At 68.8% G+C, this 57671-nt stretch carries 54 protein-coding genes (3 of these 54 cut by a window edge); 32 read left to right on the top strand and 22 right to left on the bottom strand.

The window, feature by feature from the left end; translation table 11 throughout:
• Position 1: a 1-nt sliver of a YncE family protein gene (locus tag L324_RS22485; RefSeq protein WP_037311915.1), read on the top strand. The gene continues 1013 nt to the left of window position 1, outside the view; just 1 of its 1014 coding nucleotides falls inside the window; the start codon falls outside the window, past its left edge; the stop codon is cut by the window's left edge — 1 of its three bases falls inside, at position 1.
• Positions 1 to 219 carry the 3' portion of a DUF5703 family protein gene (locus L324_RS22480; RefSeq protein ID WP_037311913.1) on the top strand. It extends 3 nt beyond the left edge of the window, so 219 of the gene's 222 nt are visible here — the last part of the coding sequence; the start codon falls outside the window, past its left edge; it ends in the stop codon at positions 217 to 219. Before L324_RS22485 ends, L324_RS22480 begins: the two co-directional genes overlap by 4 nt.
• 74 nt (positions 220 to 293) lie before the next feature.
• Here L324_RS22480 and L324_RS22475 read toward each other — a convergent pair whose 3' ends face one another.
• The 4 genes from L324_RS22475 to L324_RS22460 are packed head-to-tail and all read right to left on the bottom strand — an operon-like array spanning position 294 to position 3878.
• Positions 294 to 1040 carry an SRPBCC family protein gene (locus L324_RS22475; protein WP_037311911.1) on the bottom strand — a complete coding sequence of 249 codons (747 nt, stop codon included), beginning with the start codon at positions 1038 to 1040 and terminating at the stop codon, positions 294 to 296.
• Positions 1041 to 1637, bottom strand: coding sequence for a winged helix-turn-helix domain-containing protein (locus L324_RS22470; RefSeq protein WP_037311906.1), 597 nt, complete (start codon positions 1635 to 1637; stop codon positions 1041 to 1043).
• A gap of 40 nt (positions 1638 to 1677) precedes the next feature.
• Positions 1678 to 2556 carry an alpha/beta fold hydrolase gene (locus tag L324_RS22465; protein WP_037311905.1) on the bottom strand — a complete coding sequence of 293 codons (879 nt, stop codon included), beginning with the start codon at positions 2554 to 2556 and terminating at the stop codon, positions 1678 to 1680.
• Positions 2556 to 3878: a M20/M25/M40 family metallo-hydrolase gene (locus L324_RS22460; RefSeq protein ID WP_037311903.1), complete on the bottom strand. Its 1323-nt coding sequence runs from the start codon at positions 3876 to 3878 to the stop codon at positions 2556 to 2558. The genes L324_RS22465 and L324_RS22460 overlap by 1 nt, the downstream gene beginning before the upstream one ends.
• 89 nt (positions 3879 to 3967) lie before the next feature.
• On the opposite strand from L324_RS22460, the gene L324_RS22455 reads away from it, so the two are divergent.
• On the top strand, positions 3968 to 4453 hold the full coding sequence (locus L324_RS22455) for a hypothetical protein (RefSeq protein WP_037311900.1): 486 nt from the start codon (positions 3968 to 3970) through the stop codon (positions 4451 to 4453).
• A gap of 178 nt (positions 4454 to 4631) precedes the next feature.
• Here L324_RS22455 and L324_RS22450 read toward each other — a convergent pair whose 3' ends face one another.
• The gene (locus L324_RS22450) at positions 4632 to 5309 is read right to left on the bottom strand and encodes a site-specific integrase (RefSeq protein WP_037311897.1); all 678 of its coding nucleotides are present in this window, start codon (positions 5307 to 5309) and stop codon (positions 4632 to 4634) included.
• Between the two features lie 473 nt (positions 5310 to 5782).
• On the opposite strand from L324_RS22450, the gene L324_RS22445 reads away from it, so the two are divergent.
• Positions 5783 to 6238, top strand: coding sequence for an ASCH domain-containing protein (locus tag L324_RS22445; RefSeq protein ID WP_037311896.1), 456 nt, complete (start codon positions 5783 to 5785; stop codon positions 6236 to 6238).
• Between the two features lie 76 nt (positions 6239 to 6314).
• Here L324_RS22445 and L324_RS42470 read toward each other — a convergent pair whose 3' ends face one another.
• A complete protein-coding gene (locus L324_RS42470; protein WP_152546962.1) occupies positions 6315 to 6527 on the bottom strand; it encodes a hypothetical protein in 213 nt (70 codons plus the stop codon).
• Between the two features lie 539 nt (positions 6528 to 7066).
• On the opposite strand from L324_RS42470, the gene L324_RS22435 reads away from it, so the two are divergent.
• The gene (locus tag L324_RS22435) at positions 7067 to 7699 is read left to right on the top strand and encodes a hypothetical protein (protein WP_037311895.1); all 633 of its coding nucleotides are present in this window, start codon (positions 7067 to 7069) and stop codon (positions 7697 to 7699) included.
• A gap of 100 nt (positions 7700 to 7799) precedes the next feature.
• On the opposite strand, the gene L324_RS22430 is transcribed toward L324_RS22435, so the two are convergent.
• From L324_RS22430 to L324_RS41015, 4 genes are all read right to left on the bottom strand, one after another.
• Positions 7800 to 8459: a hypothetical protein gene (locus tag L324_RS22430; RefSeq protein WP_152546961.1), complete on the bottom strand. Its 660-nt coding sequence runs from the start codon at positions 8457 to 8459 to the stop codon at positions 7800 to 7802.
• A gap of 120 nt (positions 8460 to 8579) precedes the next feature.
• Complete coding sequence (locus tag L324_RS22425) at positions 8580 to 8906, bottom strand: hypothetical protein (RefSeq protein WP_051174042.1); 327 nt, start codon at positions 8904 to 8906, stop codon at positions 8580 to 8582.
• A gap of 45 nt (positions 8907 to 8951) precedes the next feature.
• Complete coding sequence (locus tag L324_RS44320) at positions 8952 to 9893, bottom strand: cold-shock protein (RefSeq protein ID WP_037311887.1); 942 nt, start codon at positions 9891 to 9893, stop codon at positions 8952 to 8954.
• Between the two features lie 487 nt (positions 9894 to 10380).
• Positions 10381 to 11994 (bottom strand): hypothetical protein, encoded by a 1614-nt coding sequence (locus L324_RS41015; protein WP_152546960.1) that lies wholly within the window; start codon positions 11992 to 11994, stop codon positions 10381 to 10383.
• A gap of 199 nt (positions 11995 to 12193) precedes the next feature.
• Between L324_RS41015 and L324_RS22410 the strand changes: the two genes are divergently transcribed.
• Complete coding sequence (locus tag L324_RS22410; protein ID WP_037311884.1) at positions 12194 to 12394, top strand: hypothetical protein; 201 nt, start codon at positions 12194 to 12196, stop codon at positions 12392 to 12394.
• Positions 12395 to 13082: 688 nt separating this feature from the next.
• A complete protein-coding gene (locus tag L324_RS22405; RefSeq protein WP_235783616.1) occupies positions 13083 to 13700 on the top strand; it encodes an SMI1/KNR4 family protein in 618 nt (205 codons plus the stop codon).
• Between the two features lie 158 nt (positions 13701 to 13858).
• Here L324_RS22405 and L324_RS22400 read toward each other — a convergent pair whose 3' ends face one another.
• Together L324_RS22400 and L324_RS22395 are read right to left on the bottom strand one after the other, a co-directional pair.
• The gene (locus L324_RS22400; protein WP_037311879.1) at positions 13859 to 14830 is read right to left on the bottom strand and encodes a peptidoglycan-binding domain-containing protein; all 972 of its coding nucleotides are present in this window, start codon (positions 14828 to 14830) and stop codon (positions 13859 to 13861) included.
• 26 nt (positions 14831 to 14856) lie between these two features.
• Positions 14857 to 15774, bottom strand: coding sequence for a peptidoglycan-binding protein (locus tag L324_RS22395; protein WP_051174040.1), 918 nt, complete (start codon positions 15772 to 15774; stop codon positions 14857 to 14859).
• 145 nt (positions 15775 to 15919) lie between these two features.
• On the opposite strand from L324_RS22395, the gene L324_RS22390 reads away from it, so the two are divergent.
• The 3 genes from L324_RS22390 (at position 15920) to L324_RS22380 (ending at position 20837) form a co-directional block, all read left to right on the top strand.
• On the top strand, positions 15920 to 17623 hold the full coding sequence (locus L324_RS22390) for a glycoside hydrolase domain-containing protein (protein WP_037311874.1): 1704 nt from the start codon (positions 15920 to 15922) through the stop codon (positions 17621 to 17623).
• Between the two features lie 74 nt (positions 17624 to 17697).
• On the top strand, positions 17698 to 19299 hold the full coding sequence (locus L324_RS22385) for an FG-GAP repeat protein (RefSeq protein ID WP_152546959.1): 1602 nt from the start codon (positions 17698 to 17700) through the stop codon (positions 19297 to 19299).
• Between the two features lie 11 nt (positions 19300 to 19310).
• Complete coding sequence (locus L324_RS22380; RefSeq protein ID WP_037311866.1) at positions 19311 to 20837, top strand: alkaline phosphatase D family protein; 1527 nt, start codon at positions 19311 to 19313, stop codon at positions 20835 to 20837.
• Positions 20838 to 20887: 50 nt separating this feature from the next.
• Here L324_RS22380 and L324_RS22375 read toward each other — a convergent pair whose 3' ends face one another.
• The gene (locus L324_RS22375) at positions 20888 to 21850 is read right to left on the bottom strand and encodes an ArsR/SmtB family transcription factor (protein WP_037311863.1); all 963 of its coding nucleotides are present in this window, start codon (positions 21848 to 21850) and stop codon (positions 20888 to 20890) included.
• 418 nt (positions 21851 to 22268) lie between these two features.
• Between L324_RS22375 and L324_RS22370 the strand changes: the two genes are divergently transcribed.
• Together L324_RS22370 and L324_RS22365 are read left to right on the top strand one after the other, a co-directional pair.
• The gene (locus L324_RS22370; RefSeq protein WP_051174039.1) at positions 22269 to 23267 is read left to right on the top strand and encodes a peptidoglycan-binding domain-containing protein; all 999 of its coding nucleotides are present in this window, start codon (positions 22269 to 22271) and stop codon (positions 23265 to 23267) included.
• Between the two features lie 31 nt (positions 23268 to 23298).
• Complete coding sequence (locus L324_RS22365) at positions 23299 to 24432, top strand: peptidoglycan-binding protein (protein ID WP_037311860.1); 1134 nt, start codon at positions 23299 to 23301, stop codon at positions 24430 to 24432.
• A 37-nt stretch (positions 24433 to 24469) separates the two neighbouring features.
• Here L324_RS22365 and L324_RS22360 read toward each other — a convergent pair whose 3' ends face one another.
• From L324_RS22360 to L324_RS22350, 3 genes are read right to left on the bottom strand one after another with little or no spacing between them, the layout of a single operon-like run.
• Positions 24470 to 25135 (bottom strand): response regulator, encoded by a 666-nt coding sequence (locus tag L324_RS22360; RefSeq protein WP_173426391.1) that lies wholly within the window; start codon positions 25133 to 25135, stop codon positions 24470 to 24472.
• On the bottom strand, positions 25132 to 26412 hold the full coding sequence (locus tag L324_RS22355) for a sensor histidine kinase (protein ID WP_081736429.1): 1281 nt from the start codon (positions 26410 to 26412) through the stop codon (positions 25132 to 25134). The genes L324_RS22360 and L324_RS22355 overlap by 4 nt, the downstream gene beginning before the upstream one ends.
• A 24-nt stretch (positions 26413 to 26436) precedes the next feature.
• Complete coding sequence (locus L324_RS22350; RefSeq protein ID WP_152546957.1) at positions 26437 to 26832, bottom strand: hypothetical protein; 396 nt, start codon at positions 26830 to 26832, stop codon at positions 26437 to 26439.
• A gap of 270 nt (positions 26833 to 27102) precedes the next feature.
• Between L324_RS22350 and L324_RS22345 the strand changes: the two genes are divergently transcribed.
• The 3 genes from L324_RS22345 to L324_RS22335 all read left to right on the top strand — a co-directional run bounded on the left by L324_RS22345 (position 27103) and on the right by L324_RS22335 (position 28378).
• Positions 27103 to 27366 (top strand): hypothetical protein, encoded by a 264-nt coding sequence (locus tag L324_RS22345; RefSeq protein ID WP_037311853.1) that lies wholly within the window; start codon positions 27103 to 27105, stop codon positions 27364 to 27366.
• Positions 27367 to 27381: 15 nt separating this feature from the next.
• Complete coding sequence (locus tag L324_RS22340; protein WP_037311851.1) at positions 27382 to 27588, top strand: hypothetical protein; 207 nt, start codon at positions 27382 to 27384, stop codon at positions 27586 to 27588.
• A gap of 259 nt (positions 27589 to 27847) precedes the next feature.
• The gene (locus tag L324_RS22335; RefSeq protein ID WP_173426390.1) at positions 27848 to 28378 is read left to right on the top strand and encodes a dihydrofolate reductase family protein; all 531 of its coding nucleotides are present in this window, start codon (positions 27848 to 27850) and stop codon (positions 28376 to 28378) included.
• Between the two features lie 810 nt (positions 28379 to 29188).
• On the opposite strand, the gene L324_RS22330 is transcribed toward L324_RS22335, so the two are convergent.
• Together L324_RS22330 and L324_RS22325 are read right to left on the bottom strand one after the other, a co-directional pair.
• A complete protein-coding gene (locus L324_RS22330) occupies positions 29189 to 29611 on the bottom strand; it encodes a hypothetical protein (RefSeq protein ID WP_037311848.1) in 423 nt (140 codons plus the stop codon).
• A 205-nt stretch (positions 29612 to 29816) separates the two neighbouring features.
• Positions 29817 to 30413 carry a TetR/AcrR family transcriptional regulator gene (locus tag L324_RS22325; protein ID WP_037311847.1) on the bottom strand — a complete coding sequence of 199 codons (597 nt, stop codon included), beginning with the start codon at positions 30411 to 30413 and terminating at the stop codon, positions 29817 to 29819.
• A 94-nt stretch (positions 30414 to 30507) separates the two neighbouring features.
• Here L324_RS22325 and L324_RS22320 point away from each other — a divergent pair, with 94 nt between their 5' ends.
• From L324_RS22320 to L324_RS22265, 13 genes are all read left to right on the top strand, one after another.
• Complete coding sequence (locus tag L324_RS22320; RefSeq protein ID WP_037311846.1) at positions 30508 to 31734, top strand: metal-dependent hydrolase family protein; 1227 nt, start codon at positions 30508 to 30510, stop codon at positions 31732 to 31734.
• Entirely contained in the window at positions 31731 to 32585 is an 855-nt protein-coding gene (locus L324_RS22315; RefSeq protein WP_037311845.1) for an alpha/beta hydrolase, read from the top strand. The genes L324_RS22320 and L324_RS22315 overlap by 4 nt, the downstream gene beginning before the upstream one ends.
• Before the next feature lie 27 nt (positions 32586 to 32612).
• Positions 32613 to 33896 carry an NAD(P)/FAD-dependent oxidoreductase gene (locus L324_RS22310; protein WP_037311844.1) on the top strand — a complete coding sequence of 428 codons (1284 nt, stop codon included), beginning with the start codon at positions 32613 to 32615 and terminating at the stop codon, positions 33894 to 33896.
• A gap of 110 nt (positions 33897 to 34006) precedes the next feature.
• Positions 34007 to 35257 (top strand): barstar family protein, encoded by a 1251-nt coding sequence (locus tag L324_RS43655; protein ID WP_235783615.1) that lies wholly within the window; start codon positions 34007 to 34009, stop codon positions 35255 to 35257.
• Positions 35258 to 35375: 118 nt separating this feature from the next.
• Positions 35376 to 36254: a hypothetical protein gene (locus L324_RS22300; RefSeq protein ID WP_037311840.1), complete on the top strand. Its 879-nt coding sequence runs from the start codon at positions 35376 to 35378 to the stop codon at positions 36252 to 36254.
• Positions 36251 to 40402, top strand: a complete 4152-nt coding sequence (locus L324_RS22295; protein ID WP_037311837.1) for a caspase family protein — start codon at positions 36251 to 36253, stop codon at positions 40400 to 40402. The genes L324_RS22300 and L324_RS22295 overlap by 4 nt, the downstream gene beginning before the upstream one ends.
• Entirely contained in the window at positions 40399 to 40545 is a 147-nt protein-coding gene (locus tag L324_RS43000; RefSeq protein ID WP_162531618.1) for a hypothetical protein, read from the top strand. Before L324_RS22295 ends, L324_RS43000 begins: the two co-directional genes overlap by 4 nt.
• Before the next feature lie 114 nt (positions 40546 to 40659).
• Entirely contained in the window at positions 40660 to 43539 is a 2880-nt protein-coding gene (locus tag L324_RS22290) for a type 2 lanthipeptide synthetase LanM family protein (RefSeq protein ID WP_235783614.1), read from the top strand.
• A gap of 13 nt (positions 43540 to 43552) precedes the next feature.
• Positions 43553 to 43747, top strand: coding sequence for a hypothetical protein (locus tag L324_RS22285; RefSeq protein ID WP_037311834.1), 195 nt, complete (start codon positions 43553 to 43555; stop codon positions 43745 to 43747).
• Positions 43748 to 43836: 89 nt separating this feature from the next.
• Positions 43837 to 46725, top strand: a complete 2889-nt coding sequence (locus L324_RS22280) for a helix-turn-helix transcriptional regulator (protein WP_037311826.1) — start codon at positions 43837 to 43839, stop codon at positions 46723 to 46725.
• A gap of 3 nt (positions 46726 to 46728) precedes the next feature.
• Positions 46729 to 46968 (top strand): glutaredoxin family protein, encoded by a 240-nt coding sequence (locus L324_RS22275; RefSeq protein WP_037311823.1) that lies wholly within the window; start codon positions 46729 to 46731, stop codon positions 46966 to 46968.
• Entirely contained in the window at positions 46965 to 47174 is a 210-nt protein-coding gene (locus L324_RS22270; RefSeq protein ID WP_037311821.1) for a putative acetyltransferase, read from the top strand. Before L324_RS22275 ends, L324_RS22270 begins: the two co-directional genes overlap by 4 nt.
• A gap of 28 nt (positions 47175 to 47202) precedes the next feature.
• On the top strand, positions 47203 to 48216 hold the full coding sequence (locus L324_RS22265) for a YihY/virulence factor BrkB family protein (RefSeq protein WP_037311818.1): 1014 nt from the start codon (positions 47203 to 47205) through the stop codon (positions 48214 to 48216).
• Between the two features lie 7 nt (positions 48217 to 48223).
• On the opposite strand, the gene L324_RS22260 is transcribed toward L324_RS22265, so the two are convergent.
• The 4 genes from L324_RS22260 to L324_RS22245 all read right to left on the bottom strand — a co-directional run bounded on the left by L324_RS22260 (position 48224) and on the right by L324_RS22245 (position 54140).
• Positions 48224 to 48664, bottom strand: a complete 441-nt coding sequence (locus L324_RS22260) for a DUF4383 domain-containing protein (protein WP_037311815.1) — start codon at positions 48662 to 48664, stop codon at positions 48224 to 48226.
• 156 nt (positions 48665 to 48820) lie between these two features.
• Positions 48821 to 51154 carry a chitobiase/beta-hexosaminidase C-terminal domain-containing protein gene (locus L324_RS22255; protein ID WP_037311812.1) on the bottom strand — a complete coding sequence of 778 codons (2334 nt, stop codon included), beginning with the start codon at positions 51152 to 51154 and terminating at the stop codon, positions 48821 to 48823.
• Between the two features lie 124 nt (positions 51155 to 51278).
• Positions 51279 to 53642, bottom strand: a complete 2364-nt coding sequence (locus L324_RS22250) for an ATP-binding protein (RefSeq protein WP_161780877.1) — start codon at positions 53640 to 53642, stop codon at positions 51279 to 51281.
• Between the two features lie 78 nt (positions 53643 to 53720).
• Positions 53721 to 54140 (bottom strand): hypothetical protein, encoded by a 420-nt coding sequence (locus tag L324_RS22245; protein WP_235783612.1) that lies wholly within the window; start codon positions 54138 to 54140, stop codon positions 53721 to 53723.
• 261 nt (positions 54141 to 54401) lie between these two features.
• Between L324_RS22245 and L324_RS22240 the strand changes: the two genes are divergently transcribed.
• The 4 genes from L324_RS22240 to L324_RS22225 form a co-directional block, all read left to right on the top strand.
• Positions 54402 to 55376: a tetratricopeptide repeat protein gene (locus L324_RS22240; RefSeq protein ID WP_152546955.1), complete on the top strand. Its 975-nt coding sequence runs from the start codon at positions 54402 to 54404 to the stop codon at positions 55374 to 55376.
• A gap of 80 nt (positions 55377 to 55456) precedes the next feature.
• Positions 55457 to 56287, top strand: a complete 831-nt coding sequence (locus L324_RS22235; RefSeq protein ID WP_037311803.1) for a hypothetical protein — start codon at positions 55457 to 55459, stop codon at positions 56285 to 56287.
• 181 nt (positions 56288 to 56468) lie between these two features.
• Positions 56469 to 57092, top strand: coding sequence for a cyclodeaminase/cyclohydrolase family protein (locus tag L324_RS22230; protein WP_037311800.1), 624 nt, complete (start codon positions 56469 to 56471; stop codon positions 57090 to 57092).
• A protein-coding gene (locus L324_RS22225; protein ID WP_037311798.1) for a bifunctional 5,10-methylenetetrahydrofolate dehydrogenase/5,10-methenyltetrahydrofolate cyclohydrolase crosses the window boundary here: on the top strand, positions 57089 to 57671 show its 5' portion. The gene runs 251 nt beyond the window's last position; 583 of the gene's 834 nt are visible here — the first part of the coding sequence; the start codon lies at positions 57089 to 57091; its stop codon lies off the right edge, out of view. Before L324_RS22230 ends, L324_RS22225 begins: the two co-directional genes overlap by 4 nt.

Genomic DNA, 57671 nt, shown 5'->3' with positions numbered 1-57671 from the left:
ACAGTTGTGGACGAGGCGGTGGTCGAAGGGGATTGGGAGTACCGGCGGCTGCAGTTGCCTCCCGGTGTTTCCCGGCGGGCGGCGGCGACGCAGCTGTCGATCCACGCCGAGTTCGCCGGCTGGGAACTCTCGACCGTCCGGCTCTACTCCGATGGGACGCGAAGGGTGTGGTTGCGCCGCAAGCGCACCGCCAATCCCCTGCCCGGCCTGATCACCTGAGCTGAAGGGCGCTTTCCCCGCATCCGATGCGGGGAAAGCGCCCTTCACCGCGTGAGATGAGGGGAAAGCGTCCTTCAGCTCCTGAACACCCGGGCGAGCCAGTCCGTCCACAGCGCGTCCTGTTCCGCGGGATCGACGTCGCCGAACAGGTGATGCATCGCGACCATCGGCCCCCGGAAACCGCGGACGAACCGGAGGAGCGCGTCCGCGGTCCTGATCCCGACGGTCTGCGCGTTCGCCAGATAGACCTCGCCGTCCACAGTGGACATCGACCCGGTGGACAGCCGGACCCGGTCCCCCGTCTCCGGCCGTCCGGCCAGCCCGAGTTCCCGGCCGAGGGTGAGCCAGGCGCGGTCCCAGTCCCCGATCGGCGGCCCGAACGCGGTCAGCGGCACGGCTTTCCGTCCCGCGAAGGTGTTCAGGTACTCGACCAGCGTGCGGAAGAACAGCTCGGTGCCGCTGGTCATCGCCTCGAACTCGTCCTCCCAGTCGTCGCCGGGCAGGAATCCGCTCGTCACGGTCCGGAGCACCGTGCTGCCGCCCGAGCGGGCCTCGATGAGGAACTCATAGGCGACGAATCGCCCGTCCGGCGCGGGTTCCGTACCGTAGACCAGCCGCTCCAGCGGGTCCCACGAGGTGATCGCGGACGAGGGTTCGAAGTCACCGAAAGCGGTCTTCACGGTGCCGCCGACGCCGCCGTCGACCTCGTTGCGCCCCATGAACCACGACGTGATCCCCGGACCGGTGGCGATGGCGTCCCAGACCTGTTCCGGCGTCGCGTCGACCTCGGCACGGTCGGCGAGCTCGAATTCGTGGCCCATTCAGCGCTCCTCGGGCTCGGTTTTGACGCTCGGGTGGACGGCGACGACGATGCGGTGGTCGCGCCCGTGTTCGGCGCCTTCGTCGTGGTACTTGCTCACCAGATTCGTGATCGCGACGGTGAGTTCTTCGGCGAAGGCGGCCCTGTCGGCGGCGGAGGAGAACCGCACCTCGCCGTCGATCGCGAAGGTCGCGACCCGTTTCCGCGCCTTGGCCGAACCGGTGATCAGCAGGCCGACGTCGCGGACGAGCCTGCCCGCGACCGCGAGCAGCCAGCGCGCCGACAGCCGGTCCGGCGACTGGGCCGGATCGGGCTGCACCGCGGACAACGCGGTCGGCGAGATGACGTAGGACGACGCTGTCGCGCGCATCATGCGTTCGGTGACGTTGCCCTTGCGCCGCTCTTCGACGAGCTCGACGAGCCCGTGCTTCTCCAGCGCACGCAGGTGATAGTTCACCTTCTGCCTCGGCAGGTCGACCCGCCCGGCCAGCATCGTGGCCGACGCAGGTTCGGCGAGTTCGGCCAGCAGCCGGGCCCGGACCGGATCCAGCGACACTTCGGCCGCTTCCGCGTCCTCGATCACCGCAACGGAGAACATGGCACGAAGGTCCCACCGAAAAGAGAACTTGTCAAGGAACCTAGATTTGTCGGCGGGCCCTGGTTGCCAGCGCGAGCAGGCGCGGTACCACCTGCGGGGCCGCTTCCAGCGGGACAACGTGCCCGACCCCGGGCAGTACCACGGCCGTGCCGTTCTCCACCGCGTCCGCCAGCTCCTCGACGTCGGCCGTGGGCACCAGCTTGTCGCGCTCCCCCACGATCGCCGTCACCGGCACCGCGCCGACCTGAGACAACGCCGATTCCCGCGTGTAGGCGTCCAGCGCCGGACGGAACGCCGAGACGGTATGCGGCCAGTTGCCGCGGATCATCCGCACGGTCAGCTCGACGTCGCCGGGCACCGGATCGTCTCCGAAGAGCCACCACCGCAACCCGGCGGTCACGGCCTTGCTCGTACGTTCCCGCACCAGGCCGATCAGCTTCGTCCCGAAGACCATCTCCAGGTCCCGGCCGAGTTTCCCGAGCGCGTTCGGCCAGATCGCGTCCGGGGTGACACCGCCGGCCGACATGGCGAGCAGGCCGATCCCCGCCACCCGCGCCGCGAAGACGTCCGGGTGCCGCTGGGCGAGCGAGAGGATCGCGAGACCGCCCATGTCGTGGCCGACCAGTACGACCCGGCCGTCGGGGATCACCTTCTCCATGACCTCGGCGAGATCGTCGGCGAGATGTCCCATGGTCGCCGACGCGGGCCGGACGTCACCGGATTCGCCGTGTCCTCGCTGGTCGTAGGCCAGCACCGAGATCGGTTCCTCGGCGGCTTCGGCCAGCACCGGGGCGATGGCGCGCCAGCTCCGCCTGTCGAGGGCGTAGCCGTGGAGGAGCACCACGGTCACCGGCGCCGACGAAGCACCCCAGCTTTCGAAATGCAGGGGTGTTCCGTCGGCGACCAGCAGACCGGGCATCAGGCTGAGCGCAGGAAGCGGTCGAGTACACGCACCCCGAACTTCAGCGCGTCGACCGGGACGCGCTCGTCGACGCCGTGGAACAGGGCCGAGAAGTCGAGGTCCGCGGGCAGCTGCAGCGGGGCGAAGCCGAAGTTCCGGATCCCGAGGGACTGGAACGACTTCGCGTCGGTGCCGCCGGAGAGCATGTACGGGAGCGTGCGGGCGCCCGGGTCCTCGGCGAGGACCGCGGCGGTCATCGCGTCGACGAGCGCGCCGTCGAAGGTCGTCTCGACCGGCGGCAGCTCCATCCACTCCTTCTCGATGTCCGGGCCGAGGATCTCCTCCAGCTCGGCGTTGAACGCTTCGAGGCGGCCGGGCAGGATCCGGCAGTCCACCGACGCCTCCGCGACCGACGGGATGACGTTCGACTTGTAGCCGGCGGTGAGCATCGTCGGGTTCGCCGTGTCGCGCAGGGTCGCGCCGATCATCCGGGAGATGTTGCCGAGCTTGGCGACGGACCCCTCGATGTCGTCCTCCGGGAAGTCCCAGCCGGTGATCTCGGTGACGCCGTCCAGGAACTCGCGGACGGAGTCGGTCATGACCAGCGGGAACCGGTGGTTGCCGAGCCGGGCGACGGCCTCGGAGAGCTTGGTGACGGCGTTGTCGCGGTGGATCATCGAGCCGTGCCCCGCGGTGCCGCGCACCCGCAGCTTCATCCAGCGGATGCCCTTTTCCGCCGTCTCGATCAGGTACGCGCGGACGTTGTCCTTCAGCGTGATCGAGAAACCGCCGACCTCGCTGATCGCCTCGGTGACACCCTCGAACAGCTCGGGCCGGTTCTCGACCAGCCACTGCGCCCCGTACTTGCCGCCTGCCTCCTCGTCGGCGAGGAACGCGAACACGAGGTCGCGCGGCGGCACGATGCCGTTCATCTTGTAGTGGCGGGCCAGCGCGAGCGCCATTCCGCACATGTCTTTCATGTCAACGGCACCGCGGCCCCAGACGTAGTCGTCCTGGATCGCGCCGGAGAACGGGTGGACCGACCATTCAGAGGCGTCGGCGGGGACGGCGTCGAGATGACCGTGGATCAGGAGCGCGCCGCGCGAGGGGTCGGCGCCGGCCAGCCGGACGATCACGTTGTGCCGGTTCTTGCCGCCGGACTCGACGTAGGTGATCTCGTAGCCCGCGTCGGTGAGCTTCTCGGCCACGTACTCGGCCGCGGCGCGTTCACCGACCAGCGTGTCGGGGTCACCCGTGTTGGTGGTGTCGATACGGATCAGTTCACTGGTGAGGGTGACTGCCTCTTCGGCGGCTGCTTCGATCAGATTCGGTTCGGTCACCAGGCATTCCTACCATTGGTGGAGCCGTCCGACCCGTTGCCACCGCTCGGTGGACGGCGTGTGACGGCCACCTGCCTGGGAGAGCCCTCATGCCTGACGACGAGCTTCAGCTTCACGACTCCGCAGAACCGTCGGACGACCTCGGCATCCCGGTCATTGTTGAGGTCGTCGCCTTGGCCACCCACCTGATCAAACGTGGCGTCGCGTTGACCACGGACCAGCTCGCGGTCGCCCCGTACCGGGTGCCCGGCGACGACATGCCCGTCCTGCTCAACGCCCTGCACCGGCACCGCCTCATCACCGACCACACGCTGAGCGACTTCGTCGGGCTCGCCTGGTCACACGCCGAACGACCCGACCTCGCACTCAGCCGCGGCCGCTGGCGGACGCTGTTCACCGCCGCCGGCGGCTTCGGCAACCGCCTGCCGGGCGCGATCTGGACAGCCCTCGTCGAACCCGAACGCCTGCAGGCCCGCAACACCGACCGAGACGAAGCCGAATACGTCGTCGACACTTCGGGCCTTACGATCGACCCGGTCGCAGGCGGCCACGTCCTCGCCGACACCGCTCCCTGACCACCAGCACCACAGCGTCACCAGCCTCCCCTCACGCTCAGGCCAGTCGCCGCTATGTCGTTAGTCGCCGCCGTGTGCTAACGACGCGCTCACCCGGAACAGCGGCGGCGCTGCGGACGTCCTGGTCCCGCTTTGACCACGACATGCGTGACGTCCCGGCCGTCTCCGGCGATATGGGTCAGCCGGAGTGGCGCAGGTCGTGCAGGGTCCAGCCACCGGTGGCCTTCTTGAGCGCTATGAGCGCGGCGTCGTAGCCGTAGCGAACGCGGCCAGTGTCCGGATCGAGGCCGGCCGGGCCGGCGTTGCCTTTCGCCGCGCGCACGGTGAGGAAGAGCGGGCCGCGGGTGTGCACGCCGAGGTAGCGGGCGAGCAGCCGGGCGGTCAGGCCGCCGCGGTCCCAGGTGACGATGTCCGGCGCGCTGCCCTTGCACACGACGCCGGCGCGGGAGTTGCGCAGGAGCCGGTCGACCTCGGCACGCGACCGGGCGCGCGGGCCCCGTTTCGGCTGTGAGGAGCCGGGCAGGCTGGCGAGCGGGTCGCTGGCGATCCAGCTGCGGTCGCGGCAGAAACCGATGAAGGCGGCGAGCGCGGCGCGCCTGGCGTTGAACGTCGCCGCCGCACTCCCCCATCGCGCGACGATCGCGCCCCGCAGCGCGGCGGCGCCCGGCTCGGTATCGAGCACGGCAACCGACGCGGCCGGATCAACGACGGCGGCCACGGAGGACAGATACGCCTTGATTGTGTTCGGCGCGGTGAGGTAACCCGAGCGGCCGCGGGCGGCCGACAGGTGCGCGGCCAACGCAGCGAGCGCGGCGGCGCCCGTTGGCGCGGACTCGGCGGTCCGGATCGCGGTCACGGTCCCTATCGCACTCCTCGTTCCGGATAGCTGGCGACCTATGTGCAGCCGTCGCGGGTGTTCGGTATCGATACGCCGCCACGATCGCACCGATACCGAACACGATCGCCACGCCGACGATCGCCCAGAATGTTCCGGATGCATACCAGGGATCAGCGGGCGCAGGAGACATGCCAGTCACCGAACCAGGTCCAACCCTCCGGCGGGACAGACCTACCAGATGTTCCGGCTTATTTGGGGCGTGAAGCTGCTTAGCGGCCTGGCCACCGCGGTCATCAAGCTCCAGTAGGCGTGCCTGCTGTGAACCGGCTGGCAGGTTCTGGGACGGATCGAGGCGGCTGCTGGCTGATCTGCCGCACTGTCGAAGCAGATCGGAATGCCGTTGCCCGGTTCCTGATGTTGGGGATACCGGTACCGAAGGCTGTCCTCTACGTGCTGCTTGGTTGCGCGGAATGGGTCATTACTGTGACCGCATGACGAATGACGCCATCCCACCCGCAGACTTCGCGTCGATGCCCAGGGCTGAGTTCGCTTTCCCCGGCCCACTGCGTGACCAGCTTGTCACGGCAATCCTCAACGGTTCCAAGACCTCCACCACAGGCCTCGTCGTCGACTACGAGCACGAGGGGGAGCCGCTGCCGGAAGTCGGGAGCCGTTCGGTGGTCATCGACTCGGACGACCGTCCAGTCGCGGTCATCGAGGTGACCGGCGTACGCGTCGTCCCGCTGGCGCAGGTGGATCTCGCTCACGTGGTGGACGAGGGAGAGGGGGACGCCAGCATGGCCGAGTGGCGGGCGAGCCATGAGCGGTTCTGGCACAGTGCGGAGACGCGTGCGGCGTTGGAAGACCCCGAGTTCACCGTGGACGACACGACGCTGGCGGTTCTGCAACGCTTCCGCCTCATCACCGATCTTCGCCCCGTCAATTAGCCATCCTCCTATCGTTCATCACGTCGTAAGGGCAGTGATCGTGCAGCAGAACGTGATGGCGGGCGCAGGCGAACGTTCAGGACAGCCGCCGGCGCAGCAGCCACCGGTCCTCGCGTTCGACCAGGCAGCCCGGGCAGAAACGCGATCCGGAGCCCTGCGGCACGATCTTTTCCGCTGGGGGCGCCGGCTCGGTATCGTCGATCCGGTCTTTCTGACGCCGTGCAAGGGCGTAGCGAAGTAGGTTTTGCGATTGGATCAGGGCTTTTCCGAAACCCTCCCCGTCGCTCACTACCCAATTTGTTAACCAGAGTCAGTAAAACCGTTAAACAGCCCGGTTCACCACCATTCTGCCGGGCTGGTATTCGGGACGCACGCTGCATATCCACGTCAAGATACGCACCGTCGGAACGAACGGCAGGCCGTACGAGTTCACCTCGCAGCTTTACTTCACGCCCGAGTTCAGCGCGGCCTATCTGCGGACCGAACCGTACCGGCGGAAAGGTCCGGCCGACACGACCAACAACCGGGACTCGATCTATCGCAACGGCGGCTCCCAAATGCTGCTGCGTCCGCTGCAGGCCGGGAACGGCTACACGGCGGACTTCGCAATCGGTCTCGACCTGTCGAACACCCAGGTCGGCAGGCCCGACTAGGCCGTGTCCACTCTCGGCCGCGGCGGACCGGACACAGACCCGCCGCGGCTGAGGCGAGACTGCCTCGGCATCGTGCGGCCCAGGCTAGACCATGCGAGTGACAGATGTTGGCTATCTGTCACATCGCGCGATGATCTTTGCTAGCGTCCGGGAACCGACTTGAGGAGACTGGGCGATGACAGGGGATCTCGGGCGACGGGCGGCCTTCGGGCTGGCCGCGACCGCCGGCGGCGCGTTACTGGCAGGCGGCACAGCGGCCGCGGCGGACTCCACTGTGGACTCCACTGTGGACTCCACTGTGGACGGCAAGCATCAGGTGAGCCCGTCGTTCACCGTGGTGGACAAGCGAGGACGGCAGCGGTTCCTGCTCGACAGTCGTAAGCCGCCACTGATCATCGACGGCCAGACCTATCCGCCCGAGCGGCGCTCAGGACCGGAGAACGGCTCCTATCTGATCTTCAACGACGAGACCGGTGACGAAAAGGGCGGCCTGCTCGTCCATCCCAACGGCGGCCACATCGCCTTCGACTACCCGCACGCGGTGGACGGGATCAATCTCAGCCTGTCCGCGAAGGACGGCGTGGGTGGCGCGGGCCTGACCATCAACGGCATTCCGGATCCCGATGCGGGGCCCGGCGTCCGTGCCACGCCGCGCGCGGCCTTCGGCTGCCACACCAACTTCGGCGCGCAGCTGGCGTTGTGCGATTCCCAAGGGCGGCCGCGAATCGTGCTCCAGGTCGACGAGAACGACCGGCCGACCATCAAGATCCTGGACGGGGACGGCAAAACGGTCAACGAACTGGCCTAATGCTCCGGTGGTAGACGGTCTCCCGCTCCTTCTCCGACAGGTTCTTCGCGACCGGCGGGTGCGGGGCAGAGCCGGCTGCTGGACTGGCGACTCGCCGCGCTCACAACGAGCCGGATGAGCTGGGGCTCGTCGCTGGCTTTTCGATCACCAGCGCGGCGGTCTTGCCCGGCCAGCCACCCGGCCACTCTTCCCCCGAGCGCCGACGCCAGAGCTGCCACCACCGCGTGCGAAGTTTTCCTGCGAAGCCGAGATCACGCCGCGCGACCAGGACGAAGTCCTTCTGGGCTTCGCCGAGCCTGAGCATCCACCGGCTCGTCAAGGCGATCTGCGTGTCACGCTCGGCGGCCCTCTTCGCGGTAGGCAACACATCGAACAGCTCCCCCAGGACCGCGGTGATCTCCTCGGCGGCGGCGCGAGGTTCCGGGTTGCCGACCAGCCGGACCTCCGACAGCGCCGCCAGGTACGCCGACATCGCCGCGCGCGCGTCCGCGACCTGGTGGATCGCTGTCGTGGTGTGCCGCCACGGGAACGGCTCCCAGCGCTGCATCGTCATGGCGATCAAGCCGAGATGGGAGTGCCACGTGATCAGGTCACCGGTCGCGGCCAGCAGGCCCAGGTAGGCGTCACGGCGCTTGTCCTTGCCCTTCGCCCCCTTGCCCGGCCCGGGCGGCATGATGGCGAACACGGCCCGCGCAGTCTTCAACCCGGTGGCGATCCCGCTCCCGAGCTTCGAGACCTCGTCCAGGGGCAAGCCGAACACGTTCATAGGCGTATCCAAGCCCACTGTGAAGGCCCCGATCGTTAGGCGCGCGGCGCGTATCGACCCGACCAGCTCGCCGTTACCCGGACATCCGTCCTGTCCGGCGAAGAACAAACGCGATCAGCGACACGAGCCGGACGAAAGGTAGTCCCAGGTGTCGTCGTCAGGTAATTGCTGGGCATTACGCTCGTGGTGTCCCACCAGCTCGAGCGTTTTGAGCCGCTCGCAGGCATCCCACAGCTTCTCCAGCGCGTCCTGCCGATCGGCAGGACGCCGAGAGAGAAACTGCGAAACGGCGTCGATCAGCTTCTCGTCCAGGACCAGGTCCCCGGTATCCGGCTGAAACTCGGACACCAGGGAGCGCGCCTCGACCGGCGCCAGCCGGGTGACGAACCGGTCGTCGCCGATCGTGAACGCGATCCCGTTCCGGGCGAAGAGAAGATCCACATCCCTGGCGAACTGTTCCTGACCGCCATCGGTGGGGCCGCCTCTTCAGAGGCGTTCGATGCGGTCGGCCTGCGGGCCCCGGTCGCTCTGACGCACCGCGTACCGGACCCGGTCACCCTTCTGCAGCGGCTCCGACCCCATGATCACGGACACGTGGGCGAAGAGATCGTCGCCGCCTGCGTCCGGGGTGATGAAGCCGAAGCCGCGGTCGGCGTCGTAGCGCGCGACGACGCCCTCGCCGCCTCGTACGGGCACGTCCCGCGCCGCCGGCTCCGCGGCCGGTGCCGACCGCTGCGGCACTGTCTGGGGCTCTGTGCCCCGGACCAGGTGCACGTCGCGCGCCTGCGGGCCCTTGTCTCCACTAGCCACCTCGTAGGCGACGCGGTCGCCCTCCGCGAGCCACGTCAGCCCCTCGGCCAGGGCCCGGGCGTGAACGAAGACGTCCTCGGCGCCGGAGTCGGGGTTGATGAAGCCGAAGCCCTTGTCCTCGTCGTACCAGGCCACCGTGCCGTCGGCACCGTCGGCGATACCAGCCGCGGCGGGCGAGCCGGCCCCTGCTCCCAGCGGGATCACGTGCTCGGCCTGCGGGCCGCGCTCGCCTTCGACGATCAGGAAGGCCACCCGCTGCCCCTCGGTGACCACGCCGCCGGTCACGATGGCGGAGCTGTGCACGAAGACGTCGGCGCCGCCGCCGTCCGGCGACGCGAAGCCGTACCCCTTGCCCGGCTCGTACCAGTTGACGGTGCCGAGCAGGCCCACGGCGCTGCCGGTGGCCGCATCGGCGGTGACGCGAACGCGCAGCGCCTGGGGCCCGCGGTCGTTCTCACCGACCTCGAACACGACGGCCTGACCCTCGCGGAGCACTCTCGCGCCGCCGTCCCCGACGATCTCGGAGGCGTGCACGAACACATCAGGCGAGCCGTCCTCGGGCGCGAGGAAGCCGAAACCCCGTTCGGCGTCGAACCAACGGACGGTCCCTTGCGGCATAAAAAGCTCCAGGTCGAGAGGGCGGGCACTGACACCCAGTCTCCCTGACAGACCTCCGGTCCGTCGGGCCGGGCCCACAGACGGGCGGTGCGGAGCCAGAGGCGGGCCGTTGGTTCACCTAGCGACACGCCGAGTTTTGAGACCAGGTCCATTGGCGAGTAAGGCGAACTTGGCGTGTTGCGTGCGCTATCGGCTCGCGCTGCGGTCCGATGTCTCCAATGTGGCATTGGGGGCGCTCAGCGTCTCCAATGCCACATTGGAGACATGCCCGGCTCCCGGAGTCTTCACCGAGGTGCCGCGAAAGCCTCTTTCAGGACACCACATGTCCCGAAAGAGGCTTTCGCGACATGATCGGCAGCAGCGGCTTCGGGAGAACCCGCAGTCGGGGGTGTCGGTCACGACAACTTTGCCTTACCCCTCAATAAGTGGTGGATGACGTTTCGGCGTGCCAGTCGCTGTTGTCGGCGTGCACACGTAGGTGTCTCGCCTATTCCGGGTCGGCCGGTAGGCCAGCCACCCGGTCAGCGGCGTACGGGTCGCCGTCGTCGGCGCGCTCGCGCAGCTGATCGAAGTCTCCTCGCTCGGCCAACAGGTCAGCCAACCGCGAAGCGGCGAACGGGGCGCCGTTGCGGGCGAGCTGTTGGAACAAGGTGAAGGCTTCGTGGACTCGCCCGCTGCGCATGGCGTTGTCGGCTAGCAGGTGGGTGTCGTCGGGGTGGTGGTGGCTGAGCAGGGCGTGCCAGGCGATGTCGGGAAGATGTTCGGTGCGGCGCGTACGGAGCGCGTGCTGGTGGAGGTAGTCGGCGGCCTGGTAGCCGGTGATGATCCCCATGCCCGCTGCGACAGGGCAGAGCGTGCAGGTGGCGCCGTGCAGCAGTTCGGTGGCGTAGGCCAGAGCGTCGTCGAGCCAGCGTGGTGGCGGAGTGGCCTGCTGCTGGTCGGTGAGGTAGCCGGGGGCGGCGGCTTCGATGTAGGCGCGGGTCAGGGGTGCGTGGGCGCCGACGCGGCGGGCGTCGAGCACGGCGGTGATGACCGCTTTGGCGTAGGGGGGTGCGTGTTCCCAGCGGCGGATCAGTTCCGGGCCCGCGGCCATCACCTGGGTGAAGCCGGCGTCCGGGGTGTCGAGGGCGACCCGGATGCGTCGATCGGTGTGGGCGAGGTCCTCGGCGCGGCGGCGTTCGTCAGTGCTGAGCGTGCCGGGAACGGTGAGTACGCTGGCCAGGTCGAGCAACCGACGGTCGTTGGCGTAGGGGTCAGGCTCATCACGTGCGGGCAACGCGACACGCCTCGTGTACTCGCCGGGCCAGCATGTCGCGACCAGCACCACCCCCGCCTCGATCATGGCGCGGAGCGCTCCCGCCGGAACACCTCCGTGGAAATCGAGGTAGTCCTGTAGCTCGTCCAGCCACACCACCGTTCGGCCCGCCGGGTGCCCGGCGAACTCTCGCAGCACGTCGGCCCCGCTGGGGTGCAGCAGCCACCAGTCCGGCAGCACCGTATGCACCGCCTCGAACAGCCCACGGGTCTTTCCCACTGACGAATCCCCGATCACGAGGACGAATCCGCCTTGCTGCCCGGCGAGGGTGATCTTGGTGCGCAGGTCGGCGTCGAAGTCGCGCGGTACGTAGGGTGGCAGCTCGTTCCGACCGGACGAGGCCGGATCGTGTCCGGCGGTCTGGTCGACCTGGATCGCGGCGTGCACGCCCAGCACCCGCGGCCGCGCGTCACGGACCCGTACCGCTCCCGGCGGGCGCTGCTGGTGGGAGTTCGCGACCCGGTCCAGCGCCCGCAGCCACGGCCGCTGCGCCTCCTCCCCCAGCACACCGCACGCCGCGAGCCAGGTCTCCACCGTTTCCCGCTGCGGCAAGGATTTCGCGTTCTTCAGGTGGCTGGCAGTGGAACGCGGAAGAGCCCGCTGCCGCCCGCCCGGAGTCGTCAGCTTCTGCGCGGCGTCAGCCAGGCCTTGCAGCGACAAGTTCCGGTCACGGCGTAGCTGATCCAGCGCGTCGGCCAGCTGGTCCAGCGTTTCGATCTCCCCCGGCTCCATGCCGACCACTCCCGTTCTCAGCGCGGTGCGTGTCCGATGGTGCCTGCCGGACACCGCCGGACACCGTACTCAGTCTCCTGGCGCCACCACGTCGTTACTGGTCGCTCCGCCTTGTGCTGGTGAAGAGCCCGCAACGCCGTTCGACTTCGTCCGGAGTCCGTGCCGGACCCCGCCCTGGCCGCCGAGGCTGAGCGGCAACACAGGCGAGCGCGGACAGGCCGGGCTTCCGATCCAGCAGAACAGGACACACAGCGTGTGGACGTCGTTGATCACCCTCATCGCCCTGGTGCTCCTCATTGGCGTTGGTGCCGCCGCGACCGTGACGCTCACGACCAGCGACGCCGGGCGGGCCCACCGTGCACTGACCCTGCTGAAGATTCTGCTCGGAGCCATCCTTGGCAGTAGCGGCCTGATCGCCGCCGTGATCAGCCTGCACCAAGCGGGATTGCTGTGACAGCTACCCAAACTCGATCAGCGGGCCAGCGGCTCTGGACGCAGGATTCGGACAGCTTGAGTTGTACCTGTTAAGTGGTGGACCGATGCGGCAAACTTCGGCGTGGCCTCACGCCCGTATGCCCGCGGCCGGCACAACCGACGGGAACGGTCCATAGCCTACGGATTCGCCATCGACACCAGCGGCAACACCGACAAGTCCGGCGCCACCATCCACCGATGGGTCAAGGAAGCGCGCGACGAGAAGTTCCGCTGCCGATCACGTCGCGAAAGCCTCTTTCGCGACACCCCAGTGAAGACTCCCGGAGCCGGGCATGTCTCCAATGTGGCATTGGAGGCGCTCAGCGTCTCCAATGCCACATTGGAGACACTTGCCACTCACGACCCCATTCAGGACCGCACACATAGGCAATAACCGGTCACCGAGTCGTCGAGATTGTCCTTTGTGGACAGCAACGGGACGCCCCTGCCTCACGAGGGAGCCCCAGTCCTGTCGCCAGGTAGTGAAGGCCTCCTTCGCTACCCTGAGGGTAGGTAAGGGGACCTTCACGGCAGCGAGCCGATCACGCCATATTGCCTTGTCCCTCTGAGGATGCTCCGCCTGGACGACGGGGTGGTCCCGCCGACCATGAGTTCTCCCGGTACTTTCCTCCCGCTACGGTGGTTCACCGGGAAAGAAGGGGGCGCTAGTGGGCACATCGGTGGCACGGACCTGGCAGCGGATCGTGACCTTGCTGTCCGAACACGCACCCGCCACCGCGCGGGAGATCCGGCCCCCGGCACCGGCCGCGGACCTCGAGCACCTGCGGGATCGGGTCGGCCTGGAAGTACCGCCCGAACTGGCCGCCTGGTGGGCCGCCATGGACGGCGTCGACGACGAGCGTGATCACGGCGGCGGGAACCGATCCGGGTACCTCATCCCGAAGAACTATCTGCCCCTGGCGGTGACGCGGGCCGAGGACGAGTACGTCAGGCAGTCGCGGTACCCCGACCCGGGCTGCTGCACTCCCGAAGGAACACACCGCAAAGAGGCCGGTCAGGATGGATTTCCGTTCTGTACCGGAGTTCTCCCCGTCGGCCGGGCGATCGACGGAGGTCTCCTGTGCGTCGATCTCCGGCCGGGTGAAGACCACGGCTGTGTCATGGAGTGGTACGCCAGCGAAGGGGTCTACCGGTCGGAGTGGGCGAGCGTGACCGAGATCCTCGACGAGATCGCCGAGCGCCTCGACGACTACTCGCACGACCGTGAACCGCCGTATCGCGAACGGCATCCTGTCATCACCGACGGCGAGCTGACCTGGCCCTGACCCGGCACCGGGTGTGCGTGGCTGAAGGGGCCCTTCCTCTCATCTCACGCGGCGAAGGGCGCTTTCCCCGCATGCGATGCGGGGAAAGCGCCCTTCAGCCCCGAGCCACGACAGGGACGTCGTGCGCCGGCCCCTCAAGTTCCTGGCATTGGCTTACCTCAGCAGGCATACAGGTTGTTCGGATGGACCGCTTCGCAGTAGCGGACGTGCAGATGGTTGTCGTGATTCGGATAGCTCGTCGTCAGGCCCTCGTCGATCAGCGTGGGGTCGTTGAAGAAGACGAGCTTCACGTGTCCGGGCGCGGCCGCCCGGATCGCCTTCACCAGGTCGCGCGTCGCCGCCCGGTCGTAGGTGGACGATCGCCAGGTGATCCTGCCCCCACCGCACTGCGCGCCGTCGGTCCGCACCGGCCACAGGTCGACGTCGAGCCCCACCCGGTGACTGCCGTGGCCGGGGATCGCACCGCCGTGTTCGAAACCGAAGTCGCCCATCGGGACCTTCCCGCGGCCCGTGGCCGAGAACGTCTTCGCCGCCTGTTCGAGCTGCGCCACCGCGGCAGCGGTCCCCCAGTTGGCCGCCGCCCCGTTCCCGTCGGGGTCCTGATCGCACAGCCCTTGGCCGAAGTCGGGATAGTCGTGGTGCCACACGAGGTTCTTCCAGGTGGCAGGCCCGGCGATACCGTCCACCGCGATGCCCGCGTGTTCCTGGAAGCCGCGGACCGCCGTGGTCGTCGCCGCGTCGAACCGCCCGCTGACCGGCAGGCTCAACCTGCGTTTGGCGTTCAATTCCACCTGAAGTGCTTTGACCGCCTCGCCGCTGTCGCCTGCCCGGACCGTCGGGGCCAGGGCGGCCCAGGTCTTCGGTCCCGCGATTCCGTCCACTCCGAGGGCTTCGGCGGTCTGGAACGCGCGCACGGCCGCGACCGTGGCGGAATCGAACACACCGGTGGCGGGGACCGCGTGCCCGTGCTGAGCGAGAAGATGCTGTATCGCGAGCACCTCCACGCCCCGGTTACCGCTGCTCTGAGTATGGAAGAAGGCGTTGCCGTAGGCGTGGGCCGGTGCCACAGTGAGGACCGCCGTACCGACCGACAGCACCAGGACGGCGAGTGCCGCCGCTAATCTGCGCATGGGATTCTCCGGGTTTCGCAGTGGTTTCAGTACGAACAGCCCGACGTGGGCAGGCTCGACGGCGCGGGAGGTGCGACGCCGTCGTAGATCGCCAGCAGCAACCGCTGCGGGCAATGACTGGTCGAGCCGATCTTGACGCCGAAGTGCAGGTGCGGCCCCGTCGAGTTCCCGGTGTTCCCCGTGTAGCCGATGAGCTGGCCCGCCTGGACCGTCGCCCCGGACGCCACGGCGTGCTGGGAGAAGTGACAGTAGACGAACCGGGCCCCGTTCGCGCTCAGCACCACGCCCCTGCCGCAGGTGCTGTCGTTGACCAGCGCCACCGTACCCGCGGTGACCGCGAGGGCCCGGGTGCCCGTGCCGACCGGCAGATCGATCGCCGGGTAGTCGTGATGCGGATCGTCGTACTCACTGCGCGGCAGGGTGGCGCGCGAGAGGGGTAGCGACCAGCCCGCGACGGACGGGGTCCCGCCGATGAGCCACTGCCACGTGGCGGTGTCGATGAGCGACGTCGCGGGGAGGCCGTGCTTGGTCTTGAAAGCGGTGACCGCGCTCGCGGTGCTCTCCGCGAACGTACCGTCCGGTTTGACCTGGTGACCGTGGCGCACCAGCTGGTGTTGCGCGGCCTTCACCGCCTCGCCGGTCGCTCCGCTGTCGAGGTTCATCACCAGTTTGCCCCAGGTCTTGGGACCGACGATGCCGTCGGCCGTCAGTCCCTGAGCGGTCTGGAACGCTTTCACCGCCGCTTGGGTCTTCGGGCCGACGATGCCGTCGGCGTCGATCTGCGCGCCGCGCTGCCGGAGCAGGTATTGCGCCGACGTCACCTCCGGGCCGGTGGAATCACCGCCGACCAACGGCCACGCCGGGGCGGGCGCCGCGTGTGCGGATCCCGCGCCGATCATCACCATGGCCACGACGGTGGCGAGGAAAATCAGTAGGCGCCGCATGGCACTCCTTACTCGTCCAGGTACGGAGCCGGAACCGTAGAACGCGGATTCCTTGCGCTGGAAGCCTTTCCACGGGCACCAAAACGCTTCCGGCCCTTCGTCGCGCGTCGATAGCCTCCCGCCCTCGATTCCGGGAGGAGAACCGATGAAACCCACCTGGCGCGCAAGCGTCGCCGCGATCGCCTTCGCTCTGCTGACGGCCGCGACCACGACCACCCCGGCAGCCGTCGCGGACACGGGCTCGCGCACCGTCACCTACCACGGCTATCAGCTCGACGTCCCCGCCGGCTGGCGGGTCGTCGATCTGGCCACCACACCGAACGCGTGCGTCCGGTTCGACAGCATGACCGTCTACTTGGGACACCAGACCGAGGAACCGGACTGCCCGGCGAAAATCGTCGACCGCACCGCGGGTCTGGTGATCGAACCGCTCGCGGAGCTGACTCCCGAGCAGGTACCCGATGGCGTGGTGACCACGCCGCCGGGCACGGCCAGCCCACCACCTGGGACACCGTCCGGCGAACAGACGATCCGCGTCGCCGTCCCCGATGCCGGTGTCCTGGTCACCGCGGGACACACCGGCGCGACCGAACAGACCGTGCGGGCGGCGCTGTCCGGAGCACGTCTGGTGCCAGGCGGCACGCGTGCCGTCCTGCCTGCCAGACCCGCGAAGGCGGCCGCGGCGACGCCGATCGTGGCCCCGGGAAGTTTCCAGGGCAAGGGATTCGAAACCTGTGCCGCGCCGGCACAGGCCACGATGGACGCTTGGCGTGCCTCCCCGTATCGCGCCGTCGGCATCTACTCGAGCGGTGCCCTTCGCGCCTGCGCGCAACCCCATCTCACCTCGACATGGGTCGCGAACCAGGCCGCCCGCGGCTGGCGCTTCATCCTCACCGACGTCGGCAGGCAGGCGCCCTGCACCGATTATCGGCTGAAGATGTCCAGCGATCCTTCAGTCGCGCGGCAACAGGGTCGCGACGCGGCCGCGAGCGCGATCACGGCCAACACCGCGCTCGGCTTCGGCGCGGGCAGCGTGATCTACAGCGACATCGAAGGCTACTCGTCGACGGCGGCGTGCAAGGCCGGCGTGCTGTCCTACGTCAGCGGCTGGACCGAAGCGCTCCACGCGAAGGGCTGGCTTTCCGGCGTCTACACCAGCGCCGGGTCCGGGATCAAGGATCTTGCGAGCGCCTACACCAACACCTCCTACACCCGGCCGGACCACATCTGGTTCGCCTGGTGGAACGACAAGGCCGACGCCGACACCGGCTCCTACGCACCGAGCACGTACTGGGCGAACCACCAGCGGATCCACCAGTACGCCGGTGAGGTCGCGGAAACCTGGGGCGGGGTGCGGATTTCCGGTATCGACCGCGACTATCTCGACGTCGGACCGCGCACGACACTGCCGTGCGACACGGTGAGCCTCGACTTCGCCGCCTATCCCAGAATCGCCTCGGGCGCGACCGGGAACCTGGTCAAGGCGGCGCAATGCCTGCTGACGGCCAAGGGCAGGCCGACCGGGACTTTCGACGAACCCACGGTGTCCGCCACGAAGGCGTTCCAGCAGGCTCACGGACTCGCCGCGACCGGTGAGATCGAGGCGCGCACCTGGACCGCGTTACTGTCCACAGGGGACACTCCCACCCTGCGGCAGGGTGCCACCGGAGCCGCGGTGAACCGGCTGCAACGTGCCCTCACCGCCGCGTCCGGCAAAACCCTCGCCATCGACGGCACGTTCGGGCCGAACACCGAAAAGGCGGTCCGCGACTACCAGAGCGCCCGCGGTCTGGATGTGGACGGCGTGGTCGGCCAGGCCACCTGGGCCGCGCTGCAGGCGGGACGGTGAGCACCGTGACGGACCTTTTCACCCAGCCGAAAACGATTGTCCACCCTCGTTCCCGGTTCCTACCGTCGTCCATCGTGGCGAAAAAATGGTTTCCCGTACTGGCGGCCGCGGCCGCACTGACCTTCGTGACGTCCCCGGTGGCCGCCGCACCGATGCCCGCTGCACTCGCGGCCACCCCGCAGACGGACGTGAACGGGGACGGCGTCGCCGACCTCGTGCTGTCCACTGGAGCGCGGCTGACCTACAGCGGCGACATCTCCCTCAAGCCGAACGACCTCGGCGGCTCGGTGCAGGTACTGCCCGGCGGGGCCACCCTGCCCGGCGCCCCTTCGGCGCTGGTCAACCAGAACACCGCCGGTGTCGGGCTGGGCATGGAAGCCTCCGACAAGTTCGGTGCCGCCCTCGTGACCGGCGACTTCAACCGGGACGGGCTGGCCGACGTCGCGATCGGCAACCCGGGAGAGTCGGTCAACGGCCTGGCGAACGCCGGTACCGTCAGCGTCCTCTACGGCCAGCGCACAGCGCCTTATCTGCGCGCGCTTCCCGGAGCGCTCGGGACGATCAACCAGGACACCGCGGACGTACCAGGGGTGATGGAGGCAGGCGACCTGTTCGGCGCCAGTCTGGCCACCGGCGACTTCAACGGGGACGGCTACGCCGACCTCGGCATCGGGTCACCGGGTGAGGCGATCGAGACGAAGGCACGCGCCGGTGCGGTGTGGATCCTCTACGGCGGGAGCGCCGGCCTCACCGCGCGGAACGCGATCGCGTTCAACCAGGACGATCCGGATCTGGCCGGGGCGGCCGAGGCGGGCGACCTGATGGGCTGGGCGCTCGCCGCCGGGGACGTCACCGGCGACAAACGGGACGACCTCGCCGTCGTCTCGGCCGGTGAGGTGATCACCGGGACCGCCGACGCCTGGGGCTCGGTCCACCTGCTGCACGGCTCGGCGAGCGGGCTGTCGGCCAAGGCGTCCTCGTACGTCAGCGTGGGCAACGCGGCCACCCAGGGGAAATGGCGGGGCGCGGTCATCGGCCGTTTCCACGGCGGCGCCAACGCCGATCTGGTGATCCAGGCCGACCGCCGTCGCGGCGGCCCGGCCGGGTCCGGGGCGCTCGTCTCCGTGCGGGGCGGCAACGCCGGGCTGACCACCGCGGTCGAGGTGATCGACCAGTCCGGTGACGCGATCCCGGGCAGCCCCGAGGCGAACGACCAGTTCGGCGGTTCCCTCGCCGTCGGCGACCTCGACGGCGACACCTTCGACGACCTGGCCGTCGGCGTGCTCAAGGAGGACAACCGCACCGGAGCGCTGTGCCTGCTGCGCGGTGGCACGACCGGGTTGTCGTCCTTCCCCGCCACCGCGGTCGGCGAGAACACCGCGCCGGTGAACGCCGGTGCGGCCGCGGGCGAGGGTTTCGGATACGGCCTGCGGATCCTCGACATCACCGGGGACGGCAAACCGGAACTGACCGTCTCGGCTCCGTGGGAGGACGGCAGCCCGCAGACCGGGGCGATGTTCGTGCTGAACACCGGACTGACGGGCAACGCGCTCACGGTGACCGCGGCACGCAAGCTCGGCCGCGCCCAGATCGGCACACCGACCGCTTTCGGCCCGGGGGCGCCGTTCGCGGGCAACTCCGCCGTGCTGGACGACAACCTGGAAACACCTAAGTAGGGGATGGGGAAATGAGCAAGTTCAACCGACGGACCTTCGTCTTCGGTACCGCGGTCACCGTGGGGGCAGTGGCACTGGGCGGCCGGGCGAGCGCCGCGCTGCCCTACCCGTTCAAGCTCGGCGTCGCGTCGGGCGACCCGTTGCCCGACGGTGTGGTGCTGTGGACCAGGCTGGCGCCGGAACCGCTGGAGAACGGCAACGGTGGGATGCCGACCACGTCGACCGCGGTGGACTGGGAGGTCGCGACCGACGACAAGTTCACGAACGTGGTCAAGAAAGGCCAGTTCACCGCCGTGTACGCCGACGCGCACTCGGTGCACGTCGAGGTCAACGGGCTGCAGCCGGACTACGAGTACTACTACCGGTTCCGCGCCGCGGGGCATATCTCCCCCGTCGGCCGCACCCGCACCGCTCCCGCGTTCGACACCTTCGGGCGCGACCTGCTGATGGCGTTCACCTCGTGCGCGCACTACGAGGACGGCTTCTACACCGTGTACCGCCGCATGGCCGAGGAGCGCCCCGGCTTGATCCTGCACCTCGGTGACTACATCTACGAAACCAGCCACGGGCAGGACGATCCGTGCCCACGGCGTCACCAGAACAAGACGGAACTGACCAAACTCGCCCACTACCGGCAGCGGTACGCGGAGTACAAGATGGACGCCGACCTCCAGGCCGCGCACGCCGTCGCTCCCTGGCTGGTCGTGCCGGACGATCACGAGGTCGAGAACAACTACGCCGCGGGCAAGCGGGACAACGACAAACCCTCTCTGCCGGACGGCTGGGCCAAGCGCCGCGAGGACGCCTACAAGGCGTACTACGAGAACATGCCGCTGCGGGGCGGGGCGAAACCGAACGGGGACAAGATCCAGCTGTACCGGCGCCTGCGCTGGGGCAGGCTCGCGACCTTCCACATGCTCGACACCCGCCAGTACCGGAGCGATCAGGCTTGCGGCGACGGCTGGAAGTACTGCCCGGAGGCCGGTGATCCGTCGCGGAGCCTGCCCGGCATCGCGCAGGAGAACTGGCTGCTCGACGGGCTCTCCCAGCGGCAGGGAACCTGGGACGTGATCGGCCAGCAGGTGTTCTTCGCCCGGCGGGCGGACGCGAACGGCGCGTCCGGAATGGACGGCTGGGACGGCTATCCGGCTTCCCGTGACCGCATCCAGAAGGGCTGGGTCCAGCGCGGTGTCCGCAACCCGGTTGTCCTCACCGGGGACGTGCACCGCGCCTGGGCGAACGAGCTCAAGGTGGACTACACCAATCCGGGCTCCCCGGTGGTCGGGACCGAACTGGTCACCAGTTCCGTCTCCTCCGGCGGCAACGGCGCGGACACCACGGGCGTGCCCGACCAGGCGGGCAACCCGCACCTGAAGTTCTACTCCCAGCACCGGGGTTACGTCCGGGCGAAGCTGAGCCAGACCAAGATGGACGTCGACTTCCGGGCCGTCAAGAAGGTCACCGTCCGCGGCGAACCCGTGACGACGCTGCGCTCGTACGTGATCGAAGAAGGCCGTCCGGGTCTGCAGACCCCGTGACCGGAGTCCGGGACTCGGCCGCGAACCACTCGCGACCGAGCCCCGGACGCTCAGCCTTCCGCCAGGAGCGCGAGCCCGAGCGGGGTGATCGAATGCAGCACGGACTGGCCGTTCTGGCTGCTGGTGATCAACCCGGCCGCGCGCAGGGTGGCGGCCTGCTGGCTCGCCGTCGGGAGACTGGTCTTCGTGCGGGAAGCCACTTCGGTGGTCGTGCCGGGGCGCTCCCCGATGGTCTCGAGGACCCTGGCCCGTGTCCGGCCGAGCAGGGACGTCAGCGGCCGGTGCGTCGTCCCGTCGCCCGACCAGCCCACCTTGTGCTCGATCGGGTACACCAGGGTCGGTTCCAGCTCACCGTCCAAAAAGGTCGTCGGCAGCCCCCAGCAGAAGAAGGACGGCGCGAGACACAGCCCCCGCCCGTTCAGGCGCAGTTCGTGCTCGACCGGATAATCCAGTTCCAGCACGGGATAGTTCCACCGCGCCGTCGGGTGCACCCGGGCGAGCAGCGACTCGCACCCCTCCTCGGTCATCGTCTTCACCTGTCGGGCGCGTTCCTGCTCGACCCGGCCGCACACCCGCACCCAGTATGGGGCGAGACAGGCCGTGAAGTACCGCTCGACCGAGTCGGCGAGCCGGGTGAGCGTCTCCGGTCGCCCCTCGGCGAGACCCGCGGTCCACGAGGGGAGCCGCCGGCTCCCGGCGAGCACGTCCAGATCGGCCCGAAGCCGTTTCTTCGGGGTGCGACGCAGCGCTTCGAGCCCTTCGGCCAGCGAGAGGTCCCGCAGGGTCGGGGTGAGGAAATCGACCGCGTAGCCGGAATGGGAGGCAAGATCGGCCAGCGGCCGGGTGGTGACGTGGGCCGCCCGCGCCACCGATCTTCGCCATTCTTCGAAGATGACCCCGCCTTCGCGGCCGCGCAGCCGGTACATGCTGAGCAGGATCTCCCACATCGGCTGCGGTGCCGCGCTGATCCGGGTCCTGGCCAGATCTTCGGGCGTGAAATGGATTCTCAGCACGGCCGTCCCCCACGGGAACCGCGCTCCTGGTCAACGAAAACAAGCACAAGCGACATGACATCCCCCTGAAACGAACCCTCATGCCGGCAGGCGACCGGATGGAACCACGGCGCCTGGCAGACCCCCTTTGCGACGCCCGATGTTAGGGGATCCTCGGCCTCCCCCGACACCGTCGAGGGCACAAATACCGCGCAGGACTGGCTCGCCTACCGCCAGGGTTGACCCCCGCTTCGGCAAGGAAGGAGCCCTCCGCGCCGAAGTCCACCGCATTTCGTCCTCTGGATGCGGTACTTGCGCGGCGCAAGTACCGCATCCAGAGGACGAAATGCGTGGGAGCGCGCGTGTCGGGTGCTTCAGCATCCTTTGGGGTGGGCGAAAACCTTTGCCACTCCCCGCCGCGTACTCCGATGCTGAATCCATGCGAACCACAGCCGCGAGCGTCCTCGCCGCCGTCTTGGTCCTTTGTGGACTACTACAGCCGATACCCCGGCTCGCCAACGCGGAGCCGGATCTCCAGTCCGCCGGGCATCCCGCCGCCGATCTCAAACTGACCCGCGAAGACATCCTGACCCGAGCGAAGAGCTGGATCGACGAGCGGGTGCCCTACAGCCAGGAAGCGAAGCACACCAATCAGTACGGCACCTACCGGCAGGACTGTTCCGGCTACGTGTCGATGGCCTGGGGGCTGAAGACCGCGCGCTGGACGGGCGACATCATGCAGGTCGCCACCCGGATCGACAAGAAGAACCTCTTGCCGGGTGACAGCCTGTGGGTGCATTCCAGCGCCCACCAGCACATGGCGCTGTTCATCCGGTGGGCGGACGCCGCGAAGACCCAGGCGGTGGTGTGGGAGGAGTACCGCTCCGGGACGGTCGCGTCACAGCGCACGTGGTCGGCCGAGCGGACGGCGGGGTTCACCGCGATCCGGTACCGCAACGTCGTCGAAGGCGACGCCAAAACCTGCGCGGCGGTGAACCTGGACCACCCGCGTTATCCCGAACTCGCACCGGCGGCGACCGGCGACCTGGTCAAGGCCGCGCAGTGCCTGCTCACCGGGGCCGGCTTCCCCACCGGGACGAACGGCCCCACCGGCACCTTCGACGCGACGACCGCCGCCGCCGCGAAACAGTTCCAGGCGAGCGTCGGCCTGCCTTCACCCGGCAAGGTGGACTCGCACACGTGGACGGCTTTGCTGGCCAGGGGCACGACGCCGCAGGTCCAGGACGGTGCCTCCGGAGACGCGGTGCTGCGCCTCCAGCGCGCGCTCAACGCCGCCCTCGACGCGGGCCTCGAACTCGACGGCCGGTTCGGCCCGAACACCACCGCCGCGGTGAAGCGGTACCAGAGCGCGCAAGGCCTCACCTCCGACGGAATCGTCGGCGCGAAGACCTGGGCGGCGTTGCAGGCGGGCAAATGAAACTCCACTGTGGACAGAGAAGAGGCGTGCGATGCGACTGAAGACGGCGATAGCGGGAATGGCCATGATGGTCCTCGGCGGCCTCGCGACGGCGAACCAGGCGAGCGCGACCGCGGTCGCCGATCCGACCGGCGCCGAGTTGAGCGCCGTGGTCGCGAACTGCGCGCAGCAGGTGTCCGCCGGGAAGTACGCCGAGCGCAGCGGCGGCACGCGCACGGTTCCCGTCTGCGCGACCGGTGGCGCGGTGCACTGGCGGTCCGGGATGACGGTCGACTGCGACGGGCAGCGCACCGAGAAGTGCAACGCTGCGACCGATCCCTCCTGGCAGGGGCAGACCGCGTGGTCGCAGCCGGACGGCAAACCGCTCAACGCCGAGAAACTGCCCTACATCGTGGTCCCCGGGATCAGCTCGACCTGGAGTTACGCGCGCTCCGGCATCACCGGTGGCACCGTCGCCGCGGTCGTCTACCAGGGCAGGGTCGCCTATGCGGTCGTGGGCGACGTCGGCCCGGCGGGTGCGATCGGCGAGGGCTCCTACGCGCTGGCCAAGGCACTCGGCATCAATCCCGACCCGCGTTCGGGCGGGGTGTCCGGCAGGGTCGTCGACTACATCGTCTTCCCCGGGGTCAAGGCGTCGCCCATCCACGACGCCGCCGACGCGGCCACGGAGGGCAAGCGAGCCGCGACCGAGCTGGTGTCCCGCTCCCGCGGTTGCGCGAACGTCGGCGTCGACGGCCCTTATCCGCGGCTCGAAGCCGGTGTCACCCGGGCCGAGGTGAAGACGGCGCAATGCCTGCTCCGGGCCGCCGGACAGGACACGGGTGCCGGTGATCCGAGCGGTGTCCTCGATCCGGCGACCGTGGCCGCGGTGAAGCGGTTCCAGGCGCAGGTGGGCCTCGCGGAGTCGGGTTCGGTGGACTCGCACACCTGGACGGCGCTGCTGGCCCGCGGCACCACCCCGCAGCTTCAGGACGGCTCGTCCGGTGAAGCCGTTTTCCGGCTGCAGCGGTCGCTCAACGCCGCCACCACGGCGAATCTGACCGTCGACGGCAAATTCGGCGCGAAGACCACCACGGCCGTCAAGGGCTACCAAGCCTCCCGAGGGCTCGATGCCGACGGGATCGCCGGCGCGAATACCTGGCGGGCTCTGCAAGCCGGGCGATGAACTGTCCTGAGGCTTCCGGGATCGCCTTCCGGAAGCCTCAGGCACCCGGCGTGACGAGACCGGACTCGTAGGCCAGTGCGACGATCTGCGCGCGGCTGGAGAGGCCGAGTTTCGTCATCGCGCGGTTCACGTGCGTCTTCACCGTGGACTCGCTCACCACCAGCTCGCCGGCGATACCGCCGTTGGTCATCCCCTTGCCGACCAGGCGCAGCACCTCGGTCTCCCGTGCGGTGAGGCAGTCCAATCCGGGTCCGCGCGCCGCGGCGGGCCGGTCCGGCCGGTTCGTGTAGGCCTCGATCAGCCGCCGCGTGACGGACGGGGCGAACAGCTGCTCCCCCGCCGCGATCGTGTGGATCGCGGCGACCAGTCGTTCCGCGCGGACGTCCTTGAACAGGAAACCCGAAGCCCCCGCGCGCAACGCCGCGTACACGTACTCGTCCAGGTCGAACGTCGTCAGCACCAGAACGCGTGTCGGGCGGTCGCTTTCCGCGGCGAGGATGCGTTCGGTCGCGACCACCCCGTTCGTCCCCGGCATCCGGATGTCCATCAAGACGACGTCGGGCCGCAGCCGCGCCGCCTGGTCCACGGCCTCCTGTCCGTCTGCGGCCTCGCCGACGACCGAGATGCCGGGCGCGACCCGCAACAGCGCGACGAATCCGGCACGGACCAGATCCTGGTCGTCGACGACCAGCACTTCGATCATGAACCGACTCCCCCAGCCGCCAGCGGAAGCACCAGCGTCACCACGAAACCCCCTTCCGCGCCCGCGCCGGCCACGAGTGTCCCCCCGTACAGTTCGGCGCGTTCACGCATGCCGATCATGCCGTGTCCGGCGCTCTCCTGGAACCGTTCGGAGCGGCCGTCGTCGGCGATCCGGACCGACACCTCCTCCGCGCCGTAGGTCAGCGACACCCACGCCCTGGCGGGACGGGCGTGCTTGACCACGTTGGTCAGCGCCTCCTGCACGACCCGATAGACGCAGAGTCCCACCCCATCCGGCAGCGAACGCACCGTCCCCCGCACGGAAATCTCGACGTGCACCCCGGCGGCGCCGACTCTCGCCGCCAGCTCCTCCAGTCCCTCCAACCCGGGAGCGGGTACGTAGGTGTCGTCGTCCTCGCCAGACCGCAACACCGTCAGCATGCGCCGCAGTTCGTCCAAGCCCTCGCTGCTGGTGCGGCCGATGACGTCCAGCGCCGTCCGGCTGGCCGCCGGATCCGCATCGAACACGTATCGCGCCATTTCCGCCTGCACCGCGATGACCGACATATGGTGTGCCACCACGTCATGCAGCTCGCGTGCGGTGCGGACCCGCTCCTCCGTCACGGCCCGCCGCGCCCGGTCTTCCTGCTCGCGGCGCAGTTGCCCGGTCAGCACCCGCAGCTGGCCGTTGCGCTGGGCGAGCCGCCCCGCGTTGGCGCCGAAACCCCACGCGACGCCGGTCAGCAGCACGCTCTGGAACACCGCCGTCCACGTCGAACCGATCAGCTGCGAGTGACAGGCCGTGTACGTCTCGCCCGCCAGCGTCGCCGCGGCGCACACCGCCGTCACCGGAAGGGACCGGTGCGCGGCGACGGTGTACAGGCCGAGCAGCAGTGCCAGTGCGCTGACGCCCGGCCAGTACCCGGGGATGAGATAACCGGCCCACCCGGCCAGCAACAGGACGAAGACCGTGAGCGGGGCCCGGCGCCGAACCGCCAACGGCGCGTTCACCAGCACACTCAGCACGGCACCGGTCGCGTCGAACGGCCTGAACCCGGGGAGTTCGACGGCGAAGCCCGCCTCGACCGTGAACCAGATCATGAACACGGCGAGTAGCACGTCGGCCACTTCGGGGGCGATCTTTCTCAACCAGGTCGGTGGGCGCACACGGAACGATAGCCGTCGAAATGTCCACGGCGCGTCCGGCTCCAGGACGACATCCCTACCGCACAGGTTGACTTCCGCTCGACGCGACCGCGCCGCTGGGAACCTGTTCATCCAAGCAAGGCGATCTGTGACGCGTCACCCCCGATTGCGATGATCACCGAGCCATTTGTAACTACCACTGCCACTGTTCCAAATCAGCCAGGCGCGAATGAAATCAAACCCGCCCACCGGCCCCTCCTCGGTGAAATTGAACGAACGCTTTTCCCGGTTCGCGGTCCGGGTCTGGGTGCTGTAAATGTCACCTCCAGCGTAGAACTCGAACATGACGGTCGTCGATCCTTCGTTCTTGTCGTCGAAAACGTAGCCTTGGATCGTGGCCGAACGGTTCGAGAAGGACATATCCGCGGCGGCACAGCCACTCCGTTTGTTGCATATCTCGCCGAACCCGCTCGCGTTGGCCACGTTCGCCGCGAAGCCGCCTCCGATCAGGCCGAGCAACGCGATGATGAATACCGTCAAAGAACGTCTCATCGTGATCCCCTCAGTGATCAAGTTCGCGACAGGCGAGTCCACGCGGACTCGTGCCTGTGACATATGTTCACCATATGTCACACCCACAGTGGCAGGAGATCTTCGACTCGTCAAGACATCGGGGTCGGCAGGCGATGGGTTCCTTCGTGGGCGATTCCGCCTGCCCCCACATGTGCCCGATCGCCGTGGATACGCGTCGCCGGTCCCTGCGATCGTCGGGATCGAGGGCAGTCGCAACGTTCATCGCCAAGGCACGGAAGGGATCAGTCCATGGCCGTACAAGTTGATTTCACCCAGTGGGGGGTCATCGCGTTGGCTCCCGGCCAGGAAGAGTGGAGATGGTTCACCTGGAACTTCGACGGGGGACACTGGTCGAGGATGAGCATCGTCCCCACGGCCTGGTCCCCAGCCAACGGCTCGATCCAGATCGTCGAGGAGTGGGCGAAGAACAACACGTTGTGGGTTCATCTGCGCAACAATGGATCCGACTACGTCTATTACCAGCCCACCGCCGTCACGGCCCCGAGCCGGTAATAGGAGGAAATGACCATGGCCAGAATCGACATCGTCCATGACGCCCAGGGCAACGTGCTCGGGTTCAGCGTCCCCGCCGAGGACCAGACCGCCCAGACGGGAGTCAAGGCCCAGGAAGGCCAGACCGTGACCCCTGTCGACGTCCCAGGCGATCCGTCGAAGGACCCGCACGCGTTCGCCGCCGCCGTGCACACTCGGCTGCGCGGTCGTCTGCAGGACTGAACTGTTCCGCCCACAACGCTGACCTCGAACGCCGAGCAGCGTCAGTGGGGCTTGAACGCCCGGGAGGCGGCCGACGTCGGCCGCCTCCCGGGCTTGCTTGAGGTAATGACCTTCATCCGGCGCGAGAAAACGGTCCAAGATTTCCGGGGAGCCGTGTCGAATCCGGCAGCGGCCGTTCGACGCCTGGACAGATGGCGCCCACAGACGGCCCGCTGACTTGAGACCACCGGAGGTCGAAGTGTCCAAATCCATCCTCGACATGTCAATGTCACTCGACGGGTACATCGCCGATCCCCACGACTTCCTCGGCGGGGAGAACGGCGAACTGCTCCACGACTGGTTCGCGGCCGGCGGGCCTGCCGGACAATTCGAAGCCGAGTGGAACGCCGCCGGTGCCGTCCTCGCGGGACGGCGGACCGCCGAGCTCATGGACCACTGGGGCGGCGACCACAACGGCGCCCCGATCTTCGTACCCAGTCACCGGCCACCCGGCCCGGCCGCCCGGTGGAACTACCCGCTGGTGACCTACGTGACCGACGGGATCGAAAGCGCCATGGCACAGGCGAAAGCCGCCGCCGGGGAGCGGGATGTCCAGGTGCGCGGAGGAAACGTCGCGCAGCGTGCGATCGAGGCAGGGGTACTCGACGAGGTGCAGATCCATCACATCCCGGTGCTGCTCGGTGCCGGCCGCCGGCTCTTCGACCTCCTGCCCTCGCTCGCCACCCTGGACATCATTCGCGTTATCGACACCCCGCAGGCCACCCACATCCGCTACCGCGTCCGCCGCTGACCGGCGTGCCGGAGACCGCCGGCTGTGATGAGTCGATTCAGGGATCGCCCGGTCGGCGGCTTCGCCGGATTTCGACGACGAATCAACGCGATAGCGGCCAGGTCCACGACGGCATCAAATGTCCCCTCATGCCGAGGAGCGACTGACTGACCTCGGGAACGTCGGTTCGGCCCGCGCGTCCCATGTCTGTCCACAAGGGATAGTTACCAACGGCTCGGTGTCCGATCAATGCCTAGAAGTACGGTCCTGAAGGGGGTCGTGAGTGATAAAGAGCGTTAGAACGCTACTTATCACTCACGACCCCATCTCGAAACCACGCGAACTGCTCAAGTTGGACAAATATATCCGGAAAGGTGTCTTGTGGACACCGGGGTCGAGGCCGGCTTCCGTCAGCCAGTCCGGAATTGACTCGCCAGTCTCTTCGGATCGGTCATCGGACACGCGATAAGGATGCATGACGGACGACCGACCCGCGCTCATGCCGATGAATGCGTTGGTGGGAACCCCGACACCTCCCGTCGAGGCGTGAGTTCCCCGGACCCGGCCCGGCTCGAACGGGCTACCACCCTCACCATGCGACGGGCAGGACGTACCCTTACCGGGTAGGTACGTCTTGGGCGGGCTCTTCGCGATCGTATGTCGGGGCACGTGCCATGGCGATCGAGTTTCGCCTCCGCCCTCACGACACTCGCATAAGACTCGGCGAGTCCTGGACGTACTGGAGCGCATTGAGCCGTCGTCGGACCTTTTCACCTACACCAGCGGGCCGGTCCAGCATGCCGTGATCACCGAGCAGTTGACCCGCCATCGCTACGTCATGACCGTGTCCATGGACACCACCCGGACATGTCCGATGCCGTGAGCGAATACCGACCGAACTCCCGGCCCGTACTGGAACAGCTTCGACTTGATCCCGAGGTCCACGCGCGTCCCGGCGCCCTCGGCGTGGATGACAGCCGGGTAGAAGAAGCCCCATGTGAAGGCCGTCGGTCGGGACGCCAGGATCACGATGCCGCGGGCGGCATCGTGATCCTCGACCGAATACCCGGCCGGGCAGTGCTGGGTGTGCCAGGTATAGACCATCTCCGGCGGCGGCGCCGCCGTGTGCAGCTTGATTCGCCGAGCGGTCATCGCGACCGTGGCCACCGAACCTTTCCTGGTGAACGCCACCAGCAGCGACACGCCGATAAGGACGGCCATGACCACGGCCGTGAAGAACATGACGAGATCCACGCCGCAGAGTATGTCCGCACGCGTCGCACGTTGAGCAGCCTTCGCACGAATCAACGGTCTGCACAGTGCGGTCACACGATCGCGCGGCGACCGCAAGCTGCGAGAAACCCATGGAAGACGGCGATGCTGTGTGAAGCGGGCGCCGATATTGTTCGGGAGGTAGAAGTCGAGAAAGCTCATGTTGTGGCGAAAGGCGACTACCTGCTCAAAGCCCTGGACGCGTGCGCGGAACGGACCGATTCTTGCTCATGCGCAGGATCAAGGCGACCGCGTCCTCCGAGGCTCCTCCAGGAGTCAGGATCTCCTGGAGGAGCAGGCCACGCATCGCGGCGATGGTGACGGAGGCCAGGGTCAGCGCTTCCTTGACGTCGAGCCCTTCGCGTTCCGCGAGCGAGGCCAGCATCGTGGTCAGGTCGTCGAGGGAGTCGATGAACTCACGAAAGTCCTGTGGGCTGTACGCGGCGAGTCCTACCACGTGAAAGAAGCCGCGGACACGCGACAGCTGCTCCGGCCGGGTGTAGGTCTGCCAGATCGCCACGACGAGGTCGTCGAAGGTGCCGCACCGGGCGGCTTCGAAAAGCGCCTCGTTGTCCCGGGATCGCTGTGCCGTGAGCATGGCCGCCAACACGCCCGGGAGTGACCCGAAGTGGTATCGCAGGAGGGCGTGGCTGGTCCCGGCCCGGGCGGCGATCTCACGAAGCGACACCTCCGGCGCGGGAAGGTCCTCGTCGAAGGCGTCGAGAAGCCGAGCCAGGAGACGCTCGCGTGCGTCGCCCTTGCGTTCCGCGCTTGACAAGATCACTCCCACAGTTTATCCATTGGAAAAGAACGGCTGATGGTGCCCTGGTGCTTCGCACATGGTGGCAGCCGGCTCGCAACGGTGGAGGGAACGACTCGTGGGACGTGTCCAGGTAGTCGGCGCGACGGTCGTGGACGGGTCGGGTCGCGACCCAGTCGACGTCGACGTCACTCTTGAAGACGGGCAGATCACCCAGGTCGGTGCCTCCGGCGCAAGCGACGAGCGCATCGATGCCGGAGGCCTGACGATGACGCCCGGCCTGATCGACGCCCACGTCCACTTGGGCTTGTCGAGTCCGATCCAGCCTCAGTTCTCGTTTCAGATCAGTGCCGCGGAGATCGCGGCGGACATCTTCGCCACGGCCGGCGCGGCGCTCGATGCCGGCTTCACCACCGTCCGGGACACCGGCGGGGTCGACGGCGGCCTCGTCACCACGATCGCGAAGGGCAAGGTCAGGGGGCCGCGCGTCCTGTCGTGCGGACCGGTTCAGTGCCAGACCGGCGGGCACGGCTACTACGGGGCCGACTGGGAACCCACCGAGCTGTGGAGCAGCCATCACGTTCCGGGGCTGTGCGCCCTGTCGATGATGTCGGGCAACGCGGATGAGCTGCGAGCCAACGTGCGCGAAGCCTTTCGTCGCGGAGCCTCCTTCCTGAAGCTCTGCGTGACCGGCGGAGTGGTCGGCGCTCACGACCGGCTGACCGACACCCAGTTCACCGTCGAGGAGATCGCCGTCGCTGTCCAGGAAGCCGCGGCACGGAGCACCTACGTGACGGTTCACGCCCACAACAACGACGGCATCCGGAACGCGGTCGAGGCCGGGGCGCGCTGTGTCGAACACGGCACCGACCTCGACGAGTCCACAGCCACCCTGATGGCCGCTCGCGACGTCGCCCTCGTGCCCACGTTCGCCGTCGTCGAGCAACTCCTGCACGACACCGCCGGAGCCGGCCTCGGCGAATCGACCCGCGATCGTGTACTGGGTGTTCGCGAGCGGATGACCGAGGCGCTCGCCGTCGCCAAGGAGGCCGGAGTACGGATCGGGCTGGGCTCCGACCTCATCGGCCCTGCTCAGAGCCGTCGAGGCGAAGAACTCAGGTTGCGCGCAGAACTCGAGACGCCGATGGAAGCTCTCGTGGCGGCCACCAAGACCAACGCCGGGATTCTCGGCCTGTCCGGCCAAGTCGGGGTCATCGCTCCCGGCGCACAGGCCGACCTCGTGTTGTGGAACGGCAACCCGGTCGAAGACCCGGAGCTGTTCGCTGACCCCGCCAATGCCGTCCTCGTTCTCAAGGCCGGCCGAATCGTGAAGGACCTCCGATGAGCACCATGTGGCACGGCTGCCTCGCCGACACCGACTACTTCGAGATGCGCTCCAGCGGAGGGCACGACTACGGCGTCTGGGTCACCACACCACCGGGCTACGACCCCGCCACGACGCGAACGCCTGCCGTGTATGTGCTCGACGGCAACTGGGCCGTCGGCCAGACGGCTCCCCTCATCATCACCCAGGCGGACCCGATGCAGCGGATCCAGCCCTACATCCAGGTCAGCGTCGGCTACGCGGGCGAAGAGGCACAGCACTGGGATCGGCTACGCAACCGAGACCTCGTGCCACCCGGCGAGCCCATCGCCAAGGAACTCATCGACGCCGTGGAGATGGGAGTCCAGGCGGGAGCGAGGACACGTGAGGAATCCGACGCCTACCTCGACGAGCTGCGCGACACCCACGCCGACACGTTCCTGAACTTCCTCACCGCGGAACTGCACCCGCGGATCGAACGCGACTACGGCACGGCCACGAGCGGTCACGGCCTTTTCGGCTACTCCTACGGCGGCCTGTTCAGCCTCTACACCTGGCTCACCGGCAACACCCTCTTCGAAAGCATCGGAGCAGGCAGCCCCGGCGTCGCCAGCGAAGACAGCCAGATCTTCACCCAGCTCCAAGAGCTGGGAGACAACCAGCCCGCTGCCAAGCTTCACGTGACCCTCAACGAGCAAGAGTTGCTCGGAGACCTGGCCATCTACCAAAACCTCACGAAGAACACAGCCACCGTCCTGCACCGCCTCGGCTCACTCGGCGGAGCCATCACCAGCGCGGTCCTGCGCGAAACGCACGTCACCGGCCTGCAGGCATCGTTCCTCAGCTACCTCAGGACCTGCCGTGCCCTGTAGACGCTGCTTCAAGAGAGAGGGCGACGGATGAGTGCCGATGTGGTCGTGATCGGGGCAGGGGTGATCGGTTCGTCGATCGCCCTTGAGCTCGCGCGGGTGGGGCACCAGGTGATCGTGCTCGATCGGGCCCCAGGAGCCGGACAGGGGTCGACCTCGGCATCGAGTGCGATCGTCCGGTTCAACTTCTCCACCACCGCCGGGGTGGCGACGGCGTGGGAGGCGCATTTCGGCTGGCTCGACTGGGCCGGCCACCTCGGGCACGATGTCGGCGACCTCGCGATGTTCCGCAAGAGTGGGCTGGTCATGCTGGACGTCGAGGCGGCTCCGCGTACGTCGTGGCTTCCGTTGTTCGACGAGATCGGTGTTCCCTACGAGGAATGGGACAGCGCGACCTTGGCCGAGCGCGTCCCAGGTATCGACGCCGGTCGCTATTGGCCGCCGAAGCGGCTCGACGACGAGGAATTCTGGGAAGATGCGAAACACTCGCTCGGTGGTGTGTACACCCCGGACGCCGGTTACGTCTCAGACCCGAGCCTCGCCGCCGTGAACCTCGCCGCCGCTGCCTCGGCGTCCGGGGCGGAGTTTCGCTTTCGCAGCACGGTGACAGCGGTGGAGAAGGCCGGCGGGCGCGTGACGTCGGTGCGGCTGTCGGACGGCACCCGGATTCCCTGTGCCGTCGTGGTCAACGCGGCCGGTCCGTGGTCGGGCGCGGTGAATCGGCTGGCCGGCGTGGGTTCCGATTTCACGGTCGGTGTGCGACCGATGAGGCAGGAAGTAGCGCACGTTCCCGTCCCGGAGGGCTACGGAGGGCCCGTGGTGGCGGACATGGATCTGGGCACCTATTTCCGCGGTGAAGCAGGAGCGGGCCTGCTCGTCGGCGGAACGGAACCGGAGTGTGATCCGATGCAGTGGACCGACGACCCGGACGCCGTCGACATCCACCCGACGGCCGCGGTCTTCGAGGCTCAGGTGACGCGGGCCGCGCGGCGACTGCCCGACCTGGCGGTGCCCAACCGGGCGCGCGGCGTGGTGGGCGTCTACGACGTCGCCGACGATTGGACTCCGATCTACGACCGCACCGATCTCGAGGGCTTCTACCTCGCGATCGGAACGAGCGGAAACCAGTTCAAGAACGCGCCGGTCGTGGGGCAGCTGATGACGGAGCTGATCGACCAGGTGGAGAACGGCGCCGACCACGACGCGACCCCCGTCCGGTTCCGTGCCCCGCGCACCGGCCTGGAGATCGACCTGGGTGCGTTCTCCCGTAAGCGCAACCGAAACACCGCGAACTCGGGCACGGTGCTCGGCTGAGCCGGGCCGGTGTGACGCACGAACATCCAGTCATGCCGCGATGTGCAGCGAATCCTTCCAACACGCCCATCGGGCTCGTCGCTGCTCTCCCCGCAGGTAATGTCGCGAGGGTGATCAACCCCGATGGCGGTCTCCAGCAGGAACAGCGGCGATGGACCTGGGAACATCAGGTCGGCCCACGCTGGCTGCTCTCGGGCAACATCGGCTTCGATGATTCCTCTGACGACGCCCCGCTGGCGCTGTGCGCGGACATCGAAGGTTTGTTCGCCGACCTGCCACCCCGTCCGCGGGAACGGTTCACGCTCGTCGGTTGCACCCCGGCCGGCGCACTCGCCCACCTCCTCGACCGGCTTCCCGCCGAGGCACTCGGTACCGACCGGGCCTGGCTCGGCAACATGTCGCTGACAGCGCCTGGCGCGCCACCGTACCGGTGGGGCGAGGATCTGTGCGATCTCGTCGTCCACGCGCGGCGGCCGAGCACCACGACGCCGGGAACGGTCGACATCGATCTCACCGGGTTCGTCTGGCTCATGGACCGCACGGATGCGGTGGTACGACCCGGCGATGTCGACGAGTTCGCTCTCCTGGGCGGGGACGAGGTGTCTTGTGGAACCTGTGAGGACGTCACTGGAGTGTTCCGCGAACAGGCCACGACACCGGTGCTGCAAGTCAGGCTCCTCGGTTGCCGGCCGGAGCCGGCGTTACTGGCCGCGCTTGACGTGTCGGGACAGTCGGGCAGGGCGAACCTGCGCCGTCGCCTGATCAGCGGCGAGGTCCACGCGGTCGCCGCCGATGGTTCCACCGGCCGGGTGATCGGCGCCGCGGTGTCCGGAACGGTCGACGCCGCCGGTCCGTCGCGGCTCGGCGAGGGGCTGCTGGACGTGACCGTCGATCTGGGTACGCGGGAGCCGTTGCCGACGGGAATCCTCGAAATTCTGGAGCATTGGCGTACCGGGCGGCCGTCCCGGCGGAACCTGTGGGCAGGCTATGACCGGGAGCTGCGGCACCAGTGGGCCGGGGTGGCGCTCGGTCACAGGTTCAGCGCACCCGACGGGCAACCCGGCACCACTTACGATCTCGACGGCCGGTTCGTGACCGACATCGAAGGGTTCTACTGCGCGATCGGCGAGGCGATCAACGGCCCGGGCGGCTACTTCGGCTGGAACCTCGACGCCCTTGAAGACTGCCTCCGTGGAAATTTCGGTGCGCGACCGCCGTTTCACCTGGCGTGGCATGACTCGGCCGTCGCCCGCGAGCACCTGGTCGCCGGCTACGACCGGCGTCGGCTACGGCCCGCGATCACTCTCGATGACCTCCTGGACATGCTCACGGAGCACCGGATCGAGGTCGATTTACGCTGAGCCCGCGCCGACGTTTCCGGGGGATGGCCTTCTTTGGGACTGTTTTCGAGGCAGGCGTCCCGTACCGCCACAGTATTATTCGCTTCGCTGGTCACAATCGACCTTCCGGAGGCGGCTGGTGGCGCAGGTGGTCGTCGTTCACGGGGTCGGTCAGGAGTTCCGCGGACCGGAGCTGATGTGCCGTGAGGTCGCTCCCGCGCTACGGGACGGCATCCGGCTGGCCGGCGAGGCGGCTCTGGGCGTCGATGTGACCTGCGCGTTCTATGGCGACCTGTTCTTCCCACCCGGCGTCCGGTCGTGGCACCTGCCGCCCTGGGACGAGCATGACGTCGAGGGGCTGGAAGCCGACTTGCTCGACTCCTGGTGGGCAGGGGCGGTCGCGGTCGACCCCGACGTCGCGGACCCGGCGGGAAGCCGTGGCGCCGTCGGGTTCGCGGTCTCCCGCGCGCTGTCGTCCCGCGCGGTCCGGGCGAGGTTGGACGCCCTCAGCGGGTCACGGTTCTTCGCCTCGGTGTCCGACCGGTTGCTGATCTTCGCTCTCAAGCAAGTCCGCCGATACCTGACCGAACGGCCGCTGCGCGAAGCCGTGCGCGCCCGGGTCGCCGCCGCTATCGGTCCGGACACCCGGGTGCTGGTCGCGCACTCCCTCGGTTCGGTCGTGGCCTACGAAACGCTGTGCGCCGATCGGAGCCTCCCGGTCACCGATCTGGTGACGCTCGGCTCTCCTCTCGGCCTGCGCTCGGTGGTGTTCGACCGACTCGACCCGGCACCGATCGGACAGGTCGGCCAGTGGCCGGGCACCGTGCGTCGCTGGACGAACGTCGCCGACCGAGGGGATGTCGTCGCGCTGCCGAGCGGTCTGGCGGGCCGCTTCCCGAACGTGCGAGACGAAACGATCACCAACGGCGTCCGCATGCACGACCTGCTCCGGTATTTGACCGCGCCCACGACCGGACGCGCGATCGCCCGTGGCGTCGTGAACGGCGATCAATCATGAGCCGTCGCTTCTTGATCGCGCTCGGCGTCGGCGTCTACCGGGACAGCGGGATAACGAACCTGCCGGGCGCTCCTGGCGACGCCGACCGCGTCCGCCGGCTGTTCGCCGACCTCGGGTACCGAGAGGTCCTTCCCGATCTGGCGTCCGTCCCCGGCCGGGAGATCCCCCACCGGATCGAAACCTGGGCTCACGAAGCACGGCTGGATGCCGAAGACATCGTAGTGGTCTATTTCGCAGGCCACGCCGAGAAGAACTCCGAGCGGCACCACCTGCTCTGCGCCGACTACGAGCCAGGGCGGTGGACGACGGCCCTGCCCAGTGAGGAGCTGGCGAGATCGCTGGTCGGCCACGCCTTCAGACATCTGCTCGTCGTGCTCGACACCTGCTACGCGGGAGCCGGTGGCGGCGAGGTCGCCGCCATGGCGGCGGATCTGGCGAGCACACAGCCGAAGCCAGTGGGCCGCTGGACACTGACAGCGGCGCGCAGCAAGGAAACAGCCGAAGACAACGTGTTCGTCGACGCGCTCGAACAGGCCTTGATGTCGCTCGGCCGTACTCCCGGTGTCGAAGAAATCGTCCAGCGGATCAACGCCTACTTTTCCGCACACGGCCGACGGCAGCACGCCACGTATTCCACCGTCGACAATCCGGGCACCAGCCCGTTCTTCCACGCCGCGAACGGCGGTGAAGCCCTCGATCACGCCCGCATCGCCGAGTTGCACCGGCTCGACAACGCACGCTTCGGCACATCAGGCCGCGGTGTACGCGACGTGACCGACCCCGGAGACCATTTCACCGCACGCACGACGGCACTCGACGAGCTTCTCTCCTGGCTGCGCTCCGGCACACACGACCGTCGCGCACGGGTCGTCGTCGGCGACCCCGGTTCGGGCAAGACCGCCCTCCTGGGCAGGCTGCTCCTGCTCACCGACCCGAGCCACCCGGCTCGCCACCACCTCCGGCAGCAGCCGGAACCCCGCCTCGCCATGGACGTTCTGGCACTGCACGCGCACGCGGACGACGTCTTCGCCGAACTGTCCGCCGTGCTCGGGCGTCCACAAGCGACGGACAGCGAACTCCAGCTCGTGCTGAGCCGGCGCGAAACCCCGTTGCTGCTGATCATCGACGGCTTGGACGAATCCGCGGAAGCCGCGCGGTTCGCCCGGCTGCTGCGGCCGTTCACGACGCTTCCCGGTCTGCGGCTCGTGATCGGCTCGCGCCGCCCGCTCCTTCCCGAACTCGGCCCCGGGACAGCGGTGATCGATCTGGACGAGCCCGGCCATCTCGCCACCTCCGACATCGCCCGTTATGCCTCGGACGTCCTCCTCGACGCCCACGACCCGAACAGTCTCTCCCCCTATCGTGGCCGCCCGGAGGAAGCCGCGGCGCTCGGCGAAGTGATCGCCGAGAAAGCCCGTCACATGTTCCTGTACGCCCAGGTGACGGCGAGTGCCGTCGTCAAGGGCCAGCTCACCGTCGGCACCGCGGAACCCGGCTGGAAGGATCGGCTGCCGAACGACATCAACCAGGCCTACTCCACCTATTTCTCCCGGTACGGCGACCAGCGGATGAAGGTGGAACGCCTGCTGCGGCCGCTCGCGTACGCGCGAGGTTCGGGCCTGCCCCGGTCGATCGTGTGGCCCGCACTGGCCACCGCGCTTTCCGGCAAGGAATGCACCGCCGAAGACGTGTTCTGGCTGCTGGAAACGGCGAGTGAATACCTCGTGGAACACCCCTCGGCGGACGGTCCGGTCTACCGGCTGTTCCACGAGACGGTGGCCGACTATCTCCGCCGTTCGTTCCCGGACGCGGACTCTCACCGGACGATCACCTTCGCGCTCCTCGACCTGGTTCCCGCCGACCGGTCCGGACACCGCGACTGGACGCTCGCACCTCCGTATCTCCGCCGTCATCTGGCCACCCACGCCGCCGCGGGCACCGTGCTAGACCGCTTGCTCGCCGACGCGGACTTCCTCGTGCACGCCGATCCCGACATCCTCCTGTCCGCCTTGCACGACGTACCGGCCCAACTCGGTGGGGCGATCTATCGCGCGTCCGCGGCCACTCATCGTCGTCTGTCCCCTCAGCGTCGGCGGCAGATTCTCGCCATGGACGCCGCGCGCCTGGACGCCACGGGCCTGCAGCACACCCTCTCGCGGAACCTGAAGTGGGTCACGCGCTGGGCGACCGGGCGGCAGAACAGCCTCGCCTTGAGCACGGACATCTCGGGCGGCGGAAGCATCGTGTCGATGGCGTGTACGACGACGTCCGGCCACGCCATGGCCGTCACCACCGGAGCGGATCGCACGGTACGCGCCTGGGATCTGACGACCGGCCTCCCCGCCGCCACCCTCGAAGCGGACTTGGCGGACCCTGTCGCTTGCGCCATGGTTGACGGCAGGCCGCTGGCCGTCGTCGTCGACGGTGCGGGGACATTGTGGCTGTGGGACCTCGTCACCGGCACCCACACCGAATCACCCGGCGACCCCGGCCCGGTGCACGCCGTGGCCTGCGGGACTCTTCGCGGCCATCCCATCGCGGTCACCGGCGGCGAAGACGGCACTCTGCTCGTCCGGGACCTCGTCACCCTTGAGCACAGCGTGCTGAACGCACGCCGAGGGCGGATCACAGCGGTGGCGTGCCGGACGATCGGTGATCGTCCGACCGCCGCGGCTATCGGCGGCGACGACATGATCCAGGTCTGGGATCTCACCGACGGCACACTGCGGCTCATCGGTCCCCACCGGCGGGTGGTGGACGTCGATCTCGCGGAACTCGACGGCGAGCCGGTGGTGGTGACGGTCGGCGACTCGACCAAGGTCTGGGAGCTCCGCACCGGCGCCGTCCGCCGGGAGATGGGTCTCGGGGAAGGCTGGATCAACGCCGTCACCTGCACCACCGCGGCCGGTCTTCCGGTCGCCGTTCTCGGCGACGACCGGGGAACGGTCCGTGTTCGCGACCTCTCGAGCGGCGAAGTGCGCACGACTCTCCCCGGACACCGAAGCTGGGTCAGCGCGGTCGGCTGTGTGGACGTGGACGGGCGTCCCTTCGCGGTGACCGCGAGCGGTGATGGGACCCTTCGCAGCTGGGACTTCACCTCGGCAGCGACCGTGGGTTTCCCCGCGCCCGGCCACACGGCCGAAATCACGGCCATCAGCGGAGCCGTCCTTTCGGGGCGTGCCGTGCTGGTCAGTGTCAGCGAAGATCGCACCGCCCGGGTGTGGGACGTGGCGACCGGCGAGACACGGGTGGTCCTGGACGGCCAGGATGTGGCCCTCAACGACGTGGCCACCACCGTCCTCCACGGCCGCTCCCTGGCCGTCACCGGAGCGTCGGACGGCACGGTCGGAGTGTGGGATCTCGACACCGGCGAAGCGCGTTACACCCTGTACGGCCACTCCGGGCTCGTACACCTCGTCACCTGTGCCGAGGTGTCCGGCAAGCCCAAGGCGATCACCGCCGGCAGTGACCGCACGATCCGGGTATGGGATCTCGCCACAGGTGAACACATCTGGACTCTCGGCGGGCACGAGGGGGCGGTGCGCACCGTCGCGACGTCGACCGTCAGGGGCGAACCCGTACTGCTGGCCGGCGGGCATTTCGGTCCGGTGCGGATGTGGAGTCTGGCCACCGGCGATCCGCTCGCCACCTTGACGGATTCGTCCGGCGGGGGCGCCATCGCCACCACCACGATCGGCGGAGTCCCGGTGGCCGTCGTCAACAACCGGCGCGACAACAGCACCACCCTCTGGGACCTGACAAATCCGGCCCGGAAGAAGCTGGCCGCTCCGCCGGCGCACGCACTGGCCGTTCATGCCCCGGCAGGCGGCGATCCGGTCCTCGTGCTCGCCTGCCCCGACAGCACCGTCCGGATCTGGGATCTGACCCACGACGAGCACCGCGCCACGATGCGCGGCCACGTCGGGCGGATACGCCAGGTGGGGTGCTCGGTGATCAAGGGCAGGACGGCGGTCGTCACTCTGGGAAGCGATGACACGGTGCGACTGTGGGACATGAGTACCGGCACGGAGCTGGCCGTATTCGACTTCCCCGGCCCGGTGAACGCGGTACGGCACTTCGTCCGGAACGGATGCCTCGCCGTGGCCATGGGGGCCGATCTCGTGGTGCTGGAGCAGGGAAACGAATGACCGGCGACCGATCGGGGTACCAGAAGATCATGTGGATGGTGCTGGTGATCCCGCTGCTGGTCATGTCGTTCGCGCTGCTGATGGAGCGCGTCGAAGCGAACGTGCCCGAACGGGATCCGAGTCGCGCGCCCGAACCCATCTGAGTCACCCCCGTCCTTCCCGCGTGACCGCAGGTTCGTCACTCTCCGGGCATCTTCGTGCGTGCGCTGAATGTGGGGGTTCCGCCCCCATGTGCGGTATCCCGCCCGGCTGACAGCATGAACGACGTGACGCCCCAGCTACCGGCGACGTCCCTGCCGCTGAAGTGGTGGGTGCACGGCCAGACCCCGCGCGAACGGAAAGCGGACAAGCCCGCATGGGCGGACTTCGCCGAACGCGCTGTCACCGCGCCTCTGCCGCGGCGGTCCCCAGTCGGTGATTGGCGGGTCGACTTCGCCGGGGTCTTCAGGTCCTTCGTCGACGCCGCGTGCCGCGAGGCGGTCCCCAGCGATCTCCCCGGCGCGGACGTCGGCGCGCTTCGCGCGGGTTTCGCCGCTCAACTCGGCAGGCATCTGCTCAAGCTCTCGGTCCGTACGCTGGTCCTCGAACTCCATCGGGCCCGCAAGGCCGGGACTCTCCAGGGCGAGACGCCTGAAGAGCGCTTCGCGGACTTCGTGCGCCAGCAGTCGACGCCGTCCGGGCTCGTCCGGTTGTTCACCGAATACCCGGTGCTGGCCCGGCTCCTCGCCCAGGCCTGCCTCCACGCCGCCGAGGCGAACGCCGAAACGCTGACCCGCTTCGCCGCCGACGCCGGCGCCCTGCCGGGCTCGGTCGCGGACGGCGAACTCGGCACGCTCGTCGAACTGGCGGGCGAGATCGGCGACTCGCACGCGCGGGGGCGTTCGGTCCGGCTGCTCCGGTTCTCCAGCGGCGCCAAGGTGATCTACAAACCGCGGCCGCTGATCCTGCACGGACGGTTCACCGACGTCGTCGAGCGGCTCAACAAGGCGCTTCCCGGCTTCGAGCTGCGGACCGCGGACGCGCTCCTGCGTGACGGATACGGCTGGCTGCGGTTCGTCGAGCACCGGCCGTGCGCCGATATCGCCGACGTCGACAGGTTTTACCGCCGCCAGGGCATTTTGCTGGCGCTGCTGCACGCGCTCGACGCCACCGACGTCCATTACGAGAACCTCATCGCCGACGGCGACCAGCCGGTGCTGATCGACATCGAGACGCTGTTCCAGCCGTCCCCGCCCGAAGCCGCGGACGGCGATCCGGCGGCCGCGATGCTGGCGCGATCCGTCCAGCGCACGCTGCTGCTCCCCCAGCTCTTCGCCGGCGAGCACGGCGCCGTCGACATCTCCGGGCTCGCCGGCCGCGGCGGCAGGCTGCCCACCGACCGGATCGACTGGGCCGATCCCGGCACCGACCGCATGCGGCTGGTCCGCGTGCCGGGCGAACTCGCCGGTGGGAGCAACCTCCCGCGTCTCGACGGTCGCGACGTCGGTCCCGCCGAACACAGCGCGGCCCTGCTGGCCGGTTTCCGGCTCGGTTACGACGCGATCTCCACCGCGCGTGAGGAGATCGCCGAGCACCTCAGGCGGTGCGCCGAGGATCCCATCCGGGTCCTCATCCGGCCGACCAACTTCTACTTCCGCCTGCTGGACGAGACCACCCATCCGGACCTCCTGCGCGACGCCGCCGACCGCGACCGCGCGTTCGACCTGCTCGAAGAGGATTCGGCTGGCGAGGAGAAGCTGCGCAGGCTCGTACCGCACGAACGGGCCGACCTGTGGGCGGGCGACATCCCGATGTTCACCTCGAACCCCGGTTCGGCGTCGCTGCTGGATTCACGCGGTGACAGCGTCGAAGGCGTGGTGGACCGGCCATCGCTGGACACGGTGCTGGCGAAGGTCGCCGACATGGATCCGCTCGATCAGCGTGATCAGGAATGGCTCATCTCGGCAACCCTCGCGATCAGCACGGCGGCCGACGGCCACCACGGCGGTGGCGAGACCGCGGAAACCGCGGTGCCGAACCAGGCGCCCGCCGCGGAACGGCTGCTGGTCACCGCGTGCGGGATCGCCGACCACATCGTCGCCAACGCCTTCTCCGACGAACGCCGCTCCAACTGGCTCGGAATCGAACTCGTCGACGACCGGTACTGGACCGTGCTGCCGATGGGCGCCGGACTCGGTGAGGGTTATTGCGGTGTCGCGCTGTTCCTCGCCCAGCTCGCCGAGCTGACCGGGATCGCGCGCTACCGGGACCTCGCCGCGTACGCGATCACGCCGCTTCCCGGCCTCTTCGCCACCCTCCGGGCCGATCCCGGACTGGCCGCCACCGCCGGCTGTGGCGGTCTGCTCGGACTCGGTGGCGTCGCGTACACGATCGCCCGGCTCAGCACGCTGGTCGGGCTTCCCGCCGGGGATCTGATCGAGCAGGCCGTCGACCTGATGCCCGAGGCGGGCCCCGAGACGCCGTCCGGGTTCACGACCGGACTCGCGGGCGGGGTCGCCTCGATGCGCTCGGTGTATGTCCAAACAGGACTGGACACCGCACTGGCGCGGGCGGACCGCTACACCGGACAGCTGCTCGAGCGCGAACGTCCACAAAGGACGGGTTTCGCGCGTGGTTCCGCCGGGATCGACTGGGTGCTGCGGGCACACGACCGGACCGGCGAAGAACCGCCCGGAAAGGCCGGCGATCGGGCGGAAAGCACCGGCGGCTGGTGCGACGGCCTCGCGGGCGCCGCGCTCGGCGTGGCCGCCCGGCTGCCCGGGCCCGCCGACGCCCTGGAACTCGACCGGACCGTCAAACGGCTGTCCGAAGGGGCGCCCTTGAAGGATCTCAGCCTGTGCCACGGCGAAACCGGGGTGACCGAGGTGTTGTGCGTACTCGCCGAGAACGGGCACACTGGCGCCGCCGCCGCGGTACGCCGCCGGACCGGTCATCTGCTCGCCGCGATCGACCAGCGCGGCGCGCGCTGCGGGACCCCTGGCGCGGTCCCAGCGCCAGGGCTGCTGAGCGGTCTGGCGGGCATCGGCTACGGCCTGCTGAGGCTGGGCTTCGGCGACCGGGTCCCGTCCGCGCTCCTGCTCCGCCCCGACCGGCCGCATCCCGCGGCCACCGTCGTTCCGCCGGTCAACCGAGTATGAGGAGAAGAACCGCATGTACGAAAGAGATCTGCCCGCCACCGAAGACGCCCTCGGCGCCGTGAACCTGCCGCGCGCCCTCGAGGTCGGCTCGCGCAACCACGCGCTGGCGGGCGGAAAGCCGAGGCTGAGCGCCAACCCGCTCGCCACCCTTTCCAGCGACCCCGGTTCGCCGTCCGTCGTCAGCGTCTTCGCCGGCGGCTGGATCTGATCAAGGCTCACGAAGGCGGGCTCGCGCCGCCCGCCTTCGTGATCAACTCTTCGCCGTAGCACGGGAATCCGCTCGCTATAGTCACCGCGGTGGGGATCCGTTCGTCGAGGGTGATCGGCCGCGACGCCGAACTGGCCGAGCTCTCCGGAGCTCTCGATCGCGCCATCGCAGGCCGCGGCGGCGCGATCTTCCTCGTGGGCGAAGGCGGGATCGGCAAGTCCCGGCTGGCCGTCGAAGCCGCTTCCCGAGCGGTCTCCGCGGACATCCCGGTGCTGCAGGGCAGGGCCAGCTCGATCGGCCCGCTCGTCCCGTTCCGGCCGCTGACCCAGGCGCTGCTCTCGCATTTCCGCGGCGGCGGCCCGCCGGAGGCCGCCGAACTCGACCCCTTCGTCCCCGTACTCGCCCAGCTCGTCCCCGACTGGAGCCAAGGCGACCGGCCGCGCGAATCGGGTTCCCTCATGGTGCTCGCCGAGGCGGTCTACCGGCTGCTCGCGGTCACCAGCCGCGACCGCGGCGCGCTCCTGGTCCTCGACGACCTCCAGGACGCCGACGCCGAGACGCTGTTCATCCTCGAATACCTCGTCGACAACCTGGCCGGGGCGCAGACCCTGTTCGTCGGCACGCTCCGCAACGAGCCTTCCGACGCGCTCCGGCTGGCGACCTCCGGGGCCCAGCGGATGAGCTGCGCCGTCCTCGAACTCGGCAGGCTCAGCCTTCCCGACACCCGCGCGCTCGCCGCGGCCTGTCTGGAGACCGAGCCGGTGAAGCTGCCCGCCCCGGCGGCGGAACTGTTGTGGCGCAACAGCGCGGGCCTGCCGTTCATCGTCGAAGAACTCCTCCACGGCATGGTGAACGACGGTCTGCTGGTCCAGGGCCGCGACGGCTGGCGCGTGATCGGGGAACTCCGCGCCCGCGTACCCGCCGCGCTGGTCACCAGTATCGGCGTCCGGATGGAGCAACTCGGCGAGCAGGCGGGCGAACTGCTGTCGGTCGCCGCGGTACTCGGCCGCCGTTTCCCGCTTTCGGTGGTGCAGACGGTCACCGGCATGAACGACCGGACCCTGCACAACCACCTGAGCGCCGCGGTCTCGGCGAACCTGGTGACCACCGACGAGACGACACCGGGCTGGTACGCCTTCCGGCATCCGCTGACCGCGGAGGCGTTGCTGGAGCGCCAGTCCGCGGCACGGAAGGCGGCGCTCGCCCGCCAGGCGGCCGACGCCGTCGAGAAGCTGTATCCCGGTCTGCCGGGCGACCTGTGCGCGCTCGTCGCGTCGCTGCGGCTGACCGCGCTCGACGAACGCGCGGCGGGACGGCAGTTCGCCGAAACCGGTCGCCGTGCCCTCGACGCCGGGGCCGCGGACTCCGCGGTCACCATGCTCACCAAGGCCGTCGACCTGCTCTCCGGGGCCGACGCGGGTGAGCGTGCCGCGGTGCTGGAGACCCTGCTGTACGCGCTGGGTCAGACCGGCCAGTTCGATCGCGCCGTCGCACTCTCCGCCGGATTCGGGGAGATCGGGACGCTCGAACGCGCCGCGACCCTGCACACCCAGCTGGCCTGGGCCGCCTACATCGCCGGACGGCACGACGAATGCCTCGGTCAGATCGAACGCGCCCGCGCTCCGCTCGGCTCGGCGATCTCACCGGCCCAGCAGGCCGCGCTCGACGCCGTCGAAGCGAATCTCTGGCTGGACGTACCGGGCAAGACCGGGACGGCCGAGCGGCTCGCGCGGCAGGCGTGGCGGGTGGCCGAGGAGACCGAGCAGCCGTTCGTCGTCTGCCAGGCACTGCAGGTACTCGGGATGCTGGCGTTGTCGCGGGATCTCACCGAGTCCGAGCACTACATGCAACTCGCGCGGCGGACCGCCGAAGACAACCACCTGCACCACCTCCGAACCCAGGCGCTCGTGCGGCTCGGCGGGCATCGCGTGCTGATGACCGGCGACGAGCAGACCCTGCTGCTCGCCCGCGCCGACGCCCAGCGGACCGGGTCGATCACCTTGCATTGCGCGGTCGACTCCGTGCGCACCATGCACGCGATCCTGCGCTGCGACTTCGAAACCGCGCACGCCCTGCTGGAGGAGAACCTCGCCGTGCTCGGCAGGCTCCGGTTGACCGCGTTACTGCAGTACGCGCAGATGACCAGGGCGATGTCGGCCGGGCACCGGGCCGACCGGCAGGCGATGGAACAGGCGCTCGAGGACTTCCGGGAGTGCGGCGGCGAGAACGCTCAGGAGATGGTGCTGAGCATCGGGCTGGCCCGGGTGTTCTGCTCGCTGCTGGAGGAGGACTTCGACCGGGCACGCCGGGAGCTCGGGCAGGTGACCGAACTGGAGGAGCGGCGGCCGAGCCGGTTCCACCTGGCCGGCCAGCACGGGCTCAGGACGCTCCTCGACACCCTGGGCGGCGCCGCCTGCCCCGAGGCGGGATCCGCGGTGAGCGGGATGCGGTGGAACCGGCAGTTCGTGGAACTCGCGCGCGCCGTCGAGCACGGCAGGCGGGGCGAAGCGGCGGAAGCCGGGCGGGCCGTGGCCGCCGCGCTGGAGACGTCTGCGCCCTATCCGCTGGCGCGGCACCTCGGGCTCCGCCTGATCGCCGAACCCGCCGCCGCCGACGGCTGGGGCGATCCGGCGGGCTGGCTCAAGGAGGCCGAGGAGTACTTCCACGGCAGGGACATCCAGGCCGTCGCGGGCGCCTGCCGGAGCCTGCTCCGCAAGCTCGGCGCGCCGGTGCGGCAGCGTCGCGCCGGGGTCGACCGGGTGCCCGGCGACCTGCGCGCGGCCGGTGTCACCGTGCGCGAGTACGAGGTGCTGGTGCTGCTCGCCGAGCGGATGGGCAACAAGGACATCGGCGCCCGGCTGCACATCTCCCCCAGGACGGTCGAGAAACATGTCGCGAGCCTGCTCACCAAGACCGGCCTCGCCGACCGTTCCGCCCTCGCCGAACACGCCGCCGCACCACGACCTGGCATGCTGTGAGCCATGAGTGACCTCACCGTGTACGGCGCCGGCTGGTGCCCCGACGTGAAACGCAGCCGCGCCCTGCTGGACGCCAAGGGTGTCGAGTACGACTACATCGACGTCGAAGCGGACTCCGGCGCCGAGGAGACCGTGCGGGCCTTGCAGAACGGTGAGCGGCGGATCCCGACCATCGTCTGGCCGGACGGCACCCATCTGGTCGAACCGAGCGACGACGAGCTCACCGCGCATCTGAACCGATGACCCTCCCGGACGTCCCGGTCGGCACGAGGGTCGTCGTGCGGTACCGGATCGAAGGCGGCTTCACCGACGCGCTCGGTTACCTGCGGTCGCGTGACGACGCGGAATGCACCGTGGAGACCAAACGCGGTCTCGCGACGATCCGGCTGGCGGACATCGTCCTGGCGAAGACCGTCCCGCCACCGCCGACGCGGCCCCGCCCGGCCTGAACGCCGTTTCGCGGCCGCTGTCCGGGGTATGCCGAGGGATCCCCTCCTGGAGGTCACCTTGGCTGCTTCGAAGCACTCCACCGAGCCCGAAGGCCCGACAGACCTGCCACGGCGATCGTGGTGGGCCGTGCTCAAGCGCACCGTCGTCCAGTTCAACCGCGACGACCAGCTGGACTGGGCGGCCGCGCTGACCTACTACGGCGTCCTTTCGCTCTTCCCCGGCCTGCTCGTGCTCACCGCGATCCTGGGCTTGATGGGACCGTCGGCCACGCAGACCTTGCTCGACAGCGCCGGGCAGATCGCCCCCGGCCAGGGCAGGGAGATCCTGCTCGGCGCGATCCGGGAACTGTCCGGATCGGGCGGGCTGGCCGGTCCGGCCGCCGTCTTCGGCGTGCTGGGCGCGCTGTGGTCGGCGTCGGGCTACATCGGCGCGTTCATGCGCGCCTCCAACGTCATCTACTCGATGCCGGAGGGCCGTCCGATCTGGAAGACCTGGCCCCTGCGGCTCGGCCTGACCATCGCGCTGCTGGTCATCCTCGCGCTCTGCGCCGTCGGGGTCGTCGCGACCGGCGGGGTCGCCCGGTACCTCGGTGACCTGGTGGGACTGGGCTCGACCGGCGTCCTCGTCTGGGACATCGCGAAATGGCCCGTGATCGCCCTGCTGGCCGCGCTGGCGTTCGCGGTGCTCTACTGGGCGGGCCCCAACGTCCGGCAGCCGCGGTTCCGCTGGATGACGCCGGGCGGGCTGGTCGCGGTGCTGCTCTGGGCGGCGGCGACCGCCGGGTTCGCCGTCTACGTGAGCAACTTCGGTTCGTACAACAAGATCTACGGCTCGCTGGCCGGGGTGATCGTCTTCCTGATCTGGCTGTGGATCTCGAACATCGCCGTCCTCCTCGGCGCCGAACTCGACGCCGAGCTGGCCCGCGGCAAGGAACAGGCCGCGGGCCACCCCGCCGCGGACGAGCCTTTCCTCCCACCCCGGGACACCCGGGCGATGGACGAGGAGGAAACCGCCGAAGCCCAGGCGCGCCGGGGTGAGTGAGCGACCTCTATGCGCTGCGAGCACTCGAGACGGGGATGACGCCCAAGGCGACCATGCCGAGTCCGAGAACGAGGTGCAGCCAGTTGTCGGCGCCGTTGACCGGGACGAAGTTCGCCGTCGACCCGTGGTCGATCAGCAGGCCGTACAGCCACAGGACCAGGTAGATCACCCCGCCGCCGATGAGGAAGCCCTTGGCCGAACCCGCCGTCCGTGCCATCGCCAGGCCCGCGAGCCCGAACGCGATGTGGACGAGGTTGTGCAGGATCGAAACCTGGAACACGCCGAGCAGCAGGGCGCCCGATTCGTGGCCCGCGCCGCCCAGCTGGTCGTAGTTCGTGGTGACACCGGGGATGAAGCCGAGCACGCCGACGAGCAGGAACACCAAGCCGACTACCGCCGCGAAGAGCTGACGCGGCGAACGCGTGACCTTGGTCGGTGATGCCGTCATGTCGTTGCCTCCGATACCCGTAGGGAGCTGAACCCGCTGCGGGTACCCCGGCCACGGCCGGTCACACGAGGACCACCGGATCAGCCCAGCGGCTCGGCCCCTCGTGAGTGGTAATGACGGTTAGAACCGTCATTACCACTCACGAGGCCGCAGGGGTTACGGGTAATCGACCAGGTTGCTCGGTGTCGTCCCCGGCGGGGTCACCGCCCCCGCGTCGTTGATCACGTGGGTGATGGTCCCCTTGTAGTTCAGCGAAACCGTCACCAGGTTGTGGAACCGGACGCCGGAGCGGTTCGGCACCTCGAACGCGTGATACAGGTTCACCGACGGGTTGTCGTTGAAGAAGCAGTAGCTCCCCAGGCCCCACGCCTCATGCGTGGTCACGGTGTCCGCCACCTTGTAGGCGGCGTACCCGTTGAGCCCGTTGGGACTCCTCCACCCGGCCTGATCCGGGACGTCGTAGGGGATCTCGTTCTGGAAGAAGATCGTCCGGCCGTTCTGGCCGTTCCAGATCACCTGGTACTTCTGGTAGTGCTCGACGAACAGACCGGTCGCCAGCACGTTGTCGCCGTTGACGACCACGCCGGTGTCGCCGGTGTTCACCGTCCACCCGTAGGTGCCCGCGTTGCCGTGGTCGGCCCGCCACGCCCAGATGTGGTCGATGATCGTGTCCCGGCTGTTGACGATCAGGCTGTTCACCGCCTTCCCCGCGATCTGACCGCCGATCCGGAAGAACACGTCCTGCAGCGTCGTCGGGTTGGCCGAGTGACCGGCCGTCGAGCCCGCCTGGCCCACCGTCAGCAGCGTCTGCGATCTGGTCGTGCCCGCGTCGAACAGCAGACCCTTGAGCCGGACGCCGTCCACGTCGGCGACCCGCATCGCGTCGACGCCGTTGTCCGGCACCAGCGTCGGGTAACCGACGCCGAGCACGACCGTGTTGGCCCTGCTCACGTTCAGCGTCTGGTCGAGGTGGTAGACGCCCGGGGTGAAGAACAGGTTGCAGCCCTGGGAAAGCGCCGTGTTGATCGACGACGCCGTGTCCCCCGCCTTCACGACGTAGAACTGGCTCATCGGCAGCGAGCTGCCCGGAGTGCTGCCGCCTGCCCAGCTCGGCCCGGAAGCGTTGGTGCGCAACGAAGGCAGGAACACGCGGTACTTGCCGGAGCCGTCGAGGTACAGATACGGGACGTCGCGCGACACGGGCGTGGTGGACAATGTCGTCTCCGGCGGGTTCGGGAAGGTGTTCGCCGGAGCGCCGTTCGTCCCGGAGAAGACCATGTTCCACACCCCGCCGTTCCAGCTGCCGTAGCTGCTGTCACGGGTGTACCACTGTTGCTGCGAGACCGACGCGGCCTGACCGGAGACCTTGGTGTCGGCGGTGTAGCCACCGCTGGCGAACCCATAGCTGGCCGGGTAGAGCTGCAGCCCGCCGCGGATGTCCATCCGGCGGAACGGCGCGGCCTGCGCGACGGCCCAGCGGTTCGAGCCGCTGCTCGGGACGATCGCGAGGTTCTCCGCCGAACGCCAGAAGTTCTGCAGCGCGTGGCCCTGGTCCGACTCGTTGAACGCGTCGACCGTGACGTCACCGTTGATCACGACGTCGCCCGGGTTCTGCCCGAGGCCCGCGACAGAGGTGTAGTAGCCGACGTCGTCGTGGATCCCGCTGTACACGCCGGGTTTGAACAGGTGCGCGTACCGGCGTTCGGTGAACTGCGCGGTCAAGGTGTCCTTCTGCGCGGCGAAGTCCGCGTCGAGCCGGGTCTGGATCGACGACGCGGACATGCCGGGGTCGAAGATGCGCACGTTCGGCCCGAAGTTCGGCACGTCGGCCTGCACCGGGCAGGTCGCCTGCGTCGATCCGATCGTGTAGCTCGCCGACACCACCGGCGAGTTCGCCGAACCCGATTTCAGCGCGATCGCGGAAACCGTGGAGGACGAAGAGACCGTGATCGGCCCGGTGTACAGAGGGGACGACGCGGTCGGTGTCGAACCGTCCACTGTGTACCGGATGGTCGCGCCGGCGGTCGCGGTCGACAACGTCACCGAGCGGGCGCTCGGATAGCTGCCCGCCGGCGGGTCGAACGTCGGCGAGGCGACGGTGGTGCCGCCACCGTGGGTGTAGCCGAAGTGCGGGGTGTCGTACTGCGGCCCGTTCTTCTCGTAGGTGAACCAGTAGTCGAGCACCGTGCCGGTGCTGAGCGAGCCGACGGTATGCCGCCAGGTGCCGCCGCTCTCGGTCATCCGGACGTTCTGCTGCCCCACCCCGGGCACACCGGTGTAGTGGATGTCGACGTAGCGCGCGGGCGTCGCCGGGGTGAAGGAGAACTGGGCCTGCGTCGCGTTCACCGACACCGCGCTCTGGCTGTAGTCCTCCGCCGCGGAGGCCGGGGCACCACCGAGGCCGGCGGCGATGAGGAGTGCGGAGAGGCCGAGGGCGAGCGCGCCCCGGACCCCTTTCCGCCGTCTGGGCTGCACAAAGATCCGGTTCACGTCGTGACACCTCCGGCGTTGGAAATCCACGGGCGAAGCAATTCGTTGCGCGCCACAACAAAGTAACCGGCGGTGCGATATGTCCAGATCACGCTTCGGTAACAGTGGTGGTCCAAACCACTGACTACTCCGGACGGTCCCGCCGGATACCGCCGTTGCGCCCGGTCCGCACCGCCGTCTGGGTCACCCAGGCCGCGATCTGGGCACGGGAATCGAAGTTCAGCTTCCGCAGGATGCGCTGGACGTGCCCCTCGGCGGTGCGGCGGGAGATCACCAGCCGATCGGCGATCTCCCGGTTGGACAGCCCGTCGGTGATCAGGACCGCGACCTCGCGTTCCCGGTCGGTGAGCACGGTCTCGACCTCTTCGGCGGGACCGCTGTCCGCGCCCTCGGACTCGTCGAGTGCGAAGGCGACGGCCTCCTCCAAGGTCAGCTCGCTCCCGTACCTCGACAACTCCGCGTACCTGCTGTCACCGAGCGCCTCGCGGGTCCGCGCCTCGCAGTCACCGTGCGGGGCGCCGAAGTACTTCGAGCCGAACATCGGATAGCCGACCGAGTGCCAGATCCGCCGCGCGCAGCCGAGCAGCGTCGCCGCCCGCTCCCAGTGCCGGAGCGACGACTCGATCCACGCCAGCACCTCGATCGAGAGCACCATGCCCAGCAGGTCGTTGAACGTACGCTTGATCCGCAGGCAGTTGCGCGCGTAGCTCGTCGCCAGGTCGAGTTCGCCGCGATTCAGCGCCACCAGCGCCAGAACATAGATCGCGTAGGCGTAGGCCCATTCCTCGCCGTGGGCGGCACCGACCGCGCGTGCCTCTTCACACAACGCGGCGGCCTCTTCCAGCTCGCCGAGGAAGATCGCCGCGATCGCCATCTCGATCCCCGCCAGCATCACGTTGCCGTTCATCTCGCCCAGCCGCCGATAGCGGATCCTGGCGTCCTCGAACAGGTCCTTCGCGTAGCCGACGTCGTCACCGACCAGCGCGTTGCAGCCCAGCCGGTGGATCGCGTAGGCGAGCGCCGCCTCGTCGCCCACCCTGCCCGATTCCGTACGGCATTCCCCCAGCAAGGCCATCGCCCGCGGGACGTCACCCTGCAGCGTCGAGACGTATCCGTTGACCCACAACGCTTTCAAGCGATCTTCACCGCCATCGGGGACCGTTTCGAGCGCGTGGTCGAGCCAGTGCCGCCCCTCCCCCAGCACACCGCAGCCCGCCCAGTAGAACCACAACGTGGCCGCGAGTTTCAGCCCGGCCCTGCCTTCGGACGGCGTGGCGAGGCAATAGTCGAGCGCGGCACGCAGGTTCGCGTGCTCGAGTTTGGTCCGCACGAAGATCTCCGCCTGCTTCGGCCCGAACCACTCCCGCTCGCTTCGCTCGGCCAGCGCGAGGTAGTAGTCCCGATGACGGCGCAGAACCGCGTCCTCGTCCCCCATCTCGTGGAGTTTCATCCTGCCGAACTGCCGGAGCGGCTCCAGCAGCCGATACCTCGTCCGGTCACCGTCCCGCTCGCAGAGCAAGACCGACTTGTCCACCAGCCCGGCCAGCTGCCCGAGCACCGACCGCGTGGGCAGCCCGTCCCCCGCGCAGACGGATTCGGCCGCGTCCAAGCCGAATCCGCCGCCGAACACCGACGCCCGCGCCCAGAGGATCCGCTCGGCGGCTCCGCACAGGTCGTGACTCCATTCCACCGCGGCCAGCAGGGTCTGGTGCCGGGGCAGGTCACCGCGTTCTCCCCTGGCCAGCAGGTGAAAACTGTCCTCGAGCCGGGTCGCCAGCTCGTCGAGCGGCAGTGCCCTGACGCGGACGGCGGCCAGCTCGATCGCCAGCGGGATCCCCGCGAGTGTCCGGCACACCCTCGCGATCAGGTCCTGGTTCCCGGCGGTCACGACGAATCCCGGCTCGATGGCGGCCGCGCGTTCGGCGAACAACGTCATCGCGGGATAGCCGCGCCAAGCGTCCGGCGGCAACGCCTGCAGCGGTTCGGGCAGTGGCAAGGGCGCGACCTGCCACAGATGCTCTCCCTGGATCCCGAGCCTTTCCCGGCTGGTGGTGAGGAAGCGGAGTCCGGGCGACGCCTTCAGCAGCCTGTCCACCGTCGCCGCGCAGGCGTCGATCAGATGCTCGCAGTTGTCCAGGATCACCAGGATCCGGCGCTCCCGCAGGTGATCCGCGAGCACGTCCGCTTGGTCGCGGCCCGTGTCGTCGCGGATGCCCAGCGCCTCCAGCACCGTATGCGCCAGCAGGGCGGCGTCGGACAGGTCCGCGAGTTCGACGAGCCAGGCGCCGTCGGGGAAGGCCCGGCGCAGTTCGGCGGCGGTATGCAGCGCCAGCCGTGTCTTGCCGACGCCGCCGACCCCGGTCAGGGTCACCAGCCTTGCTTTGGACAGCAGTCTTTTGACTTCGGCGACATCCTTCTTGCGCCCCACGAAACTCGTGGTCCCGGCGGGGAGATTGCCCGGCCGGCCTGCTACGGCCGCGGTACCCACCCCTGAACCGTACGGAGGCCCGTGAGCGGCGGTCAACGACGCGGGGGACGCGTTCGCTCGGTCAGCCCAGTCCGGCCTTCAACTGTCCGGGCTTTGCCTGTCCGGCACCACGTACAGCGTCGATGCCTCGCCTCCGTGCATGGCCATGAGACTGGTCCGGCAGGCGAAGAGCACCTCGCGGTTCGCGACCGTGTCCGGCGGGACACCGCAGCCGTCGCAATAGAGTTCGACCGATCCCGGGAAGGTCTCGTCGATCTCGACGTCGACCGTGCGGTCGCACCGGCGGCACCAGCGGTGCCCGGTGACGACCAGGACGTGCAACGGATCGGAGATGCACTGGTGCACCCAGCAACGGTGCACGTAACAGGTGGTGCGCACATGCGCGCTCAGCCCGTGTTCCTCCGCGACGTCCTCGGCGGCGAGGATCGCTGCCAGCCGCCGGTCGGCGATCTCGCCGTACCGATCCAGCCGGCCACCCGCCCTGGGCCTCGTACGCACTTCCTCCGAAGAGACCAGCCGGAGACGGGCTCGCGAAGGCGGTGAAGTACGTAGCACCATGTGGGTCTCGACCTTTCGGCATCCACTGGAAGTCCTATCAGGTTGCGCCTGTTCCCGCGCGGACGACACCCGTACAACTACCTGTCTTCATACCTGAGTGCGCGTTGACGTTCGGGGTGAAACGGTCGCGGCGGCACGTGGGCCGGGTTACGCTTTGAGACCAGGAAAATCGCGCTGGGGTTACGTCAGGGATTAATGACCATGACAGATCCTGAAGCCACCACTCGCCGCCATCCCGCCCAGGAACGGGTAGGAAACCGTGACGTCGAAGCACTGAAAACGCAGACGAAGGCCCTCCGTGCCGTCGACTACCAGTGCGGGGGCGGGATGTGCCGCGACGCCGTCGTGGTGCGGATCCATCGCGGCCACCGGATGCTCGCGATGTCGATCTCCGAACCGGTGCGGGCCAGGCTGTTCTCCGCCTTGGCCGATCTGCACAACCTCGCCGCGTGGACCTGTTTCGACAGCGGTCACGCCGGTGCGGCGCAGCATCATCTCGACGTCGCGCTGGAACTCGCCACCGCCGCCGAAGACGCCGATCTGACCGCGAACATCCATTACCGGCGCGGCCGGATCCATCTGCATTACGGAGCCACCGACGAAGCCCTCACCCAGTTCGAACTGGGCAGGCTCGCCGCGAGGCGCGCCGGTTCGAAACTCGCCGCGAGCATCCTGAGCGCGAACCAGGGCTGGGCCTACGCCAAAAAAGGCGACGTGAACTTGGCCGTCGGACTGATGGATCGAGCGGGCGAGGAATTCGCCGAAAAGGATGAAGGAGAACCACCCGATTGGGCGAGGTTCTTCACCGAGATCGATGTTTCCGCGATGGCGGGCTCGGTGCACACCGATCTGGCCTTGCACAAGGGAGGCCGTCATATCGGCCTCGCCATCTCCGCACTCGCCGACGCCGTCCGCGGCTACGGTCCGGAAATGGCGCGAAGTCGTTCACTGTGCCTGGCCATGCTGGCCACGGACCACGTGCTCGACGGGGATGGCGACCAGGCGCTCGCTGTCGGCGTCCAAGCGATCGAGGGCGCCGAGACGCTCGAATCGGTGCGCACGAAAGACCGGCTGCGTCCCCTCGTGCAGGAGGCGGCCAAACATCCCGATGATCCCGATTGCCGGACCTTGTCGGAAGCGGTGGCCTCGTTCGTCACCGGCCGGACCCGGACCTGAAGACGATTCGTTTGTACGGCCCTTGTATTCCCGCTGCTCATGCTGCCCGGACCAACTTCGGTGCGTTCAGGAGGCAGGAATTGTTGACCAAGGTAGCCGTGCTCGCGACAGCGACCGCGCTCTCCTTCGGCGTGGCCGCACCGGCCAGTGCCGAAATGACCGCGGCGGTGTTGCCAACGGCCAACATGGAAGCGGTGCTCAAGGCCGCGCAGATCGATCCACGCCGGGCCGACAGCGCCCTGACGCCGGGCGCCAAGGACAGCGTGCTGCTCGTCGAGCAGGCGCTCGCGGCCAAGGGACTGCTCGACCAGCAGTACGTCGACGGCCACTTCGGCACCTCGACGATCACCGCGTACTCCGGCTACCAGAAGTCCCTGGGGTACACCGGGCTCGACGCCTCCGGCCTGCCGGGCAAGACCTCGCTCGAGAAGCTGGGCGAGGGCCGGTACACCGTCACCGCGGTGGTTTCGGCGGGTAGCCGCCTGACCTACCACGGCGAGACGATGAACACGCGGACCAAGGCGATGCTGGTGAAGGCCGAGGGCCTGCTCGGCAGGCAGCTCACCGTCACGCAGGGCTCGTACAACCCCGGCGGCGTCGGCGCTTCGGCGGGCACGCACGACGGCGGCGGCGCGCTCGACATCGGCGTCGAGGGGATGTCCTCGACGACACGGACCGACGTCGCGCGGAAGCTGCGTCAGGTGGGCTTCGCGGCCTGGGTCCGGACTCCGGACCAGGGCTTCGCCTACCACATCCACGCCATCGCGCTGTCCGATCCGGACCTGTCGTCCGCCGCGCAGCACCAGGCCGGTGACTACTACCTCGGCTACAACGGCCTCGCCGGGCGGGGCGCCGACGACGGCCCCGTCGTCACGCCGAAGCTCACGTGGGAGGAGTACCAGCGCTCGTAACCACCCACTCTCCGCGGTGACCGGCCCCAAAGCCTCGTGAGTGGTAATGACGGTTAGAACCGTCATTACCACTCACGAGGCTTGACCGGCGGCTGATCGGCCCAAGGTGGCCTTCGGGCCGTCCAGGAACCCCCAGGTAGGCTTCGGCACGACGGCGAAACCAGTGGGAAGGGAACATCGCGTGGAGGCTCAACCGGTCGGTCAGTGGCTCGACGAACTGGCTTCGAAGGCCTCGACACCCGGCGGTGGCGCGGCGGCCGCGATGAACGCCGCGGTGGGCGCCGCCCTCGTCTCCATGGTGTGCAACCTGACCATCGGCAAGCCGAAGTACGCCGAGCACGAAGCCACCATGACCGAGGCGCTCGGCAAGGCCGAAGACCTCCGGACGCGCGCGCTCGGCCTCGCCGCCGACGACGCCGCCGCGTTCGACGCGGTGGTCTCCGCGTACAAGCTCCCGAAGGCCACCGACGAGGAGAAGCAGGCCCGCAGCGCCGCGATCCAGGCCGCCCTGGTCGGTGCCGCCGACGTCCCCCTGCGGACGGCCGCCCTCGCCGCCGAGGTCATCGACGTCGCCGCCTCGATCCTCGAAGGCGCCAACACCAACGTCATCTCCGACATCGCGGTCGCGGCCTCCTCCGCCAAGTCCGCGCTCGAATCGGGTGTGGTCAACGTCGAGGTCAACCTCGCGTCGATGTCCGACGAGCAGCTGCGCAAGGAGACCGAGGCCCGCCTCGCCGAGTACACGCCGGCCGCCGGCCGTGCCGACGCGCTCGTCGCCCAGGTCCGCGAGAGGATCGCCCGATGACCTTGATCGACGGGCGCGCGATCGCCGCCGCCATCACCGCCGAAGTCACCGAGATCGCCGCCAAACTGCGCGAGTCGGGCACCGCGCCGACGCTGGCCGTGCTCGTGCCGACCGACGACGACGCCACCGCCTGGTACGTGCGCTCGATCGAGCGTGCCGCGAAGAAGGTCGGCGTCGACTGCCGCGTGGTCCAGCTGGAGAAGCCGACCGGCGAGGACGTCACCCGCGAGCTCGACAAGCTGTCCGCGGACCCGTCGGTGCACGGCATCATCTGCCAGACCCCGCTGCCCGAAGGCGTGACGCTCGACGACGTCGGCGCGCATATCGACCCGCGCAAGGACGTCGACGGCGCCAACCCGGTCAGCCTCGGCCGCCTCACCGCCGGCCTGCCGACCTACGCCCCCGCCACCGCCGCCGCGGTGCTGGAGATCCTGAAGCGCGAGCAGGTCGCCCTGTCCGGCGCCCAGGTCGCCGTCGTGGGCCGCTCGACCGTGGTCGGCAAGCCCGCCGCGCTCCTGCTGCTCGGCGAGAACGCGACGGTGACCGTCTGCCACTCGCGCACCAAGGACCTCGCGGCGG

Origin of the sequence: Amycolatopsis orientalis DSM 40040 = KCTC 9412 (assembly GCF_000478275.1) — a bacterium.
In the GTDB taxonomy this organism is placed as follows: Bacteria; Actinomycetota; Actinomycetes; order Mycobacteriales; family Pseudonocardiaceae; genus Amycolatopsis; species Amycolatopsis orientalis.
This window is presented reverse-complemented; position numbering and strand designations above follow the sequence as displayed.

Coding starts and splice junctions, on each gene's coding strand:
- L324_RS22475 (WP_037311911.1), bottom strand. CDS start 1,040: ATGGGCCACGAATTCGAGCTCGCCGACCGTGCCGAGGTCGACGCGACG.
- L324_RS22470 (WP_037311906.1), bottom strand. CDS start 1,637: ATGTTCTCCGTTGCGGTGATCGAGGACGCGGAAGCGGCCGAAGTGTCG.
- L324_RS22465 (WP_037311905.1), bottom strand. CDS start 2,556: ATGCCCGGTCTGCTGGTCGCCGACGGAACACCCCTGCATTTCGAAAGC.
- L324_RS22455 (WP_037311900.1), top strand. CDS start 3,968: ATGCCTGACGACGAGCTTCAGCTTCACGACTCCGCAGAACCGTCGGAC.
- L324_RS22445 (WP_037311896.1), top strand. CDS start 5,783: ATGACGAATGACGCCATCCCACCCGCAGACTTCGCGTCGATGCCCAGG.
- L324_RS22435 (WP_037311895.1), top strand. CDS start 7,067: ATGACAGGGGATCTCGGGCGACGGGCGGCCTTCGGGCTGGCCGCGACC.
- L324_RS44320 (WP_037311887.1), bottom strand. CDS start 9,893: ATGCCGCAAGGGACCGTCCGTTGGTTCGACGCCGAACGGGGTTTCGGC.
- L324_RS22400 (WP_037311879.1), bottom strand. CDS start 14,830: ATGCGCAGATTAGCGGCGGCACTCGCCGTCCTGGTGCTGTCGGTCGGT.
- L324_RS22395 (WP_051174040.1), bottom strand. CDS start 15,774: ATGCGGCGCCTACTGATTTTCCTCGCCACCGTCGTGGCCATGGTGATG.
- L324_RS22390 (WP_037311874.1), top strand. CDS start 15,920: ATGAAACCCACCTGGCGCGCAAGCGTCGCCGCGATCGCCTTCGCTCTG.
- L324_RS22380 (WP_037311866.1), top strand. CDS start 19,311: ATGAGCAAGTTCAACCGACGGACCTTCGTCTTCGGTACCGCGGTCACC.
- L324_RS22370 (WP_051174039.1), top strand. CDS start 22,269: ATGCGAACCACAGCCGCGAGCGTCCTCGCCGCCGTCTTGGTCCTTTGT.
- L324_RS22365 (WP_037311860.1), top strand. CDS start 23,299: ATGCGACTGAAGACGGCGATAGCGGGAATGGCCATGATGGTCCTCGGC.
- L324_RS22360 (WP_173426391.1), bottom strand. CDS start 25,135: ATGATCGAAGTGCTGGTCGTCGACGACCAGGATCTGGTCCGTGCCGGA.
- L324_RS22355 (WP_081736429.1), bottom strand. CDS start 26,412: ATGAACAGGTTCCCAGCGGCGCGGTCGCGTCGAGCGGAAGTCAACCTG.
- L324_RS22350 (WP_152546957.1), bottom strand. CDS start 26,832: ATGAGACGTTCTTTGACGGTATTCATCATCGCGTTGCTCGGCCTGATC.
- L324_RS22345 (WP_037311853.1), top strand. CDS start 27,103: ATGGCCGTACAAGTTGATTTCACCCAGTGGGGGGTCATCGCGTTGGCT.
- L324_RS22340 (WP_037311851.1), top strand. CDS start 27,382: ATGGCCAGAATCGACATCGTCCATGACGCCCAGGGCAACGTGCTCGGG.
- L324_RS22335 (WP_173426390.1), top strand. CDS start 27,848: ATGTCAATGTCACTCGACGGGTACATCGCCGATCCCCACGACTTCCTC.
- L324_RS22315 (WP_037311845.1), top strand. CDS start 31,731: ATGAGCACCATGTGGCACGGCTGCCTCGCCGACACCGACTACTTCGAG.
- L324_RS22310 (WP_037311844.1), top strand. CDS start 32,613: ATGAGTGCCGATGTGGTCGTGATCGGGGCAGGGGTGATCGGTTCGTCG.
- L324_RS22295 (WP_037311837.1), top strand. CDS start 36,251: ATGAGCCGTCGCTTCTTGATCGCGCTCGGCGTCGGCGTCTACCGGGAC.
- L324_RS43000 (WP_162531618.1), top strand. CDS start 40,399: ATGACCGGCGACCGATCGGGGTACCAGAAGATCATGTGGATGGTGCTG.
- L324_RS22290 (WP_235783614.1), top strand. CDS start 40,660: ATGAACGACGTGACGCCCCAGCTACCGGCGACGTCCCTGCCGCTGAAG.
- L324_RS22285 (WP_037311834.1), top strand. CDS start 43,553: ATGTACGAAAGAGATCTGCCCGCCACCGAAGACGCCCTCGGCGCCGTG.
- L324_RS22275 (WP_037311823.1), top strand. CDS start 46,729: ATGAGTGACCTCACCGTGTACGGCGCCGGCTGGTGCCCCGACGTGAAA.
- L324_RS22270 (WP_037311821.1), top strand. CDS start 46,965: ATGACCCTCCCGGACGTCCCGGTCGGCACGAGGGTCGTCGTGCGGTAC.
- L324_RS22265 (WP_037311818.1), top strand. CDS start 47,203: ATGCCGAGGGATCCCCTCCTGGAGGTCACCTTGGCTGCTTCGAAGCAC.
- L324_RS22260 (WP_037311815.1), bottom strand. CDS start 48,664: ATGACGGCATCACCGACCAAGGTCACGCGTTCGCCGCGTCAGCTCTTC.
- L324_RS22240 (WP_152546955.1), top strand. CDS start 54,402: ATGACAGATCCTGAAGCCACCACTCGCCGCCATCCCGCCCAGGAACGG.